46 protein-coding genes and 2 tRNA genes (2 of these 48 running past the window's edge) are annotated in these 57,671 nt (G+C 33.4%); 21 read left to right on the forward strand and 27 right to left on the reverse strand.

Annotation, left to right across the window (positions count from 1 at the left end; all coding sequences use genetic code 11):
* The 4 genes from uvrC to H3U97_RS03765 form a co-directional block, all read left to right on the forward strand.
* Positions 1-422 carry the 3' portion of an excinuclease ABC subunit UvrC gene (gene uvrC, locus H3U97_RS03750; protein ID WP_065613463.1) on the forward strand. It extends 1,414 nt beyond the left edge of the window, so only the last 422 of its 1,836 coding nucleotides appear in the window; its start codon lies beyond the left edge, outside the window; it ends in the stop codon at positions 420-422.
* 107 nt (positions 423-529) lie between these two features.
* On the forward strand, positions 530-1,084 hold the full coding sequence (gene pgsA / locus H3U97_RS03755) for a CDP-diacylglycerol--glycerol-3-phosphate 3-phosphatidyltransferase (RefSeq protein WP_065578773.1): 555 nt from the start codon (positions 530-532) through the stop codon (positions 1,082-1,084).
* Between the two features lie 221 nt (positions 1,085-1,305).
* Positions 1,306-1,393, forward strand: a tRNA-Leu gene (locus H3U97_RS03760).
* A gap of 17 nt (positions 1,394-1,410) precedes the next feature.
* Positions 1,411-1,486, forward strand: a tRNA-Gly gene (locus tag H3U97_RS03765).
* Between the two features lie 87 nt (positions 1,487-1,573).
* On the opposite strand, the gene H3U97_RS03770 is transcribed toward H3U97_RS03765, so the two are convergent.
* Together H3U97_RS03770 and H3U97_RS03775 are read right to left on the reverse strand one after the other, a co-directional pair.
* On the reverse strand, positions 1,574-6,244 hold the full coding sequence (locus H3U97_RS03770) for a hypothetical protein (protein WP_198198189.1): 4,671 nt from the start codon (positions 6,242-6,244) through the stop codon (positions 1,574-1,576).
* A gap of 840 nt (positions 6,245-7,084) precedes the next feature.
* Positions 7,085-8,443: an MFS transporter gene (locus H3U97_RS03775; RefSeq protein WP_198198191.1), complete on the reverse strand. Its 1,359-nt coding sequence runs from the start codon at positions 8,441-8,443 to the stop codon at positions 7,085-7,087.
* Positions 8,444-8,748: 305 nt separating this feature from the next.
* On the opposite strand from H3U97_RS03775, the gene H3U97_RS03780 reads away from it, so the two are divergent.
* Positions 8,749-9,471, forward strand: a complete 723-nt coding sequence (locus H3U97_RS03780) for a winged helix-turn-helix domain-containing protein (protein WP_198198193.1) — start codon at positions 8,749-8,751, stop codon at positions 9,469-9,471.
* Between the two features lie 151 nt (positions 9,472-9,622).
* Complete coding sequence (locus H3U97_RS03785; protein WP_198198195.1) at positions 9,623-10,090, forward strand: hypothetical protein; 468 nt, start codon at positions 9,623-9,625, stop codon at positions 10,088-10,090.
* 163 nt (positions 10,091-10,253) lie between these two features.
* Here the strand turns inward: H3U97_RS03785 and H3U97_RS03790 are convergent, their stop codons facing one another.
* The 3 genes from H3U97_RS03790 to H3U97_RS03800 form a co-directional block, all read right to left on the reverse strand.
* Positions 10,254-12,011: an ABC transporter ATP-binding protein gene (locus H3U97_RS03790; RefSeq protein WP_198198197.1), complete on the reverse strand. Its 1,758-nt coding sequence runs from the start codon at positions 12,009-12,011 to the stop codon at positions 10,254-10,256.
* Positions 12,011-13,762: an ABC transporter ATP-binding protein gene (locus tag H3U97_RS03795; protein ID WP_198198199.1), complete on the reverse strand. Its 1,752-nt coding sequence runs from the start codon at positions 13,760-13,762 to the stop codon at positions 12,011-12,013. The genes H3U97_RS03790 and H3U97_RS03795 overlap by 1 nt, the downstream gene beginning before the upstream one ends.
* A 308-nt stretch (positions 13,763-14,070) precedes the next feature.
* On the reverse strand, positions 14,071-16,077 hold the full coding sequence (locus H3U97_RS03800) for a TonB-dependent receptor (protein ID WP_198198202.1): 2,007 nt from the start codon (positions 16,075-16,077) through the stop codon (positions 14,071-14,073).
* A gap of 1,156 nt (positions 16,078-17,233) precedes the next feature.
* Here H3U97_RS03800 and H3U97_RS03805 point away from each other — a divergent pair.
* Positions 17,234-19,450, forward strand: coding sequence for a TonB-dependent receptor (locus tag H3U97_RS03805; protein WP_198198204.1), 2,217 nt, complete (start codon positions 17,234-17,236; stop codon positions 19,448-19,450).
* Positions 19,451-19,520: 70 nt separating this feature from the next.
* Here the strand turns inward: H3U97_RS03805 and H3U97_RS03810 are convergent, their stop codons facing one another.
* Positions 19,521-20,408, reverse strand: coding sequence for an AraC family transcriptional regulator (locus H3U97_RS03810; RefSeq protein WP_198198206.1), 888 nt, complete (start codon positions 20,406-20,408; stop codon positions 19,521-19,523).
* A gap of 134 nt (positions 20,409-20,542) precedes the next feature.
* Here H3U97_RS03810 and H3U97_RS03815 point away from each other — a divergent pair, with 134 nt between their 5' ends.
* Positions 20,543-21,751 (forward strand): MFS transporter, encoded by a 1,209-nt coding sequence (locus H3U97_RS03815; RefSeq protein WP_198198208.1) that lies wholly within the window; start codon positions 20,543-20,545, stop codon positions 21,749-21,751.
* 17 nt (positions 21,752-21,768) lie between these two features.
* On the opposite strand, the gene H3U97_RS03820 is transcribed toward H3U97_RS03815, so the two are convergent.
* Positions 21,769-23,145: an MFS transporter gene (locus H3U97_RS03820; protein ID WP_198198210.1), complete on the reverse strand. Its 1,377-nt coding sequence runs from the start codon at positions 23,143-23,145 to the stop codon at positions 21,769-21,771.
* A gap of 443 nt (positions 23,146-23,588) precedes the next feature.
* Between H3U97_RS03820 and H3U97_RS03825 the strand changes: the two genes are divergently transcribed.
* The gene (locus H3U97_RS03825) at positions 23,589-24,476 is read left to right on the forward strand and encodes a LysR family transcriptional regulator (RefSeq protein WP_198198212.1); all 888 of its coding nucleotides are present in this window, start codon (positions 23,589-23,591) and stop codon (positions 24,474-24,476) included.
* A 150-nt stretch (positions 24,477-24,626) separates the two neighbouring features.
* Here H3U97_RS03825 and H3U97_RS03830 read toward each other — a convergent pair whose 3' ends face one another.
* The 3 genes from H3U97_RS03830 to H3U97_RS03840 form a co-directional block, all read right to left on the reverse strand.
* Positions 24,627-25,463, reverse strand: a complete 837-nt coding sequence (locus H3U97_RS03830) for an MBL fold metallo-hydrolase (protein ID WP_198198214.1) — start codon at positions 25,461-25,463, stop codon at positions 24,627-24,629.
* A 12-nt stretch (positions 25,464-25,475) separates the two neighbouring features.
* The gene (locus H3U97_RS03835; RefSeq protein ID WP_198198216.1) at positions 25,476-25,802 is read right to left on the reverse strand and encodes a hypothetical protein; all 327 of its coding nucleotides are present in this window, start codon (positions 25,800-25,802) and stop codon (positions 25,476-25,478) included.
* Between the two features lie 219 nt (positions 25,803-26,021).
* Positions 26,022-26,447, reverse strand: coding sequence for a hypothetical protein (locus H3U97_RS03840; RefSeq protein ID WP_065578791.1), 426 nt, complete (start codon positions 26,445-26,447; stop codon positions 26,022-26,024).
* A 308-nt stretch (positions 26,448-26,755) separates the two neighbouring features.
* Between H3U97_RS03840 and H3U97_RS03845 the strand changes: the two genes are divergently transcribed.
* Complete coding sequence (locus H3U97_RS03845) at positions 26,756-27,577, forward strand: DeoR/GlpR family DNA-binding transcription regulator (protein WP_198198218.1); 822 nt, start codon at positions 26,756-26,758, stop codon at positions 27,575-27,577.
* Positions 27,578-28,002: 425 nt separating this feature from the next.
* Here the strand turns inward: H3U97_RS03845 and H3U97_RS03850 are convergent, their stop codons facing one another.
* Genes H3U97_RS03850 through H3U97_RS03865 form a run of 4 tightly spaced genes read right to left on the reverse strand, consistent with a single transcriptional unit; the run spans position 28,003 to position 32,364 of the window.
* Entirely contained in the window at positions 28,003-28,935 is a 933-nt protein-coding gene (locus tag H3U97_RS03850) for a sugar kinase (protein WP_065578793.1), read from the reverse strand.
* A gap of 16 nt (positions 28,936-28,951) precedes the next feature.
* Positions 28,952-29,935 carry an ABC transporter permease gene (locus H3U97_RS03855; RefSeq protein WP_198198220.1) on the reverse strand — a complete coding sequence of 328 codons (984 nt, stop codon included), beginning with the start codon at positions 29,933-29,935 and terminating at the stop codon, positions 28,952-28,954.
* Positions 29,932-31,425: a sugar ABC transporter ATP-binding protein gene (locus H3U97_RS03860; protein ID WP_065578794.1), complete on the reverse strand. Its 1,494-nt coding sequence runs from the start codon at positions 31,423-31,425 to the stop codon at positions 29,932-29,934. Before H3U97_RS03860 ends, H3U97_RS03855 begins: the two co-directional genes overlap by 4 nt.
* A 51-nt stretch (positions 31,426-31,476) precedes the next feature.
* Complete coding sequence (locus H3U97_RS03865; protein ID WP_065651157.1) at positions 31,477-32,364, reverse strand: substrate-binding domain-containing protein; 888 nt, start codon at positions 32,362-32,364, stop codon at positions 31,477-31,479.
* A 504-nt stretch (positions 32,365-32,868) separates the two neighbouring features.
* Between H3U97_RS03865 and H3U97_RS03870 the strand changes: the two genes are divergently transcribed.
* Together H3U97_RS03870 and H3U97_RS03875 are read left to right on the forward strand one after the other, a co-directional pair.
* Positions 32,869-33,612, forward strand: a complete 744-nt coding sequence (locus tag H3U97_RS03870) for an Imm52 family immunity protein (protein WP_198198223.1) — start codon at positions 32,869-32,871, stop codon at positions 33,610-33,612.
* Positions 33,613-33,646: 34 nt separating this feature from the next.
* Positions 33,647-34,225: a hypothetical protein gene (locus H3U97_RS03875; RefSeq protein ID WP_198198225.1), complete on the forward strand. Its 579-nt coding sequence runs from the start codon at positions 33,647-33,649 to the stop codon at positions 34,223-34,225.
* 185 nt (positions 34,226-34,410) lie between these two features.
* On the opposite strand, the gene H3U97_RS03880 is transcribed toward H3U97_RS03875, so the two are convergent.
* Positions 34,411-34,881 (reverse strand): ester cyclase, encoded by a 471-nt coding sequence (locus tag H3U97_RS03880; RefSeq protein ID WP_065578798.1) that lies wholly within the window; start codon positions 34,879-34,881, stop codon positions 34,411-34,413.
* Positions 34,882-35,065: 184 nt separating this feature from the next.
* Here H3U97_RS03880 and H3U97_RS03885 point away from each other — a divergent pair, with 184 nt between their 5' ends.
* A complete protein-coding gene (locus H3U97_RS03885; RefSeq protein WP_065613460.1) occupies positions 35,066-35,431 on the forward strand; it encodes a helix-turn-helix domain-containing protein in 366 nt (121 codons plus the stop codon).
* Positions 35,432-35,505: 74 nt separating this feature from the next.
* On the opposite strand, the gene H3U97_RS03890 is transcribed toward H3U97_RS03885, so the two are convergent.
* Positions 35,506-37,035, reverse strand: coding sequence for a tannase/feruloyl esterase family alpha/beta hydrolase (locus tag H3U97_RS03890; protein ID WP_198198227.1), 1,530 nt, complete (start codon positions 37,033-37,035; stop codon positions 35,506-35,508).
* Between the two features lie 277 nt (positions 37,036-37,312).
* Here H3U97_RS03890 and H3U97_RS03895 point away from each other — a divergent pair, with 277 nt between their 5' ends.
* Entirely contained in the window at positions 37,313-37,756 is a 444-nt protein-coding gene (locus H3U97_RS03895) for a LexA family transcriptional regulator (protein WP_198198229.1), read from the forward strand.
* The gene (locus tag H3U97_RS03900) at positions 37,756-39,021 is read left to right on the forward strand and encodes a Y-family DNA polymerase (RefSeq protein ID WP_198198231.1); all 1,266 of its coding nucleotides are present in this window, start codon (positions 37,756-37,758) and stop codon (positions 39,019-39,021) included. The genes H3U97_RS03895 and H3U97_RS03900 overlap by 1 nt, the downstream gene beginning before the upstream one ends.
* A 28-nt stretch (positions 39,022-39,049) precedes the next feature.
* On the opposite strand, the gene H3U97_RS03905 is transcribed toward H3U97_RS03900, so the two are convergent.
* The 5 genes from H3U97_RS03905 to H3U97_RS03925 all read right to left on the reverse strand — a co-directional run bounded on the left by H3U97_RS03905 (position 39,050) and on the right by H3U97_RS03925 (position 45,516).
* Positions 39,050-39,424, reverse strand: a complete 375-nt coding sequence (locus H3U97_RS03905; RefSeq protein ID WP_198192069.1) for a hypothetical protein — start codon at positions 39,422-39,424, stop codon at positions 39,050-39,052.
* A 70-nt stretch (positions 39,425-39,494) separates the two neighbouring features.
* Positions 39,495-40,625: an ABC transporter permease gene (locus tag H3U97_RS03910; protein WP_086320648.1), complete on the reverse strand. Its 1,131-nt coding sequence runs from the start codon at positions 40,623-40,625 to the stop codon at positions 39,495-39,497.
* A gap of 5 nt (positions 40,626-40,630) precedes the next feature.
* Positions 40,631-43,432, reverse strand: a complete 2,802-nt coding sequence (gene rbbA, locus H3U97_RS03915) for a ribosome-associated ATPase/putative transporter RbbA (protein WP_198198233.1) — start codon at positions 43,430-43,432, stop codon at positions 40,631-40,633.
* Positions 43,433-43,445: 13 nt separating this feature from the next.
* A complete protein-coding gene (locus H3U97_RS03920; protein WP_065578807.1) occupies positions 43,446-44,519 on the reverse strand; it encodes an HlyD family secretion protein in 1,074 nt (357 codons plus the stop codon).
* Between the two features lie 373 nt (positions 44,520-44,892).
* Positions 44,893-45,516 (reverse strand): hypothetical protein, encoded by a 624-nt coding sequence (locus H3U97_RS03925; RefSeq protein WP_065578808.1) that lies wholly within the window; start codon positions 45,514-45,516, stop codon positions 44,893-44,895.
* 262 nt (positions 45,517-45,778) lie between these two features.
* Here H3U97_RS03925 and argE point away from each other — a divergent pair, with 262 nt between their 5' ends.
* Positions 45,779-46,936 carry an acetylornithine deacetylase gene (gene argE, locus H3U97_RS03930; protein WP_086320650.1) on the forward strand — a complete coding sequence of 386 codons (1,158 nt, stop codon included), beginning with the start codon at positions 45,779-45,781 and terminating at the stop codon, positions 46,934-46,936.
* A 405-nt stretch (positions 46,937-47,341) separates the two neighbouring features.
* On the opposite strand, the gene rnz is transcribed toward argE, so the two are convergent.
* The 3 genes from rnz to H3U97_RS03945 all read right to left on the reverse strand — a co-directional run bounded on the left by rnz (position 47,342) and on the right by H3U97_RS03945 (position 49,180).
* Entirely contained in the window at positions 47,342-48,259 is a 918-nt protein-coding gene (gene rnz, locus H3U97_RS03935; RefSeq protein ID WP_198198235.1) for a ribonuclease Z, read from the reverse strand.
* A 203-nt stretch (positions 48,260-48,462) separates the two neighbouring features.
* Complete coding sequence (locus H3U97_RS03940; protein ID WP_198198237.1) at positions 48,463-48,891, reverse strand: lysozyme inhibitor LprI family protein; 429 nt, start codon at positions 48,889-48,891, stop codon at positions 48,463-48,465.
* A 61-nt stretch (positions 48,892-48,952) separates the two neighbouring features.
* Positions 48,953-49,180, reverse strand: coding sequence for a YccJ family protein (locus H3U97_RS03945; RefSeq protein WP_086364319.1), 228 nt, complete (start codon positions 49,178-49,180; stop codon positions 48,953-48,955).
* Positions 49,181-49,256: 76 nt separating this feature from the next.
* Here H3U97_RS03945 and yaaA point away from each other — a divergent pair, with 76 nt between their 5' ends.
* Both yaaA and H3U97_RS03955 read left to right on the forward strand, forming a co-directional pair.
* A complete protein-coding gene (yaaA, locus tag H3U97_RS03950; RefSeq protein WP_198192074.1) occupies positions 49,257-50,030 on the forward strand; it encodes a peroxide stress protein YaaA in 774 nt (257 codons plus the stop codon).
* Positions 50,031-50,044: 14 nt separating this feature from the next.
* Positions 50,045-51,004 carry an AEC family transporter gene (locus tag H3U97_RS03955; RefSeq protein WP_165755251.1) on the forward strand — a complete coding sequence of 320 codons (960 nt, stop codon included), beginning with the start codon at positions 50,045-50,047 and terminating at the stop codon, positions 51,002-51,004.
* Between the two features lie 7 nt (positions 51,005-51,011).
* Here the strand turns inward: H3U97_RS03955 and H3U97_RS03960 are convergent, their stop codons facing one another.
* Complete coding sequence (locus tag H3U97_RS03960; RefSeq protein WP_198198239.1) at positions 51,012-51,869, reverse strand: carboxylate/amino acid/amine transporter; 858 nt, start codon at positions 51,867-51,869, stop codon at positions 51,012-51,014.
* Positions 51,870-52,128: 259 nt separating this feature from the next.
* Here H3U97_RS03960 and H3U97_RS03965 point away from each other — a divergent pair, with 259 nt between their 5' ends.
* Complete coding sequence (locus H3U97_RS03965; protein ID WP_065651174.1) at positions 52,129-53,721, forward strand: ABC-F family ATPase; 1,593 nt, start codon at positions 52,129-52,131, stop codon at positions 53,719-53,721.
* Positions 53,722-53,787: 66 nt separating this feature from the next.
* Here H3U97_RS03965 and H3U97_RS03970 read toward each other — a convergent pair whose 3' ends face one another.
* Together H3U97_RS03970 and rhlE are read right to left on the reverse strand one after the other, a co-directional pair.
* The gene (locus tag H3U97_RS03970) at positions 53,788-54,129 is read right to left on the reverse strand and encodes a YggL family protein (RefSeq protein ID WP_065651175.1); all 342 of its coding nucleotides are present in this window, start codon (positions 54,127-54,129) and stop codon (positions 53,788-53,790) included.
* 27 nt (positions 54,130-54,156) lie between these two features.
* Positions 54,157-55,461: an ATP-dependent RNA helicase RhlE gene (gene rhlE, locus H3U97_RS03975; protein ID WP_198198241.1), complete on the reverse strand. Its 1,305-nt coding sequence runs from the start codon at positions 55,459-55,461 to the stop codon at positions 54,157-54,159.
* A 277-nt stretch (positions 55,462-55,738) separates the two neighbouring features.
* On the opposite strand from rhlE, the gene nikA reads away from it, so the two are divergent.
* A complete protein-coding gene (gene nikA, locus H3U97_RS03980) occupies positions 55,739-57,304 on the forward strand; it encodes a nickel ABC transporter substrate-binding protein (protein ID WP_086361203.1) in 1,566 nt (521 codons plus the stop codon).
* A gap of 23 nt (positions 57,305-57,327) precedes the next feature.
* On the forward strand, positions 57,328-57,671 hold the 5' end (the start) of the coding sequence (opp1B, locus tag H3U97_RS03985; RefSeq protein WP_198198243.1) for a nickel/cobalt ABC transporter permease. The gene runs 601 nt beyond the window's last position; only the first 344 of its 945 coding nucleotides appear in the window; its start codon is at positions 57,328-57,330; its stop codon lies beyond the right edge, outside the window.

Here is a 57,671-nt window from a genome sequence, read left to right on the forward strand (position 1 = left end):
AACTTAATCAAGCTTTACAAGTATTTGAGAAGTTACAAGTAAACTGGGATAAACATCATCCTATTTTAATCGGGGTGGCTAAAGGTGCTGAGCGTAAAGAAGGTTTAGAAACACTCTTCTTTGAAGCTCATGGCAAAGGTTATTATTTAGATGATCATTCCCCTGCTCTATTATTAATTCAACAAATCCGTAACGCATCACATGACCATGCGATTGTAGGTCAGCGTAAAAAAGGTGTTAAACAATTAACTGATAGTGCGTTAGAGCATATAGAAGGCGTTGGCGGAAAAAGACGCCAAGCATTATTAAAACATTTTGGCGGGCTTAGAGAGCTAAAAAATGCTAGTATAGATGAAATAGCCCAAGTACAAGGCATCTCCAAATCGTTAGCTGAAAAAATTTATCTAAATTTACAGCAATAACACATTGAAAAATTAACATTTTTCAGGCAACATAATCAGTAAGAAAACACTGTTTTTTTAATTATCACTAACCAATTGATTAATAAAACAAAATGAGCTAATGTCACATGAAAATCAACTTACCTACATTCTTAACATTATTTCGAGTAATACTTATTCCTTTTTTTGTGTTGGCATTCTATTTATTTCCTCATGAATGGTCTGGCTTTTTTTCGGCATTATTATTCTTAATTGCCGCAGTTACAGATGTTTTTGATGGTTACCTCGCCCGTCGATTAGGTCAAACTACCAAATTTGGCGCCTTTTTAGATCCTGTTGCCGATAAAATAATGGTGACGATCGCATTGGTACTTATCACTCAGTATTATCAAGCGTGGTGGATTTCTATTCCGGCTATCATCATCGTTTCTCGAGAAATCATTATTTCTGCATTAAGAGAGTGGATGGCTGAAATTGGCAAACGCAATAATGTTGCGGTATCTTCAATTGGTAAAATTAAAACTATTGCCCAAATGACAGCGTTAACTTGGTTACTTTGGCGTCCTTGCGATCTGGTTATATATGCAGGTCTGGCAGCCCTACTTATTGCAACTGTCTTAACTTTATTATCTATGTTGCAATATCTTTGGATCGCGCAAAGTGATTTATTAGACGAAGATTAAACATATTTATGAAATATCGCAGATATTATCTGTGTAATATCTTAATAATCAAGTTAGCTAAATAATTTTGTAAAAATAGACAAAATAGCTTAATTTAACGACTAATCAGTCAAACATTGAGCAATCAAACCATTAATTTGAAATTTTTATTGACTGAAATGATAAGATAGGTAAAATGCACAGCATCCAAAACGCAGTTACCTTTCGGAACTAAGTTTTGAGCCCGGGTGGTGAAATCGGTAGACACAAGGGATTTAAAATCCCTCGGCCTTTTTGGCCGTGCGAGTTCAAGTCTCGCCCCGGGCACCATTTAAAACACTTCTCATGCGGGAATAGCTCAGTTGGTAGAGCGCAACCTTGCCAAGGTTGAGGTCGCGAGTTCGAACCTCGTTTCCCGCTCCAATTTAATATCCAGTATCACTCGTAAAATACCATAACAAATGGATAGTAGAAGCCTAAGCTATAATCATAAATAGGATTGATTCACCTTTAACTAAGTAGACCGCCATCTAATTTATCTATTGCTATCATAGCTGAATAAATATCAGATTGTAGTAATTTATCCCATATATCTAAACAGGTATTAATAGCCTCTTTATCCATATCCTCTGTGGCTTCATCATAAAGTCTTTGAAGAACAGCAAGTAGACTTGATTCTTGAAGATCTATTCTTGATGGTTGATTATTTGCATTGTAATTACCCGTAATATTTTCTACTAATTGTAAAATAGGATTACTAAAATTGGATAAATTTCCAGGATATTCTTTCAATGACTCAAATAGTTGGAATAAACAATGCAAAGCTGCCTTTGACGTGACAAGTAGGCTGAATAATTTATCTGCATTAGGTTTTAACCAATAGTTTTCGTGTCTAACACATATTCCTACTTTTCTGAGTAATTTATCATTATCATCATTGATTAATAACTGATAGGCATGTTCTATTTTATCCATCTTATCGTCATATTTATCCTCGCGAAGCAACTGACTAATAACAGATGCACAACCATCTTTTAGAATATTATCTCCTTGAAGTACCGCGTTAAGTTGTTCCTCAAATAAACCATTAAAAAACCAACGGGCGTATATTTGTATTGCGGCTTGTTTTTTTATTTCATCGTAAGTTGACGCCAGCATTGATAAGGTTAAAGCTATATACCGCTGTTGATGTTTCCTTTCAAAACCTTGATTAAAGAAATGATAAGCATTATATCCACATGTCATACGTAGGTCTTTATGACACAATTCAATAAATTTTTCATGCGCATAATCATTTTGATAATTAAGTAGTGGTGTTAAAAGAAAAAGGGCAGCCATTTTAACTGAAGGGTGTTCATCATTAATTGCACAATCGACTAGTTCAAGGTTTTCCAATGCAAATGTCTGGTTACGCCAAAAAATGTCAGAAATTCCTCGATAAGCGATGCCTCGAACACAATTAATCGTTGTATTCAGCAATGATTCAGCATCTGCACAATCTGTTGAGTTCCCCTTTTTGGAGTCCCAAACTGTTAATTGATTTGATTCAGGGTTAGTTGAATATTTTGCGAGGTTTATTAGTATATCAATGCCCTGCTTGGACCAACTATCAGCTCTGCTTGTTAATAATCTAGCTAACGAATATTCGCAAGCCTCATTATTAAAATGAAGAATCACTTGCTCTATTAATTCCGTAGGACAAGTTTCCCTTTGCTCCTTATAATTATCACTAACTGGTATGTCATTAGATTCTGCTAAGCCATAGAAGAAAGCATCAATATATTCTGTATGAATGTTCTGAGGGAGTGAAAGCGCTAATTGGGCAAAACGAATTGGTTCGAGATTTACACTCGACTGCAAATCTTGAGCAAATTGCTTAATACCTGCTTCGGAAACAGTATCATTATCTATTTGAGTTAATTTATGGGGGGTAAATGCAGAAGCTGGTGTTAATATTAACTTGCGCCATGCTTTATTAGAGAGTTTATTTTTTCCACGTAAGGGCGAGATGACAATCCCTCCAAAACTGTTATCCGCCTGATAGAAATCAGAGTAAGAATATGAACTAAATTTGCGCTCTAGTACTGGAATTAAATTTTTTGATTTACACGATATGCGCTGCTGATCCAAGGTCGGTAATAAAAAATGTTGGAGTTCCCCCCAATAATTATAATATATGTTATTTTTTCTCTCTTCTAATAGTCTCTTTATCTGTTCAATATCTATTGAGGATGAGAAAAAATATATTATTTTCTCCAGTTGCCAAAATAACGCATCTGAACAATGTGGGGAGAATTTAGTAATGAGTTTTCCTGATAAAATCCAAGCAGGTTCAATATACTCATTGCCACAGGCTAAACGTGTTTTAGGAGCAGCCAATAGCCAGTTAACAATCAGATCTGCATGTTGATTTGATAAATTTAATAAAAGTGTTGCAACCAAATGAGTTATCACGGCATTTGATTTTTCCATATAAGGAGCAATAATGCTTAACAATATGTCTGGATAGGGTTCTAGCTGTCGGCCTGCCAACTCAATAAGTGTAAATAGCCCATTTCGAATACTACTTACATCATGATAGTTGCTATGCCGATATCGATAAAACCATTCATGAGTAGCGTATTTATCTTGTTCTGAATTAAAAACACTGTCTATATATTTTAACAAAAGCTTAATAGTTTCTGTGGGTATCGCTATTGTTAATTGTGTAATTTGTTTGAGTTCATCATCAGTCCAACCATCACGACTAGTTATCTGGTTAATGTTTTTTTTACTTGATGAGTATGGAGATTCGCAGATAACGTGTCTATAGTGCTCTAATATTAATTCAATTAAAGATAGTACTCGTAATGGATGTGTTTTGCTAAGTGACGCCCAATTAATATAATCTGCCGTACAACCTAAATTGAGTAATCTCTTTCGAAGCTCAAAAATATCATTTGTATCATCTTCAATTTTCCAAGGTAGTGCAGAATATACCCTTTGATTCCATTGTTCTGATTGGCCAACGAAGTCAGATAGCTCTTTGATAATTAATTCTGATTCATTTGTCGCTATGGAGCTGAGTAACCTAATAGCTATATTAATTAGATTATCATCGCTACTGTTTAGCCATTTTGAAATATACCGATTTTCAGTTAAGTAATGGATAATAGCACTATTTGAGTAACAACTTATCATTAAGAACTTTTTACAAAGTGCTTGGGACTCGATGATTTTATCAATGAGTGATTTTGCTGGTTTTTTAATATCTTTGATTTCTTTAATTGAGTTTAAAACTAAGTATTTTAGATGGAATCTAATATTATCATTGAATAAAATTGCCTCAACGCAGTTACAAAAAAGATCTTGCCCTGAATCCAATAGTATATTTAGCGCATATTTGAGATGCTCTCTTTTGGCTAAGGTTTGTGTTTCATAAGGCCCAATTTCAAATAAGAGTCTTTCTGGTGATTCACTTCCTGCTTTAAAAAGTTTGGTGCCAACTTGATAATCAAATAAAGCTTGATGCCGAAAGCTGATTCTTTGGTTTTGCTTACTGAGTAACCCAACAGAAATTAGTGCCTCTAACTGTTTTTGGGACCCAATTGGTAGTGCATTTTCAGAAATTGATAATTGTGATTGTTCAATCATCAATGCCACAATATGATCAATAAAAACGGTTACCTCTTGCTCTGTTACCTTACACAGGATAATTTGTTTTAGTCTATCTTCCCAAAACGTTCTTACAAGTTCTAATTTATTATTAAATTGAGGAGCTGTTTGGGTACGTTGTGCAATAGATAAGTAGATACCTAACCATAAAGGAATTTTAAGTATCTCTTTTTTTTCCTTTGCTAAAGAAGAATAAACTTCATATGGTGAAACTAAAGGGATTATTGTGTTTTCATCTAAAGAAGATAATGTGATATCTAAACGATTGTCGTTAATGCTTTGTAGCCAACTGGATAAGGCAATATCTTCATTTAAGTCAAATTCTCTAGATGCTAGAACAATACAGATATCTTTTCCTTCATCTCTTAACCTAATAATTTGCCGAACTATTTCTCTGCAAATATCTAATGCATTACTTGAATGTGATGCAGTCCATCTTATCGCATCGAGTTGATCAAGAATAAATACGACTTTTTGTTGTGATGTAAATTTAACTAAACTATGTACAGGAGAATAAGGAAACCCTAGAGACCTTCCAAATTCTTTTGAATTATCTTGAGGATGTCTTCTATCTAATCTAATAGGAACCGAAATTATATTATTGGCTTTTAAATGGTTATGCAACTCCAAAAGTAAAGCACTTTTTCCTGTTCCTGCCTCGGCTTTAATTAAGGTTACTGCGTTATCTTGAATTGAATTAATAATAGCGTTTAGTTCATTCCGCGGAATTAATGTATTGGAAATGAGGAACGGTTTGATTGACTCTTCAAACTCTGTGGAAAGCGTATCTAGCACAGTCGATATTCTGTGGTCATCTGGTACAATTCTTTGTTCAAAACCACTTGTTTTTAAATCGGTCAATAACTCAGATAATGTTATTTTCTTCCTTAGTTTATTAAACTCTACTGGATAATTTTTAAGAAAACTTAATAGTTTTACTGGCTCATCTGAAAATAATGCAGAAGCCTTATCTTCAAGCTCACTTTGGGTATAACGATTAATAATATAGGGGGTAACTTTGAATTTTTGAAGAAAGTAAATGGCTCTTTTTATATCTGATTGGTCAGTAATATTTAATCCCAAATAATTACAAATAGCAGTAAAATCTTTATCGCGTTCTTGGCTAACCTTAATTTGGTTTTCCATAAAATCATTAGGGATCATGTTGCTATTAAGTGCACTATCGCTGAGATCACTCATTTTTTTACTGGGTAAGGGTGATACAAGATGAAACTCGGTAACTCCACGTTCAATTTGACGTAAAGCATTGCGAAAAATTTTGGATTCATTAAGTTGAGATAATGTCCAATGCTCATTATTACCTACACCAACTTTACATTGATGATGCTCTGTATGATCTTGATCGATACCAATTATTACATCAACACCAACTTCATCATCCCCAATAGGTTCGACGACAATCCATGTGATCTTTTCTTCAAGTAGACGAAGTAATTGGTAGGCAACCCAATTAGCTTCATATCTATTACCAAATTTTTCAGCATAGCCACCTGCTTCTAAAGCCATCTTATGTCCCTTATAATACCCCTACTGGTTATGATATATGTTTGAATAGTTTAATCTCAAATTCAGATAGTTCCATTAACGTAACTTAATCACTACTTCTTACCATAATAGCAACAGATCACCCCACAATTTTTGCTTCAACAATAATAAAATTTAGATATTTTGCTATAATTATATCCACTGTGTAAATTTACATTTAACAGCCACAGACCGCTTTGAGATTCGTCCCCTTCTGTTGCATAACCATCTAGTTTCCACCAATCAAGACCGCCTATTAGATCTTTTACTTATATTTTCTTGCTTTACGATGGGTATGCATAAATCGGTTGAGTCTAATTCAAAAGATAATTTTTCTTGATAATGACGCACTTACTCGATACTCATAAAAACTTCTTTTAAAATTTAAACTCAAAGAATATTTTCTAACATATAAGCTAATCGATTAATTATCATATCAATGTTAATTTTATTTTCAATTAACTATTTATAACGCAAATATAAATTGTATTGATTAAATTAGCGTAATTTTGTAGTTCTATGTCTTTTTTTATTATTTTACCTGACAAAGATCATTATTCCTTATAAATAACCTGAATAAAACGACAATTTATTGTCACCAAACAATCTAATCATCTTATTGTGTGTATTTGGTAGCTTTGATGATTATTAACTCTCATTTTTTAAGTATAAATTAAAACAAAATGATATTTTTTGGTTATGTGGATTTTGTTTTTACGGTTGAATGGTTGCGCTGTTATTTGTTTATGAAGATTTTTATGAAAAATATGGTTAATACGGAATCAGCTGTCATAATTGAATTGCTAACTAATGAGATTTTAATTATTTTTTTCTAAACAACGAAAAATATGAATATACCGACATGGTTGAAAGTACAACAAGAGTAATACCCCATAATGTTTGATAGTTATAAATGTTCTCTAAAAGGGAAATATCTATTTCTAACAACGCTAAAGAACATGCTGCTCCAATAATAATTCCCCCATTTTGAAAAAGCCTTATCAAGCTTCCTATCGTGGATTGTTTATCTTTTTTTTGCTCCATCGCTACCTGAATTAATGAACTTTGAAACAGTCCGCCACCTAATCCGTAGCACAAAGCAGCTATAACATAATTAAAGACTGAAATATTAAAACTCATAAAGAAAAGTAAGGCGAAAGAAAATTGCATCAGAGGTAAAGCATAAATTAGTATTATTTTATTACAACTTGAATTTATTACTTTTTTGACAAACACACTTAAAATGACTCCAATGGGTGCCGCAGTACAAATTAATCCTATATAGTCAATTGAATAACTAGTTTCTTTTATAAATATGAGAGGTGATACTGAAAAGAGCATGCCTGCAGTCAATCCAAATAGCATGCTACCAATTGAAATGTATCTAATTGACGAAATTGATAATAATTTGACAGGGAAAAAAGGATTGGAGTGTTTTGATTCAATCTTCCCAAAAAATAAAAATATGATCAAAGTAGAAATACCAATGAAACTTGTTTCAACCAGCGACAGATTTATATTATTAGAATAAATAAGAGAAACACAACCGACTAACATCATGAAAAATAGTATCATTCCTTTTAAATCGAAAGTCTCTTTATTTAGTAAGATTACTGATTTATTTATTCTCAAACAAAAAAGAAATCCCACAATACACAAGGGAACATTAATTAGAAACAAGAATTGCCACCCCCATAATTTTAAAATAATACCTCCAAAAGAAGGTCCAAGAATTGGCCCTAAACTTATCGCCAACATTATGAAAGAATTTAATTTTATTTTTTGTTTGCTTGATTGTAAACCAGCCAATCCCAGACAATTTGCTTGCAATAATGCGGCACCTATTCCTTGTCCACATCTAGATAAAATAAGCTGATTAGCAGAATCTGAAAATCCAGCAATCATTGAGGTTAGACCAAAAAGCAAGAAGCCCAGTGTTAAGGCTGTTTTTTGCCCCCAAAAGTCACCAAGCCAACCGCTAGGAATGAGAAAAATAATTAAAAATAATAAATATAAAGTAACTGATAATCCGATATATTCTAAAGAAACATCAAAATCGACTGAAAAGGAATTTAACGCTAAGTTTATAATCCCAGTATCTAATGTTGATAAGAATAATCCTAAAAAACATATAATATAAATAGAATACATTGGTTTAGTACTATTAACTGCTTGAGTCATTTAAAGGTCTCACCTTACTAAAATTTCGCTTTTAACTGACTACCTACAGAAAAAAGTGAATGCAAAAGTAACCAACCATTAGAATAGAAGTTGCAAAAATGAAATATTTTTTTTCATAGAGTTTCATGTACTTTCTTTTTGTGTTGGTGAAAATATCTAATTAGCTTATTTACTTTTTATAAATTATGTTTAAAAAGAAATTTAAACAAGTTAGCTAAAAAACGTATATCAATATGTTTTTCTTTGTTGGTTACCAATTGAATAATAACTAAAACATTATTGATTTTTTTTGGAGATTCTAAAAAGTGAGTAAATTATATTGTGAGGATTTAATACGATTTTCGGATGCAATGTCTGACGTCAGTAGAGTTATGATTATTACGGAATTAATGAATGGTAGAACGCTTTCAGCCTCATGGTTAGCAAATCGACTGAATTTATCACCACAAGCTACTCGTTTTCATTTAAAAAAATTAGAAAATGTTGCACTTATCCATCACAGGACATGTGGTAAACACCGCTACTATGAAATAAAAAATCAAGATACAGCAACGTTTATAGAATCAACGTTTAACATTATTCCGCCAAATGATTGTTTATTTTTATCCAACTTTAAAACTAAAGAAAAATTTAAAGAGGCAAGAACATGTTATAAACATTTAGCTGGCTCATGGTCTGTAGCACTTACCCAATCATTTATTAATAATGAATTTATTGTTATACAAGACAATTTTTTTGTGGTTACTGAAAAAGGTAAAATCTTTTTTAATGAACATAAGTTATTATTTAACACATCTAACACAGCTTGTGTTGGCAAGCGCTGTATAGATTTTACTGAACATCGGGATCATATTGGTGGCACCTTAGGGACTTTAATACTGCAATCAATGCTACAACAAGGATGGTTTAAACAAGAAGATAATAAACGTGAATTAACAATTACCTCAAAAGGAAGAAAAAATTTAAATTTCTTATTAATTGATAAATGGAGATTTACAATAAAAATTAACTTTTTGATGATAGACTAATTATATATGTTTAGCATGATGTCAATTCTGGATTAACTGATTCTAAGCAATTTTTAGCTCAAATAAGGGCTTAAGCAGATCATGCTTTAATTGAAAATGATTGCTATCATATCCAGATAAATCAACAATTAGAAGGGGGGCTTTAATTATTATGAAAAAAACATTATTCATATTTTTCTGCTTAATATTTTTTTCTTTTCACGCGGCTTTAGCAGGACAAAATAATTTAATACTATTCGAGAAAAAAACAAAATTTATTTTTGACAAAGATATAGTTATATTAGTCACTCCCAGTGAAAATACAATTAATAAGTTAAAAACTAATATGGGTGATGATTTCTATGTTATAGCCGATGACGCTAATTATTACTTCTTCTTAGTTTATAATTACCTTAAATCTATTAATAAACCATATTTAATAAAGAACGATGAGGCTATTTTTTATTTTCAAAAAAATGGCGTACTACACAAAATACAAAATAATAATTCCCATCTCCATTGGTGGGCATTGTTATATAAACATAACGAAGGAAAATACAAAATTGTATCTTTCATCGATTTTGAAGATGAATATAAAAAATTCATATCAGATGGAGATACTTATTCAAAAAATGAATGAATTCAATGAAGAGAGTATGCACAATATGATTGTTGTACTTACTGACCATGCCCCAACATGCTCCCCATAACAACTTACCGGTTATGTACCGTTTTATGAGCACCAGACAGTTTACACTTCGTAACTCGCTATGGGTAACAGCACATTAATGCCACAGATGAGTTTAATTTTGCTGAAGATGCCAAAACTCTTTATAAATTCCATCTTGTTGCAATAACTGCTGGTGAGTACCACTTTCCACAATTTCGCCTTTATCAATTACTACAATTTGCTCAGCACCGATGATAGTAGAAAGTCGATGAGCGATCACTAATACCGTTTTTCCTTGCACTAGCTTATTAATCACCTTTTGCACTGCCAGTTCATTCTCAGTATCAAGAGCAGCAGTTGGCTCATCAAGGATAAGAATAGGGGCATTTTTCAAAATAGCTCTGGCAATAGAGATACGTTGCCTTTCCCCACCAGAAAGACTTTTGCCAATATCATTCAGTTGTGTTTGATAACCGTCGCGGAAATTCTGGATAAATTCGTTGCAATTTGCTTGTTTACAAACTTCGATGACCTCCTCGTCACTAGCGGATAATTTTGCCATTCTGATATTATTAATAATGGTGTCCTGAAACAAATAGACATCCTGAAATACTACAGAGACTAGACTCATTAACTGACTCTGAGACATATCTCGAATATCAATACCACCGATTTTAATACTGCCTGACTTAACATCAGCAAACCGAAGAATAAGCTTGGTTATTGTAGTCTTACCGCAACCACTGGCACCGACCAAAGCGGTTAATGCTTTTTCTGGGATCTGAAGGGATATATCTTTAAGCACATATTTGTCCTGCCCTCGGTACGAAAAGTTAACTCGTTCAAATTCAATATTATAGTGTTCAGGCATAATCTCTGCCTTTTTTTCAGGTAATGATGGTGCATTCAACAGTTCCTGCAATTTTTCATACCCTATAACCAATGATTCAAGCATCGATGACATTTGTACAAAATAGTTTAATACATCCGTGGAACGAGCAACGATTAATAACACGCTGGCTAATAAGAGGTAAGAAATGGTCGTAGCATTCACCAAATAGGCACCTAACGAGATGATAAGGATCAAACCAATTTGGATCACGATAGTTATAATTAAGTTAGGTTTTTCGCCTTTTTTTGTGCCAATACGCAGTATATTTGCCACATCTGTTGTTACCTTAATAAACTCTGTCATCTTCTCTTCGGTTTGGCCTGTCGATTTTAATACGTCAAGTCCTTGTACAAACTCGACAGCTTCCCCTTTTAATTTGGCATTGGCTTCTGCCAGAATGCTAAAACCTCTGCGATAGGCCTTCCTACGCCACAGGTAGAGTGGAATTGCCATTGGAAAGACCAAAAGCATCATCAAAGAAAGTTGCCAACTGTAAAATAACAAGGCTATTGCAGCTGATAGTGGTATAACCACGCCGGTAATGATGATATTGAGTAGCATAAATGTAAATACTGCCGCTTCATTTACACTTTGCATCATAAGGTAATTTATTTCCCCAGATCTAAACTGACTTAAATAATCTAAGGAAATATGTCTTAGCTTGTTACCTAATTTTTCCCTTAGCTCGGTAACTGCCAACGTCGAATAACCATCCGCATCATAGCGTTCACAAAGCACCTTAAAAATAAAACTACCTATCAATAGAACAACGACAATAATTAAATGAGTAACTGTTGCAGTAACACTTTTGGCTTCTAGTGCTGCAAATAAGGGATATAGTAAAACCAACGAAACGCCAAATAGACAAGAGGAGATCACAGTATAAATCAGACTGCGGATCAATATTTTCTTTTGCTTACCAGCCGCATTGATTAAGCCAATATACGTTTTCAGCAATGATTTTGTTGTGCGTGTGTCTGTATTAATATACTCTTTCATCACTTTTCTCCATCAGCCAAATTATTGACTGGAATCGACCAATCTTTTGCTTTGTTATACTCTTGCCATAACAATTTATAATCACTAGAATTTTCGATTAAATCATTATGTGTCCCATGAGTTTTAATCATCCCTTTATCCAATAATATTATTTGGTCGGCATTGACAATCGTCGATAAGCGATGGGTTACCATAATGACAGTTTTATTTCTATCAATTAAACGGTTAAAGGCTTTTAACAACAATGCTTCATTTCGGGCATCAGAAAAAGCCGTCGGTTCATCTAAAATAACGATCGGTCGGTTTTGTAAAAAAACTCGGGCAATGGTGATCCTCTGTTTTTGACCACCGGATAATAGCTGCCCTCTTTCTCCTGCCAGAGTGTTATACTGTTGAGGAAGTGTCAAAATGAAGTCGTGAATTTCCGCTTTTTTGGCGGCTTCAATAACGTCTTCATCAGAGATATTGTCTAACCCATAGCGTATGTTATCTGCGATCGAGCATGAGAATAAAAAGTTATCCTGAAAAACAAATGAGATTCTCGACATAAGTTCAGCGTATTCAATCTCTTTTATATTAACTCCACCTAAAGTTATCGTTCCAGAGGTTGCATCAAGAAAGCGTGGAATGAGATTTGTTAGCGTTGTCTTACCAGAACCAGATGTACCAATAAGAGCGGTAAATGAATTTTCAGGAATTTTAATATTGATATTGGATAAAACAGTGTCAGAATTCTGGTAACAAAACCCAACTTTTTTGAAAATTATCTCATTATTATCAGGTAATAGCGGGTTGGAAGGCGCCTCTAAAATTGGTAGATTTTCAACTTCAAATATTCTTTCTATTGCTGCCTTTGACTTTTGTAATATCTGAAATAGACTCATCACTGGATGAACACTTTCTGCAATACCGATCGCCAACAATAAAAAACAGAAGGTTGTAATAAATGAGATTTGGTCATTTAGTTGGGCTAAACTCAATCCAACAACTAATATGATACTCATCGGCATAGCGGAGAAAAGGCTGCGAGCAATTTTTGTAGACAATCGCATAGATTGCAACCAATGAAAGACCACCTGGCTATAGTTTTCCAGTGCTTTTTGATATTGACCGAATGCTCCCTCCCCGGCATCAAATGTTCTTACCGCACTCATTCCCTGAATATATTCAATGATTTTACTGTTGATTTGAATAGTTGCATTATTATAGCTTTCCTTTAAAAGCTTAGCTTTTTTCATGATAAAACTCAGCAGTAGAAAAGTAACTAAAGTGATGGCAAATACAATGCTTGCAAAGACCCAATTAAAGATAAATAAAACCAGCAAGGTAAAAATTGGCGTAACGAATGCCTCGGCTTTTAAGGGCGGAGCATCAGCCACAAAGGCATGTAATTCTTTAATATCATCAATTAATGTTTTGACAAGATTTCCGTTGCCCATGTTTCTAACCGTTTCAATTGGCAATTGATTGATCTTTTTGATAAGCCTAGTTCGTAATATTTTTTCTAGTTCAAATGCCGCATAGTGAGACTTATCGTGAGCATAAGTTCTCAGCGTATAAAAAAGAATACTCAGAACAAGTAGAGAGACAATCGGCAATCCCGGGAAGACGCTAGCATCCAACATCAATTGGTGTAAAACCCAGATCAACGTTAACCAGATACTCAGTTTAAGCACCTGAGCAATTGATGCCAAAAATATTGAATGAGATACTTTATTCTTTACTGGCAGAAATATATCCGTGTGATTCATAATTAAGTGTATCCTTAGCCTATATCTATCATGTAATAAGAAACAATCTCTAGGTTATCGCAACTAAACATATTAACCTCGAATGCCTTTGCTTTCTCTTGCAACAAGTTAACCTCTTTACTGCCGAAATTTTTTCTTTGCTTAAATTTTTTGCTTTGCTAAGCGAACTATACTGGCAAAGTTGGCATAACGGTCCCATTAATAGAATCTAGTCAGTTATATCAATACAGGAGAAATCCAGTATTATTTGAGTTGTTCATATAATTTAACCTTAAATCACACTGATAGTAATATAGTGACTATCAGTGTTAAAATTTCAGCTCAGTAGAAATCCCCACCATACGAGGCTGTTGATAAGTTGTATACCCACCATCAATAATTTTAGTTTTTTTGTCAGAGTTAAATGCATTTTCGGTATAGAGCTTTATATTGCCATGTTTGAAGTTATAGGTTATATACGCGTTTGCCTGTGAGTATCCGTCAGTTTTTGAATCTTTACTATTCGATACGGATGAGTAATAAGAGTCGGTGTAATTTAAGTTAGCTCCGATTTCAAAGCCCGCAGGTAATGTATAATAACTACCTATATTGAATGTATAACCGGGAGAACGGCTGAGTTTATTATTTTTATAATTTGGATTCCCTGAAAATTCTTTAATTTTAGTTTTCAGCAACCCTACGCCTGCTAAAAGATTTAAATCATTTGTTGCTTGCCAATTAAGATTAAACTCTACACCATAAGTCACTGCTTTATCGGCATTATCAATTACTGGGCTACCAAAAATATTATAATAAGGAAGCTGTAAATTTTTATAGTCATTATAAAATAGATTGGTACTAACTTTTAGGCGATTGTTTGGTGAAATCCAACGATGATACAACTCATAACTCGACACATATTCAGTATCGTATTCATATGTTGCAAAAGGTGGAATAAATGAGATTCCTGCACCTCCTGGGTTATAACCTCGTGCTACCTTGACACCTATGCGATGAGCATCGTTAAAAAGATAGGCTACGTCAAGTTTAGGCAGGAATTCCTTTTCTTTACTTTTGTAGTTCACAACAAAGAGTTTTCCTCCGTTACGTTTATGATCCTCTTGTTCATAGCGAGCAGACATATTTACTTCAATATATTCTAGAGGGTTAAACGTTACTTCGCCATATATCGCTTTAGTTTCAGTTTTATCGTGATAATTGTTTTTCTTAATTAATAACACCGATTCATCTTGAGGTGAGTTGTAGTAAAACAAACCGACTAAACCGCGATAATCTCCAGAATTGAATCTCAATATTGGCTCAACCTGAACTTCATGACCTTCAACCCGAGCTGGCCCTCCGGATGAAAGCGCATAACGATCCTGTATATAGTTTGAATAAATAACTTTATTCTCAAATTCTAAAGCATCATTTATTTGATAACCAATATCCCAAATATTACTCGCTGACCGTACTTGAAATACTGCCCGGTAAGTTTCAGACTTATTACGTGGCTTGAACTCGCCCTGTGGCGCTCGTGAGTCAATATGGGAAAACGTATAGCGACTATAAAAATCGGGGAGTGTTGATGGTAACCAATAAAGCTTTGCTCTCACTGTAGTTGCTTCAAATTTACGCGAGTTACCTGCCGGATAATAATCAGCAAGATGTTCAGATGACTGTCGCTCTTGTCGATCCATACTCAGGCGTAATAATAATTCATCTTTAAGTACAGGCCCGGAAAGCATCGCTGCGTACTGGCGACGGTTTTGATTACCGTAATCAAACTTTACTGCACTTTCGTATTCATTGACTGGGTCGTTACTTTGCATAACCACCGATCCGGCAATAGCATTACGCCCCTGCGCATAGCTTTGCGGACCGCGATACACTTCAATCTGCTTCATATCCCATAATGATTTATTACCGTAAGCCAATTCGTTATAGTTTGAGGTACGGCCATCGATTGAAACGTTAAAGCGAGGGCGCGCACCGGTAAAGAATGCCATAGAACCAGGCGAGTTCGAACCTTCAATACCGCGGATTGTGGGTAATTCGTTTCCCAGTCCTGTATCTATGATATTAGGTGTTTCCTTTAATACCTGATTTAAAGAGTACAGATCTGGACGACGCTCTAGTTCTTTATTGGTAATAATGTTAACACTTGAACCGGTTTCAACCTCGCTGCGGTCAACTCTTTCGCCGACGACAATGATTATATCATCAGGTTGTTGTGTTTCTGTCTTATTGCTGATCTCATTTGCCATACTAACCGCGCTATAGCCACTAATCATGCACAAACTAAATAAACTTAATTTAGACTTCAAACTTTTCATGTACAAATCCTATTGTTATTATGTTATTCACATATTGCGGCATATTAATGACCAGCTAGTATCAAATCCAAAATTTTAATTTCTGGTTTATTAGTTTGTTCGTTTTATTTAATAAAACAGGACAACCTTATATTCCAATCATTCGAAAATAAGTGTGAAACTCTTGTTGAAGTATGTTAATCAATTCTAAATTATCACCAACTTCCCAAATAGCATTCTCAACGGTTTGATGTGTCGCTTTCTATTCAATAATATTTTGTTAAATAGCCATTTTTTACTTTTTTTAAAATTTTATTTATCTGTATACAGATAAAATTGATCATTAATGATATTGATAACCATTATCAATTATGATCTTTTATCATATTGCAAACTTATTGTCAAACCCATCAAACATTTGTTTTTTAATCATTCAAAATTAACTTAATTTATTGATATTAAATAAATTAATGGGAACAACATTTGTATTAAGAAATTTTTTCAAACAATATGCTTAACCTTTATTACCAAAGGTAAATAAGATGTTTTTTTGTGCAAATTTGGATGATTAATTGGAATATTAAATATTTTGATTTTGATCACTTATTTACATATTTAGTTGTCATCTTCAAATCTATTTACGCAAACGTTTATCATGAGGCTGGCATATCAGGGGTCAGTAATCAAATATAGCTATAGATACTAAATAATTTATAAGAATCACCTTGTAACAGAGAATGATTAACAACTAATTTAGAATAACGATATAAATGCTAAATAACATATAGTGACAAAGTTAAGAATATTAGACATGAGAGATAATTTTTTGTTATTTAAATGATAGTTTCAAATGATGCGATTATTCAACCTAACATTTCGCAATATCATGCTTATAAGCACAAAATTTCAGAAAATAGCAGCAAAATATTTCATATATAAATCAATTAATTAAATAAAAAAACAGTGAAATTAGCAAAAAAAAGACCTGATTCGGTTATTTTTGCCCAATATGGGGAGTCCTTTCCTAGCAAAACATTTACATTATAAATGATAATTATTCTTATTTAAACATATCAATGCTGCTAACTAAGTAGCACGTTAAATAATCAATTTATTAATGAAACAAAAATATACCCCTATTGCTTGTTTGGGTTATGGCTGAATTTAGGAAAAAAGTATGAGATACAAATTAGTTTTCACCAATAAAATAACGAATAAAGCTTTACTTTATTCTAACAAAAGCATTATTAATTCACCGTGGTTAATGGCCGGTATTTTCTGTTTATCGTTCAACACAATGGCAGATACAGTTGAAAAAAAAGACGATAGTGATCAAGTAGAACAATTAATAGTTACCGCTAGGCATGTTAAAGAGTCTGCCAAGGATATTCCGTTTACGGTTAATATTGTTGACGATAAAAAACTGGTTGACCGACGGGAAACAAATTTAGAAAAAGCTTTAAACGATACCGTTGGCGTGCAAGTAATTAGTAATATGGGAGCGGCGAAATCGATACGGATGCGTGGCGTAGGTTCGGTATTACCAATGAGTGGCGATGACAGTTCGGTTAGTATTAATGTCGATGGGATGCCTCAATCAAAAAGTAATACGACCTTAAATTTACTTGATGTTCAGCGTGTCGAAGTACTAAAAGGCCCTCAAGGTACATTATTTGGCCGAAATAGCGAGGCAGGTGCAATCAACGTTATTTCGAAAAAACCAACTCGCTATTTTGAATCAGCTTTTAGAACCGAATTTGGACAAGACCATCAAATATTAACGGAAGGTGTCATCAGTGGTCCTTTAACCCAGCAGTTAAGTGGCCGTTTTGCTGTCCGTTATGATGAAGCAGATAGCATTCTAGAAAATGTTAATGACCATAAACCGGTGAGTATTCTTAGAAATAAAATCGCTAGAGGCACATTATTATGGGAAGCTTCCGAACTCACTTCTATCTCATTTATTACCGAAATAGAAGAGGCTATGGGTATGGACGATATGTATATGATGCGTCCATACGGTCACCATCCAAAAATTAACATTCCTAATAGCAGCGATAAGAATGATAAAAATATTTATCGTTTCAATTTTAAAGTGGAACATGAGTTGGATAATAGCTTATTGAGTTCTATTACCGGTTATTCGTATAGTAAAAATGACAAAAGATCACCAATTTATGAAGGTAGGTTGTACCACCATTTGAGCGGTATGTCACCACCATCTAATTGGTCTTATTTAACCAAAGAAAATCTTTTCAATCAAGAATTTAGAGTTTCATCTAAACCTGAAGCACCAATATTTTGGGTAGCAGGTATAAACTACTATACCAATGATCGTCATAGAAATACTTATGATGTTATGGATGTGTTTTATCCAAGTAATGCATTGAATGCTAACATTAGAAGACAATTTGAAACAGATAATGTCGGTGTGTTCGGTGAAGTCACCTACCCTGTTACAGAAAAACTCAAATTAACAGCCGGTCTTCGTCAATCTTACGAAAAGAAGAATTATCATGCAAAATGGCTAGCTAACTCAATTTATGCTGAAAATAATAAAAATAAACCAACCTTGGCTTTTGATAAGCAAAAAATAACCGATAATTTTACCACTGGCCGACTAGGTTTGAACTTTTTACTTAATGATTATGCAACCTTGTATGGTCTTTATTCACGAGGATATAAAACTGGTGGTTTTAATGATGAAGGTACGGATTTCGCTACTTTAGGTCATTCGGATCAAGCTTATAAATCAGCGTATGTAAACGCTTATGAAATTGGATTAAAGACTGAAAATAATACTGTAGGATTAAACACGGCATTATTTTATAACGATACTAAACGTGAACATTTAATGGCTTATAATCCAGCAACATTTGTATCTGTGGTTGAAAATTATGATATCCGAAGTTATGGTGTAGAGCTAGATGGTTTTTGGAAAGCACCTGGAAACTTAGACTTTACCGGCGGCATAGGTTACACTAATGCAAAAATAGTCGGTACGCCTAACAAAAGTTTAGCTCATGTAAAAAAACATAACGAAGTGCCGGATACATCGCATTGGAATGCTAACTTAACCATTCTACACTCTATACCACTTAATTTAGCTTCAGGAATATCATTAGAAACCCAAATCACCGATCGTTATATTGGTTCTCGCCAAGCTGATGTGCAAAATAAATTTGGCTTAAAAGCTTATAACAAACTTGACGCTCGTATTGCCGTTAAAACTGAAAATGCTGAATTTTATGTATGGTGTGATAATCTATTAAATAAATCTTATGATTTATGGGGATATCATATTCCGGCGCTGTCTCATGATGGTCCAGATGCAACAATTGGATCACCTGGTAGAGGCCGAACGTTAGGTGTTGGATTTATTTATAACTATTAACAATAATTTATTTGAAGAGAATAGACTTTAAATAAGTTAGATAATAGCTTAACCATAAACAATGTCGTCACTATTCAAGAAGATTAGAAGAATATTGGCGGCGTATCTCTTTAGGTAATACCCCAAACTGTTTTCTAAATGCTGAACTAAAATGACTAATATTGCTATAACCCATCATAATTGCCGTTTCAGTAACACTATATTCGGTTAATAACTGTTTAGCTTTATACATCCGTTCTGTCAAAAAATAAGCATAAATACTTTTCCCAAAAATCTGCTTGAAACCTTTTTTTAACTTGCTATGATTAAGACCAACCTGCTTAGCTAACCAATCAATGGTTGGTGGATTGGTTAAATCACTGATTAAATAGTCACGTGCATCATTAAATTGTTTATACTCCCATTGGGTAAACTCTTGATGCCCTAAATGATTATCAAAAGATTTGAAGTACCAATTTAAGTATTTTAATACATGGGCATAGACTAATAATCGATTTGATTGGTCCGTGTTTTGCATCAAGTAAAATAGCTCGCGAGCACAAGATAATACATTGCTATTTTGATGAATGGGATGATGATGAAGGAAAAAATTCACTTTCTTATCCAAATTAGAAAATTGAAAATCCATTTCGCCGAGTAAAACATCCAATAATTCAGGCATTATCATAACTTCAACGTTACAAAAATCTTTAGAGTGCTGAAGATGAAATGTCTCACCATCAGCAAAGCCGAAAGTCAAATCCCCTTTATGGGTAACAAGCTTCCTATCTTTAACTTGCATACTCAATTTACCTTGTAACTGACAATTAAAACATAAACATTTATCACTACTAGGAAATGCTTTACTGATATCGATGGCATTTAGATCATCGGCACTATTCACACATACCGCTAAACCATGTTGTAACTCAATGAATGAACTGTTCTTTTTATTATTGGGTAATTTATCCAAATGCATATATCCTCCAAACAAATAAACGATAACAAATATCATTTGCGTTTACAACAAAATAAAGCTACCATTTATCTGCTAATATCCTTTGGAGCATAGAATTTATAATATATTTATTATAGAAGCTTATAAAACACCCCATGGACGATAAAACCATCTCCGCAGATAAACAAAAAAACTATTTTTTATTTATTATTGCGCAACTCTATATCATACAAGGTATACCCGTCGGATTAGCTTTTGACGCCTACCCTATCCTATTACGTGATTCAGGTGTTTCATTAGCTGTAATAGCAATGATTCCGCTAGCTGGTTTACCATGGGTCGTTAAATTTTTATGGGCGCCAATAGTTGAAAATCACTGGATAGATAAAATTGGCTATCGGAAAAGCTGGTTACTGCCAATGCAATGTTTATTAGCAATACTTATAACCATCATCGCCTTCACCCCTTTTACAGCAGAAACGACCACTTATCTTCTTCTAGTTATTATTTTATCCTGTATCGTTTCTGCAACACTCGATATTGCAACTGATGGACTGGCAGCTGATTTATCGCAAAACAATACGATTAGCCAGATAAATAGTATTCAAGTGATGGGCAATATTACTGGTATGCTTATCGGTGGAGCTGGTGTAACCGTTTGTTATGATTATTTAGGAAAAACCTATAGTATCTTATTGTTAGTTGTGATTATTTTTGTATCGATTCTACAACTCACTATATGGACAGAGCCCAATTTAGGCCACAATTCACGATCCAATTCACGCGCAAGAATCAACAATTTTTTTAAACGAAAAAATGCTTACCATATGCTATTGCTTGCGATCATGATACCTTTTGCTGGTTCGGTAATTTTAACCACAACTAAATTTATTTTACTGGATCATGGGTTCTCTGTGAGTGATGTTGGTATCTATACCGGTATTGGTGGGTATTTAACTATGCTTTTAGGTTGTGCCATTGCAGCCTATTTATTAAAAACTAAACACCCTTATCAGACGCTTAAATTTGGTTTTTCTTTATTATTTTTCCTAATTCTGTTTTGGTGTTTACTTTACTATATGCCTGATTATATTAATCCTATGACGACTACCATTATGATGACTATTTTAGGTATTGGTATAGGAACGATTAATGTTAGTATTTATACCATCACGATGATTTTTGCCAAGCAAGGAAAACAAACCGCTACAGATTATGCTATTTTTCAGAGCAGCTTATTATTCTCTGAAATAATTGGTTCCTCTATTTCAATGACAATTGCAGATTATTTTAATTATTTAATTGCCTTTTTATTGGCTCTAATAAGTATTATTGTTATTAACCTAATGATTAGAAATAAATAATAGTGTTCAGTGTTTGATTACTTTATTTTGTGGATGCGTGAAATACTAGCAATAAATGAAAATAAGGCAATAAAACTGGCACAACTAAAAGCATAAAAAACAAATCGTTTAAAATCTATTCCTTTATCACCTTCTAATGAAATTATTATTACCATAACAATAGCAGCACCAATTGACTGACCAGTTGTTCTGGCTGTAGACAACATTCCTGAGGTAATAACAGTTCGATTATGTTTAACATTAATAAACATTTCTCTATTATTTGGCGGAATAAACAGACCGTAGCCAACTCCACAAATAGCGACTCGCCATAGTATATTAATTGTAGATACAGTTTCAGATAAAAAAGCTAATGAACTTAACCCTAAACAAAAAAGCATTGCACCAATTGAAGATATTTTAGTTGGATTAAAACGATTAGAAAGTATTCCAGCTAGTGGTGCACAGCAGGCTACAGCTATAGGCCATGGAGTAAACATAAATGCGGATTCAAGTACTGAGTAACCATAAGTATGTTGTAATATAAATGGTAAACTGACCAATGCTATCCCTTGAGCGATAAAAATTAGAATTGAAGAAATTACAGCAAAACTGTATATCCTCGAATGAAATATATCTAAAGGCAATAATGGATATTTTGCATGATGTTGAGCTTTAATGAATATGATAAATAAAATTATCGCAACAAAAATACAAGATATAAGGGTTTTATTATCCCAATGTCCTATTTGATCAACCGCAATTACAGTTAACCCTAATGCAGTTGCCGAGCTTATAGCGCCTAACCAATCAAATCCTTTTTCTTTTTCGCTATCTTTGCCTAAAAAAACAAAAGAAAGTGTTATAGCGAGGATACCTAGCGGAATGTTGATATAAAAGAGCCAAGGCCAAGTTAAATATGAAATAATAAAGCCTCCCAATGCAGGGCCAATGGCGGTACCTACTGCAAAGACCATTGCATTTAATCCTAATATTGTTCCTAACATATTTGCCGGTAAAATAGTTCGATACAAACCTAACCCAACACTTATCATCATTGCATAACTTATTCCTTGCACCATTCGCATAACAACAAGAATTGAGAAATTGGGCGAAAGACCACAACCCAGAGAAGAGAGCGTAAACAGCAACATGCCTAATTTAAAAAAAAGTTTTTCTCCAACCCTTGAAGATAATGATGCACAAATTAGCATAGTTGCAGCACTAGCGATCTGATAACTATTAACAATCCAAATACTTGATGACACCTCAATATCTAATACATTAACAATAGAAGGTAATGCAATATTCACAATTGAACCATCTAATGCCGACATCCCGACGCCGATTAAAATTGCTGCTGTAGCAAAATAACGTCTTGAACTACCAAATTCTTGTGTATGGTTGTTTATCATATTAATTTATCTTTTTAATAAGTATTTATATTGAATTGCCGTATTATCACTAGCCTATTTGGATACACAACATTAACAAACGATATGCGTTGTTTAAAAGATCTAAAATCATGTTCAGTCATTTGATTGTGTAACCATTTTGCTATAAAGTAATTAAATGAATTTATTGCTAAAAATTATATTTATTACAATACAAGAAAACCAATGAATAAAACCGAATACCTTATCGAAAAGATAGATGCCTTAATCATATCCTCTTTTATATAATTGATTCGGTAATAGTGTTGGCTCTAAACTGATAATGCAGTACATATAAGTTTGACTACAATATGGTTCATAATTCGAGCATTGTTATTTAAATATAATTATTTGAAAATTATTCACAAATCCAAAAAATATCTATTAGTCCCTATATCAAATTGATTTATAACATAAGGTGTTAAATGAAAATAAGTGAACTTCAAGCGTTCGTAACAGTTGTAGAAACAGGTAATATAACCTTAGCTGCTGAGCGTTTGAATCGTGTCCAATCGAGTATTTCTCATAGAATACAAAGTCTTGAAAACAATCTTGATACCCTTTTGTTGGATAGAAAAACTGGAGGATGCATTCCAACTAAACAAGGATTAATATTGTATGAATATGCACTCAAAATTTTAAAGTTAGCGGACGATTGCAAAAAAAATATAGCCAATACCAAAGAAAATTATGCAAATATAAATGTTGGAATAATTGAATGCCTACCACCTTATATCATTACGTCCTTAATTAATTTAGGGCAAGAACTCGGATTAAATATTAATATTACCATCGGCAATACTCTGAGTTTACTCAATGCTTATGATAAAAATGAATTTGATGTTGTAATTATTGGTTCTGGCTTTTCAAACGAAAAACATACAACTAAAATACTACTTGCATCTGAACTCGTTATAGCAACAGATAAAAGTCACCCAACAATTACCAATATTGCTAATCTTGATGGCAAAACTTTTTTGGTCAGTAGTAAACAATGCGCAACATCAAAACGAAACTTCGAAATGTTATTTTCTGCCAGTAATATTAAACCAGAACGAGTAATTGAATGTGGATCTTATCCTGTACTTTTTTCAAATATAGCATTAGGAAAAGGAATCGCATTAGTATTACGTTGTTCAATTAGTAATGAGATAAAAAACAAAATTAAACTACATAAGCTAGACAAACAATTTAATGAGTTCAAAATCGAATTGGTCCATCACACAAACTATTCTTATTTTGACATCAACAAATTGATTAATATGATTACTTCAGTTTTTCAAGATCCTCGATTAAGCTATATAGGCTATTGATAATAACTTTTATTTAAGAAATATGATAAAGATATAACTTGCAATGGATATGAATTTATAAAATAACGCTAATTCACATTACAGTTAATATAAAAATACTTAACCTATTAATTCAATGAAAAAATCATTTTGATAAATAACCATACTTAATCAATCATCTATAACTATTTCATATCCTGTTCGATTTTTTTTGATATAACCGAAACCTTTGGATCCAAAATGCATACCACCAACAAGCATATTATCGCGACAAACCATTTTTAGCACTTGGGAACGTGTTTCTGTTGCTAATTTCGGATCATAATCAAAAGCAATAGAGACATTTGGTTTTAATAATTGAATATATGGGAAATGGACAATATCCCCCCAAATTAATAAACTTTGCTTACTACCAACAATTTTATAACCCGTATGTCCTGGTGTATGGCCTGGTAGAGGAATAGCAAATATATTAGGAAATACCTGATTTTTATTAATGAAACTCAATCTATCTTGATACTGTTTGCAAACATTGCGAGCTAAAATAATATTATTTTTTACACGTTCTGAAGCAGCTATAAAAGATTTTTCATCTTGCAAATAATTATACTCATCTTCACTAATCAATAAATTAGCATTTCGAAAAACAACTTCTCCATTTGAAGTAAGCAAACCGCCAATATGATCTGGATGAGCATGAGTTAATAGGATAGCATCGATATCTGTAGCTTTAAGACCTAGCTTAGTTAAATTATTAACTAATTCTCCTCCCCAACCTTTTACTCCACCAGCACCAGCATCAATTAGAATATTCATTCCTTGTTTTTGAACTAAAAATGTATTGATATGCACGGCATTTAGTTTTTTTTGATGAGCATTTCGTTGGATTCTTTCACACTCTGCAAAATCAATATTTGCCAGTAAATCAAAGTTAGCATCCAAATAACCATCACTAATTGCTGTAACTAAAATATTTCCTAGTTCTTTGTTTGAAAATTCGTTATTCATAGTTAGTAACCTTTAATTTTTAGCAAATATATAGTCGACGTCATACATAAAACAACGAATTCTGGCTTTAACAGCCATTTTTTCTTCAATTAATAAATCAACCTGATGTATATAGGTTTTCATCACCTCTTCATTACGAAAAACTTCTTTTCTTAATTTGGCTTCAAAATAGATCGGTCTTCCATAACCAATATTACTTGTTAAATAAGCTATGTGTATATTATCATCTTTGGCTTTCAACACTTTTTGGGTTAACTGTTTTAAACAAATTGAAAATTCAGAAAAAGCTTCATTTTCAATCTTATGATTTTCTGAAGTATAAATTGTAATACTTGGCATTTGATTCTCTCCATTATCAACTTAACTGAATTTATTAACCTAACCAGATAAGTACTATCATCTTTTAAAGCGTAGCAATATTATTAAAAGATTATATATTTTATGCTAATGGATAATTTCGATGTCCTCATCGAAATGGTTAATAGACAAATTAGATTAGAGCAAGATTTTTATTTATAAATGGGCAAAGAACTGGAGGCTAACAATTTTAGTATAGAATTAAACATTTCTTTTTAGACTAAAGTATCTTGTTAATGAAAAAGGACGCTTCACCATTGACATGGGTAATAAATGACTTAGCGATTTTTTGGGTTTATCAAATAACGCTAAGGTCCAACCACCTTCGATCAGAAAATCAAAAGAAAGCCTATTTTCTGAAACAATCACTAAATCACTGAAAAAACCTGTATAATACATTTGATATATCATCGCTTTATCAATTATTCGATTTTGTTGTAAATCGAATAAATAAATAGCTAAAATTTCTTCAAATGGACAATCAAAAGTAACAAATAACAAAATATTATTTTCAGCTGTTAATAGAGCTGCGTCTAAGCAAGTTCCATCTATATGAACTTTACTGTCATGGCCATCAATAATGATTGTATTGTTATGGATTTGTATATTGGTTAATTTTTTAATCATAAAGCAGCTACTTTTATTTGCCCCTAACTAACGTTAGTTCAACATTTATAAAAAAAGAATAAGGCAGATAATAAAGCTAAATATATATTTAATATCATAATAATATAAGTAAGATAAGTAAGATAATCTGTTTTATATTATTTTATAGAAACATCATTATAAACCATTGATTATAATGCTAACAATGGATTATCTCTGATTTAGTAATGAGCAATAGATCATAAATTTAAGTTTTATTAGAAAAAGTATTTCATCATCTGCTTTTGCAGAAATTATTAATACATAATTTTTTAAAGAGGTAAATAAAATTGGCTAAAGTAAATACTTCACTGTTAAAAAGACGATTAGATATTGCCGAAATAGTTAGAAAACAAGGTGAAGTTAAAGTTGATGAATTATCTGAATTATTAAATGTATCGGGTGTCACAATACGACAAGATTTAAATTATTTAGAACAACAAGGTTATCTTAAGCGATCCTTCGGCGGAGCTATATATTTACAGCCAAAAGATAATTTTGATAAATCTCATCTCGACTCAAACAATGAAGCCAATAACTCTTACTCAGATATTAGTTTGATTATGCGATGTTTATCATTCATTAATGATGGTGATACTGTATGTTTACTAAATGGTAGGATAACCACTAAACTCATACCATATTTATATAATAAGAAAAATCTCACTTTGCTTGTAAATGATTTAAGTTTTGCTATGTTAGCAAAAGATTATATTCAAGGAGAAATAGTATTAATTGGAGGAGTATTTAACCAAAAATATACCAACTTTGATAAAAAAGATGTGCAAACGATTTTAACTAAATATGAATTATCTACTGTTATATTTGAAATAGAGGCAATCAACATCGATGATGAAATTGCCATATCTAATGGTCAATTGATGGAAGGATATCAATTATTATTAAACAACGCTAATTGTCGCATCGCACTTCTACCCAGTCGAATTGAAGAAAATGATACTTTTGGATTCGCTTCACTTCAACAAATTGATGTAATCATTCTTTCTAACTCAACAATGGCAGAATATCATCAGCAGATAACTAATTGTTCATTTAAACAATCTAGTGTCAATAAAGATAGCGTTATCTATCAAAACTCAATGAAAAAATAAAATTAATTTAGAATTCCTGCAACTAAATATGATATCAGTCATGCTTATTTGGCTAGCTGAACGTTATTAGTATTTAGGTAATTTATTTCAATAATATATTTACTAAAAATATCATTAATACAAGGAGTTTATTGTTGATTTTCTTAGAAACAGTAATACCTTGAATACTTTGATATCAACTATTATTTAGTTAGATTTTTTTATTTGGTATTGTAAGCTAATTTTAGTTAAGATTCGCCCTAAAATTAGTGACAACGTCACTTAAATAAACAGAAATTTTGGTAGCTACTTTCAATATTATTGATTGCTGAAGGCGTAAAACAATATATAAAAATTATTGATTATTATTAATATAATATACTGTTTTCTATTGAAAAGTTAATTAAAAAGCCCCTTATTAGGGGCTTAATCATGATTGAAATCAACTATTTTTGTAGGAATTTTTCAATTTGCTCTAATGTTGACGTACCTTGCATTGGTCCTTGTTTTGTCACCGCCAATGCACCGCAAGCATTAGCATAAGTTAAGGCTTTTTTGGCTGTAAAACCTTTATGAATTAAAGCAACATATGCGCCACCAAAGCAATCCCCGGCTCCAGTCGGATCTATTTCGGTAACTAAATGAGGTTGCACATCAAAAGATTCACTTGCTGAATAATAACTCGCTCCCTTATCACCTTTTTTTATAACAATAGACGATATACCATTATTTAAAAAATAATCGATTGCTTGTTTCTCATTATCCGTATCGGCTAATAATGTGACTTCACTTTCACTTGGTAGGTAAATATCGGTTTGTTGTAATATTGCTAACAGCGCATCTTTCACGCCAGGCAGATTTAACATTTCCTTGCGGATATTAGGATCAAAGGAAATGATACCCTTATTTTGTTTAACTATAGCTATAGCTTTTTTAGCGGTATCAAGAATTTGTTTAGAAAACAATGAAGACCCCATTATATGAAGATGATCACAATCTTCTAAAATCTTTTGACTTACCATGTCTTCATTAATCAGAGCACAAGCAGCATTTTTTATATTAAAAATAAAATCCCGACTACCATCCTCATGATAAGTTACAAATGCGCTTCCCGTAGTTTGGTCATCCATAACTTTAATATGAGAGATATCAACACCATCATCAGCCAGTTTTTTTATATTTAACTCACCAAAGCCATCATTACCAACACAACTTATCATCGCTGCTGGTTCATCTAATTTCGCCACTTGATCGATAAAAATTGCTGGAGCGCCACTGGCAAATGGGCCCTTCCATAGTCCATCATGAGTAAATAATTGCCCTTTTTGGTTAGCCATAATTTCGACAACAATTTCACCTAGTGTAAATATTTTTTTCATATTAATTCAACTCCATTTAAACTCTGTTTTTCTTATTACGAACATCAATATATACAGCTAATAGAATGACTAATCCTTTAACAACTAGTTGATAAAAATAAGGAATGTTCATTAAGTTCATACCGTTATTAATAACACCGATGATTAGAGCGCCTATCATTGTTCCAATAATTGTGCCGTGACCACCATTTAAGCTTGTTCCACCTAAAACAGCTGAAGCAATAGCATCTAATTCATAACCTTGTGCGGTACTTGGTTGACCTGAATAGAGTCTTGATGCTAACAATAATCCACTAATTCCTGCCATTAATGCAGTTATCATGAAAACTTGTATTTTTAATTTTTTAACATTAATTCCAGAATAAACAGCGGCTTCTTTGTTGCCACCAGTGATATAAATTTTTCTGCCAAATGTCGTTTTAGATAAGATAAAATGATTGACTAATAACAATATTAATAGCACCCATATTGGATTAGGAATTGAAAAAATATCACCATTACCTAATTCAAGAAATACATCATCCATAATCATCTCGGGTTTACCATCGGTAATGATATAAGCAATTCCGCGGAAAATCCCCATGGTTGCCACAGTAACAATAAACGATGGAATACCAGCAAGAGCCGTTAAACTACCATTTATAAAACCAACAACAATTGAAAGTAGCAAGGCTATAGATATAGCAAGATAAAATGGTAATCCCCAAAGTAAAGCAAGTGCCGCTAATGTACCTGTTAACGCTATAGTTGAACCAACTGATAAATCGATATCACCAAGTAACAATACATATGTCATACCAAATGCAGTAATCGCAATAATTGATACTTGCAAGACGATATTCATAATGTTGGTACTCGTTAAAAAGTTACTATTCATAAATGAAAACAGAATGAATAAAGCAATTAGCCCGATAACAATTCCCCCATATTGACGGAATACTTTAAAAAAAGATTCTTTAAAATTACTATTATTCATCGAGGTATTTTCTTTAGTATTCATGCAGATGCTCCTGTTGCTATATTCATTACTTCTGGTTGAGTTAACCCTTCAGTATTAAATTCCTTTACAATTTTTTTATTACGCATAACAAATAGACGATCACTGATAGACATCACCTCGGGTAGTTCTGATGAGATCATAATGATTGCAGTACCTTTTGATGATAGTTCTCTTATTAATTTATAAATTTCCAATTTGGCACCAATATCTATTCCCCGAGTTGGTTCGTCTAAAATCAAAATTTTAGGTGGCTTCACTAACCATTTGGCAATAACGATTTTTTGTTGGTTACCACCACTTAAACTACCGGTTACTTGGAATGGATTATTGGTTTTAATAGCCATCTTTTTTATATATTTAGTCGAATTTAATAATTCTTTTCTATTATTGATGATAAAAGATGGCTCATATTGAAAGGCAATATGATTAATATTTGAATGAACATCATGCATCAAAACCAAGCCTTCTTCTTTACGATTTTCGGTAACGAAAGCAAGGCCATGTTCAATGGCTTGAGTTGGTGAATTAATATTGACTTTTTTACCTGAAATAAAAATCTCACCTTGGTATTTAGTTACCCCAAACAACGCTTTCATCACTTCTGACCTACCGGCACCAACTAAACCAAAAAAGCCAACTACTTCACCAGAATGCACCTTAAAGCTAATATTTTTGAATTCTCTAGAATGATCTAAATTTCTAACTTCTAATAAAGGTGGATCATCCTGAATTTGATGTGGTAATTTTGGTGGATAAATATTTTGTACTTCACGGCCAACCATTTCAGCAATCAACTCATCGATGGTGGTTTCGTTTTTTTGATGGGTGGCAATATACTCGCCATCACGCATAACAGAAATATCATCAGAAATACGCATGATCTCATCCATCCGGTGCGAAATATATATAATGGCAACACCTTTCTGTTTAAGCTTCTCTATTATATTGAAGAGTAGTTCTGCTTCATTATCACTTAATGATGAAGTCGGTTCATCCATGATTAATACTTTCGCGTCATAACTAAGTGCTTTTGCAATTTCAACCAATTGCCGTTGCGCCATAGACATGGTTCCAACAATTTGTGCTGGATTCAATTTGATACCATACTCAGCAAACAATGCATTACAATTTTTAATCATTTGATTATCAGAGATAATGCCGTATTTATTTGGTTCATTATTGGCATAAATATTCTGAGCAATCGTTAGGTTATTACTTAAACTCAATTCTTGGAAAACAATAGCAATCCCTATCTTTCTTGATTCTGTTGGATTCTTTATAGTAATAACATTGCCTTGATAAGTAATTGTTCCACTACTTGGCGGATAAATTCCGGCGAGAATTTTCATTAATGTAGACTTTCCTGCGCCATTTTCGCCCAATAGCGTATGAACTCTACCTTGGTAGATATCTAAACTAACATTTTTCAAAGCTTGAATCGGACCAAAATTTTTGGCAATAGAATCCACAGATAAAATGATATTATTCATTAGTTGATTCCTTGTGGAAGGGATAGATATTACCCTATCCCTTATTATGAATTATTCTTTTCCTGTGTATACACCAGGGGTGACTGGGATTACTTCATCGACTTTTTTACCATTTAAATAGTCAATTGCAGTAGCTACAGCGATTTCACCTAATTTATTTGGATATTGTTGAATTACAGCTACGAATGTCTTTTCTTTATCTACAGCTTTTCTTGCTTCATCCATGCCATCAAAACCAATGATTTTTATATCATTATTTTTAACAGATTTCGCCGCGATAACCGCTGATAATGCAGCATCATCACCAAAACCAAAAATTCCATTTAAGTCTGGGTATGCTTGTAACATATTTTGTGCAACAACAAGAGCTTCTGCACGAGTAATTCCTGTTTGAATAGACACTATCTTGACGTCTGGAGTTTTAGACAATCCTTCTTTAAATCCATCAACACGATCAACAACTGATTGCACCATAGGATAATCAATAACACCAACCGTTCCTTTACCGTTTAATAATTTCCCCATTAACTCACCGGCAGTAACACCACCAGCATAATTGTTGGTCGCAATATGACTAACGACTTTGACGCCAACGGCAGGAACATCAACAGTAATAACTGGAATATTCGCCTTTTCAGCTTTCATAATTGCAGCTTGTACACCTTTTGAATCAACTGGTGATAAAATAATTAAATCCACTTTTTTAATAATAAAATCTTCAATGTCTGAAATTTGCTTATTAAGATCTTGGCTAGCGATGGATAGTGATAAATCAACATTTTCCTGTTGAGCTTTTTGTTTTATAGCATCTGCTAATGAGATATAAAAAGGATGTTGTTGGGTTAATAATGAAACACCTATATGATATTGCTTAGCATGTGCGCCGAAAGTGAAAAAAAATAGAAAACACACAAAAAAGAGTTTAGATATTTTTTTCATAGAAAGAGCTCCTTAATTTTAAGCATGATAATTAACCTTATAGGAAAGAATAAATCATCCAATCTTTTATTCTTTATCATCATGCAACTATCAAAATACAATACAAAGAAAAATATTCTTAAAAAGATTTGAAACCATAATTTTTCTCTATTTACTGCAATATTCGTAACTTTACGCTACGTATTATTAGTATAGTTTTTGAAACAAATTTTATTGTGACGAAGCTCTCAAATTTTCAAAATAAAAGCAAAAATATAAAAATATATTTTCATTTTAAAAGTTAAATATTATTTATAGGAGATTTAAAAGTAAGCTAGCAACATCAATATTGACTACTACAAACTCAATTAGAAACAGACAAAATAGTCTAATTAAATCTTTTTAATCGTCGAATTTTTGCTTATTTAAATTAAAAAATAATAAGTAAAACTACTTTCATTTTTAATGATAAATAATGTTATGATTAATTTGTAAAAATGAAAGATAAAAAATAAGGATGTTTACATGGAAATAAACATGACGCAATTTGATATTAAAATTCATCTTCCCAGAAAGCAGCAAATTGTATTTACCGATCTTAATCAACAACTACATGACATATTAAATATTTATCAACACTGTATAGATGACAATGCCCACTGGTATCCAACTCGAAGTACAGCCAAAGGTAAGCCTAAAGCTTTAATTTATGGTTCTGAAGGATTTACCGAATATGGATTAAAAAAACTATCACGTGCTTGTAAACAAATCGACACAAGAGGCAGTGTTTTATTATGTTTTGCCGATAGTCAAAAATTATCTAATTGTAATCTGATGTTCTATTCCGGATACAAAGCTATCGGATGTTTTCAGGCGGGTAAATCTTCCGTTGGTTTTTCTTTTGATTTACCTGAAAGTAAACAAATTATTGATAAAATGGCATCGTTTATAACTGGATTAGCACAAAAATTTAGCCATAACTTTATTACTATGAATAGTAGAGAAATTCCTAGTTCAATTTATATCTTTCCGCCACGTATAAACTTATCTTTAATGGCTTACATACCTAGTCCATTACAACATAAAGATTATCCAGAAGTTTATCAATTAATACCAATTATAAAAGAGAATAAGCATATTGGTACTGTCATTGTTTTATTTGATCATTTTCCTAATATACAAAAAAATATTAATGATATTAAAACTATGAATAATGTGGAATTGAAATTGCGTGAAGCAGATCTTTTACCTATGAAACACGATTTATAATCTATGACATTAATATAAAAATTTGAGAATTAAAATGGTTGAAATGATAAAAAATAAATCTACTTTGTTAGATGCAACTAAAATTCTAGTTAACACAGCGGCAATTATAGCTGTAATAAAATATGACCCTGATGTCAATCTATCACGAAGTGAAATTGAAGCCAAGAAAGCGATTAAAGATGGGCCGCAAACAATTAAAAGCAACTCAAGATTAACGGCAGAACAAAAGGCAAAAATAACTCAAGATGCCGCTGATAAATTAGCCGAAGTACTATTTTTAAACAGAACAATTTATCATGTTGATGCGAATAGTTATATCAATGAATTAATTACCAATATGCAAAGTGAGCATATTTCATTACCTAATGAAAACTCAACTCAATTATTTCAGCGATTATTGGCGGCTTATCATTATTTAGTTGATTTAAAATTTACTGAAATTAAGGTCATTGAAACCTATTTATATGCTTATGCATCTGACCCAACGTTTAAAGATAACCCTATAGTTAAGGCATGGATCGAAAAAACGGACCAACCAGCACAACAACAATTTCAAGATATGATTTATGTAGCTCGTAAATTCGATTTTATTGAAAATTATCTTAACGAATAATAAAACATATAAAACAAAGCCCTTCTTTATAAGGGCTTTATAAGGGCTTTATAAAAGCTAATTTCAATAACATTGATTAGCATAAAATGTCTAGATTAATAACAATTAAGGTGATGACTATTAATTTAATTCAATTGAATATAAAATAGCGCCATTAAAGCGCTTATAAGTTATCGAATCAATCATTAAAACATCGTATTATTATTTTCTGCCTGCTCTGGTACATTTTGGATCACATCCCAATGTTCCACTATTTTTCCATCTTTAACTCGGAATATATCAACTACCGCTTTACCAAGATCATCATTATTGATTTTAGAATGGACATGTAACCATACAATATCGCCTTCTACTGATGAGCGAATTATAGTATTACTTGATTGTGGATTTTGTTTAAAGAAGCCTTCGAAATACGTAATCGCAGGTGCTCTACCATTAGCAACATAGGGATTATGTTGTTTATAATCTTCAGACAGCGTTTTAGTTGCCTCAGCCACTTGATGCTTATTAAAGAAGTTATTATAAAAATTGATAACCAGTGTACGATTTTCTTCCTCTTGAGCGAGATTTCTTTGCTTTAGATCTTTTGCAACGGCAATACCAGTAAAACTCAACAAACAAATACCAATAACAAAGCTTTTTTTAATTACATTCATACCAACTCCAATTTCTATTTTAATTTAGATAAACTCTATCTATAATGCGTTATTAGTCTATAATGTAGACTGATTGAATAGTAACAATAAAAATCAAATAAAACAATAAGTAACATAAACATGACTAGGTCAACTCAATGTGACTTAATCTGTTTAGGCAAACGAGATAACGATAATTATGACAATGGCTAAAACGACAAAAAGTGAACTATTTGAATTTGACCATCCATGTCCTATTCGTGATGTTCTCGATAGAATTGGCGATCAATGGAGTCTGTTAATTCTAAAATCATTAGAACATAATGCGATGCGATTCAATTCTTTACATAAAGAAATTGGTGATATATCACGGCAAATGCTGTCACGGACATTAAAAAGACTTGAAAAAGATGGCTATATTACTCGAACCGTTTATGCACAAGTCCCTGCTCGTGTAGAGTATGCTCTAGCTGAGCTTGGTATATCATTTCTTAAACCAATGAATACATTAATACAGTGGGCGGATGAGAATCATCAAGCGATTTGTCGAGCGAGAAAACGGCAAAATTAGTAATTATTAGAATAGTTATTTTTGAAAAGATAAAAACAAAGCTAACCAAATATATTGGTTAGCTAGTGATTAAATTACTGACAAACAAAGTTTTCAGGATTATTAGTATCCCCTTTACCTTGATAAATCGTTTTTTGTGGATATTGGCATAAAGGACGTTGTAGGGTGACTTGACCATTTTCAACTTTTTGGGCAATTAATCTGTTTGGCGCTTGTTTTTTCTCAACCCAATTAACGAGCGACTCAAAACCATTAATTTTATCTGGGCCATCGCCACCATTACAATGGTCAACACCAGGAGCTAGGTAGAGTTTTGCAAAATCATCGACTGAATCTTTACCGCCCATAATCTTCAATACATTATTATAATATTGAATTGTTCCTTTCGGTGCGATCAGGCGATCATTCAAACCATGCCAAATAATCATTTTGCCACCCAATTTTTTAAATTGGCTCAAATCGGCATTATCAGTTCCCATTATTGGACGGAATAACTCTACTGATTCATTAAAATAGTTATCAAAACCGCTGTAACCTAATGTTTTCCAGTCAAAATTAGGATCTTGTTTAATCCAATACTTTAAATAATCCTCTGGAATAGGAAAAGGCCCTTTATTACTAGCTAAAACATCAAGTGGTGCAGTCGGTTCAATGCTAAACCATAAAGATTTGCCATTTTGATCTGTTGGTCCTTGCCAAATTTTTCTTAGTGTGAGAACTTCGTCCTTATCAAGTCCTGCTTTATTTAGCAATTCATCGCTGATTTCTACTGCTGCTGGATCACTAACTAGGCCATCTTTAATACCATCTTTTTCATCAGCCAGTTCAATAATCGCTTTTCTAACTTTTTCCAGTTTATCGTTATCGATCGGTTTACCTAGCTCTTGTTGCATAACAATTTGAGGCCATATTTCTGCTGGTACAAATTTATCCCAATGGATTGCTGGTGCTGCAATATACAAACCATCATAATCAGCCGGATACCTTTGTGCTTCCATTAGCCCTTGTCTTCCACCAGTTGAACAACCATTCCAATATGCATAATTAGCAGCTTGACCATAATATGACGCTATGACTTGTTTGGTTTTTACAGTCATCTCATGTACACTACGATAAGCAAAATCAGTTATCGAATCGGCCTGTAATTTACCATCTTTAAAGACAAATTTGCCTTCCACTAAATTACCTGTATGTCCAGTATCTGTAGCGGCTGCAACATAACCATTTTTAGCCGCTACGGCTAATTTATCAAATGGTATAAATCCTGCATATCCACCACCACCTATTGCTTGTAATCGCTGATTCCAATTAGTAGGCAACCAAACTTCGACATTAATAGCCGGTTCAATGGATAATTCGACGCGACAAATCTGCGGTAAATCAACAATTTCTTTAGCTTTAGCACCTCTTAAAGTATCAGCCAATTTAGAACTTGGTGAAAAACGATCGGCAATTATTTCGCTACTTACTACTTTAGCATTCTCTAATTTCAAATTTGCCAATGCGTGACAACGCTCTTCGACATTAGCTTTCGCGGAAGTCGTATAAGCAGAAGATGCTAAACAACTTAACACCGATAAAAACAATAAACTGTATTTCATCATATCCTCATCCCTATCCTCAAAAAATATAATTTATAAAACTAGTTATCATTAATATTAGTCATTAGCCGTATAAATAACAACATTAATCATGATTATTTTTATCAGTGAATATCACTTATCGATAGTAATTTAATACCTATTTTAATCATCTATTTTTATTTTTTTACACTCATTTTTATTGAATTAAGAATTTTATACTGTATATTTATACATATATTGTTTTTTAATACGAATTATCCAGCACTATTCGTTTTTATTAATTTTTCGGAGTCTTTTCTTGAATAAATATTGTGTTGTCCTTGGGCAAGCTAATAGTTCGCTCACTGTTTATTTACCTTTAGTTGATACACCAGTAAGAGCTGGATTTCCATCTCCTGCTGATGATTATTTAGAAACAAAACTAGATCTAACCAGTCATTTAGTGAAGCATCCTAGTGCAACTTACTATATTAAAGCGATTGGTGACTCGATGATTGATTATGGCATTTATAGTGGTGATCTCCTTGTTGTCGACCGTTCTTTACAACCGAAAATAGATGATATTGTTGTTGCTGCTGTGGACGGTGAATTAACCTGTAAATGTTTAAGTTTTATTAATGGCGAACATCATTTATTGTCTGGCAATAAACTTTACCCACCTATTTCATTAGCTGGCAAAGACGTGCATATTTGGGGAGTGGTAATACATACCATTCATTCCCTACGTAAACGAGGACACTGATGATTGGCTTAATTGATTGTAATAATTTTTACGCATCTTGTGAGCGGGTATTTAATCCAAAATTAGAAGGAAAACCAATTGGTATTCTTTCAAATAATGATGGTTGTGTAATAGCACGCTCTAATGAACTCAAACCGTTAGTTGCTATGGGCATGCCGGCCTATCAAATCCCCTCCCATATTCAAAAAAAAATTACCTTATTAAGCTCTAATTATGAACTTTATGGTGATATGAGTCAGCGAGTATTTGATACCGTTCGTCATTATACTGCGGATATCGAACTCTATTCGATCGATGAAGCTTTCATTCATCTAAACGGGTTTAGCCATGCTTTAAATCATTGTCAAAATTTAAAAGCAATAGTAAAACGTGATACAGGTATCCCAGTCAGTATCGGGATTGCCGCAACTCGCACGCTAGCAAAGTTAGCTAATCATATCGCCAAAAAACAACCTATTCATCAAGGTGTTTATTGTTTTCCGACGGATCTGGAAGAAAAAATAACTATCTTAAAGCAATTCTCAGTTGCAGATATATGGGGTGTTGGTTGGCGAATTGCTCAACGGCTAAAAGTATTAGGCATTCACACCGCTTGGGATTTATATCAAGCTAATTTAAAACAAATCAGACAATTATTTTCAGTTGTCCTTGAGCGTACCGTGCTTGAGCTACGTGGTATAAATTGTATTGAATTAGATGATCTGCATACCGCTAAAAAAAATATTATGACATCACGTAGTTTTGGCCATTTAACTAATAATCTATTTGATATACAAGAAGCAATTCGTGTGCATGCCAGCCGTGGCGCAGAAAAATTGAGAAAGCAAAAATCAGTTGCTAATGCCGTACTGGTGTTTTTAAAAACTAATCGATTTCGACCTGAATTAGCGCAATATAATCCGTCAGTTGTGGTGCCATTATTATCGGCGAGCGATGATTCAAGATTTATCATTCATGCTGCCCAAAAAGGGTTACAATCCATTTATAAACCAGGTTTTTTATTTATGAAATCAGGTGTGATGTTACTTGATTTAAAAACTAAAGATAATTATTGTCAATCGGATTTATTTACTGCTGAAACATCAGCAACTGAAAAACACAAAAGTGAACAATTAATGAAAACCATAGATGACATCAATCAGAAAATGGGAAAAAATACTATTCACTTAGGTGGTATCAGACAAACTGCTGCATGGCAAATCAAGCGAGAGCGACTTAGCCAACGATATACGACTCGTTGGGATGAGTTACCTTTGGTAAAATAGATAACCGATTAACCGCTAAGATAATAATTTAATCAATCGATTGAATTGAATTACCTTGTTCATTTCTTACATCAACATATACATCCCATTTTCTATAATCACTATTAATAGATTTTTCACAAGAAATTGAAAGCCCATATTTATGAGGAAGATTTTTTAAGCCTAAGCGTATTTTATGCCACTTTACCTTTAATGGTAAAAGGCAGTTAGATGCGTAAAATTTTCTATTTGCTTCAAGTGTATGTAAATTAGTATGATGTTCTTGATTATAGGTGGCTATAAATTCAGCCGCCTTATTATCAATTTCACCGAAAACTTCATCAAGCGTCATAGCCTGTGCAAAAGGAACAGTAATAACAGCTACAATTGCGATACTATATTTTAGTAAATGAATCTTTTTCATAAAAAACTTTAATAATTTAAATTATTAAGTGCAAATAAAGTTAATTTTTGCACTTTTATTATTCATAAAATTAAGAGCCCATATTAACAATTGAACTACGAAAGCGTTTCAGTGCAATAAGGAAAAACACACTACCGATTCCTAATAACCACGCATACGAGGTCCAAACCACACTTAAACCAGCCCCTCGATATAAAATTGCTTGCCCTAATTCGACAAAATGGGTGGTAGGTGCAAATAACATAATATTTTGCACCACTTCAGGCATACTTTCTCTTGGCGTACTACCACCAGAAAGCATCTGTAACGGTAAAAGAATCAAAATAAATAGCATCGCAAATTGTGCGGTTGATTTAGCCACGGTTGCCATAAAGATACCGAGTGACGTTGTCACGAATAAATGCAAAGCAGCACCAACTAAAAATAAGGTAATCGAGCCCTCAATTGGCACATTTAACCAACCATGAACAACGACTAACAATGCACCCCAAGTCGAAACTAGTACCACCAACCCCATTGACCAAACTTTTGAGATCATAATTTGAAATGGTGTCACAGGCATTGATAGCAAGTGATCGATAGTACCATGCTCGCGCTCTTTCATTAACGCTGCACCGGTTAAAATAATCGACAATGTGGTAACTATATTAATAATCTCCATGACAGAACCAAACCAAGAACGGGTTAAATTAGGATTAAAGGCTGCATGAACCTCAATATTGACCGGCAAACTGGTTGGTTTATCAATTTGATTAAAGTATTTAGTTATTTCGCTGGTGACAATTTGCGTAATATAACCATTACCTACAAAAGCCTGTCCCATTCGGGTTGCATCAATATTCAGTTGAATTTCTGGACTTTGGTTATTTAACACATCACGTTGAAAATTAGGTGGTATATTTAATGCAAAAGTATAACTATCAGTATCCATTCCGCGATCAACTTCATCCATTGAATTTAATTTAACTGGTTTATTAAACATTGGCGGATAAAGCGCTGCGATAATTTGCCTTGATAAAGGCGAATCATCTTCATCAACCACCGCAATTGAAGCATGATGAAGTGAGTCTGAAGTTGCGGTAGCTGCGGTATAAATATCCAGTGTAAAGCAGTAGGCGATTAACAGTAACATGATTGGATCACGAATCAATCCCCATAACTCTTTAATACCTAAGCGATAAATATTAATAAAACTTTGCATAATATCTATCCTTCTTGTTTCTTGAGGAGGAATATACTTGCACCAAGTATAATCGGAATAGTAATCAGTAAGGTAAATATCGAGTTATGTAAATCAAAAAATCCTAATGCCTTATTGAAAACACCTCGAGCAATAATAAGCATATGGGTAGTTGGATAGACTTCACCAATATATCGCCCACTCCCTTCTAATGATGCTACAGGATTGAGTAACCCCGAAAATTGTATCGCTGGTAACATAGTACCAACACAGGTTAAAAAGATAACCGCAATTTGGCTACGTGTTACCGTCGAAGCAAGTAAACCAAAGCCAGTAGCAATGATACAATAAGCTAATCCAGCTAAACATAAAGTTAGTAAACTTCCTTTTATCGGTACGCCAAATATAGTAACCGCCATAAGCAGCAGTAATAAAAAGCTAAGCATCGAAATAACAATATAAGGAACCTGTTTACCTAGTAAAAACTCAGTTCGAGTAACAGGAGTTACATATAGGTTAATTATTGACCCCATTTCTTTTTCACGCACTACGGATAATGCCGCTAACATTGACGGAATCATTAAGAGTAAAATAGGAATGACCGCTGGCACCATCGCTTGCAAACTTTTAATATCCGGATTATAACGATAGCGGGTCTCAATATTTGCCAATGAGCTAGATGCGGTGCCGGTAGTGGTTTTTATTTTGTCACTTAACCACGAAAGGTGCATACCTTGTACATATCCTTTAATTGTGTCGGCACGTAATGGCATAGCGCCATCAATCCAGATACCGATATTAACTGGATCACCGCGTTGAATATCACGGCCAAAATTAGGGGGAATTTCAATCGCCAACGCTATCTCATTACTTCTCATCCTATGGTCCATATCATCATAATCTGTGATTGGCGGTTTCTCGATAAAATAACGCTTGGAGCCAGATAAATTAGTAATATAGTTTTGACTGGTGATCGTTTGATCACGATCTAATACTGCAAAATTTAAATCCTCAACATCCATCGTGATACCATAGCCCATCACCAACATTAATATCGCTGAACCTAACAGTGCCAATAAAGCGCGCAATGGATCGCGGGATAACTCAAGTGTTTCACGCCACAAACAACCAATCAAACGAGTTAGACTGAACCCTTGTAGATGATGTGCATTGACTTTAACTTGCTCATTATCATTAGTTACGGCTTTAGGCATTTCGCTAGCTTTTTCATCATTGTTTGTATCATCAGCGCCAGCATCAACTAAATATCGAATAAAGGCCTCTTCAAGGGTTTTCGCATCTTTAGAATGAATGATATTATCTGGCGTATCGCTGGCTAAAACCTTACCAGCATGCATTAATGAAATCCTATCACAACGTGCCGCTTCATTCATAAAGTGGGTAGTGATAAATACGGTGACTTTATCTTTTCGGGAAAGCTCAATAATTAAACGCCAAAAGTCATCACGAGCAATCGGATCGACCCCAGAGGTAGGTTCATCGAGAATAAGAATTTCAGGATTATGCACCACAGCAACCGATAAAGAAAGTCTTTGCTTAACGCCTAACGGTAGACTATCTGGCAAACTTTTCAATTCATTTTCCAGACCAAAACGCTTAACTAACTCCTCAACTCTTGCCGGTATTTTACTTTCTTCAATACCAAATAAACGAGCATGTAAAACAAGGTTTTGCTCAACCGTCAATTCACTATAAAGTGAGAACGCCTGCGACATATAACCTAAATGACGTCTTACATTAATATCACTGGCATCAACTGGTTTACCAAATAACCACGCTTCACCTGATGAAATAGGTAATAGACCGGTTAACATCTTCATGGTGGTTGATTTACCGCAACCATTTGATCCTAAAAAGCCAAAAATCTCGCCTTGCTTTATAGAGAAATTAACGTGATCAACCGCAATAAAATCGCCAAATTGCTTAGTTAATCCTTTTGCTTCAATTGCCACCGGTAAATCTTGATTTAAATCTAACGGAGGGATTTCAACCGCTTGATAACCTTCCCTAGCATCTTCGGGCATTAATTGAATAAAAGCATCATCTAAATTATCTTTCCCTGTTTTGGCCAAAAGTGCTTGTGGTGTACCTGTTTCGAGGATCTTACCGCCATACATTGCCACTAACCAATCAAAGTTTTGTGCCTCATCCATATACGCAGTAGCAACAATAACACTCATTTGTGGACGTTGCTCACGGATTTTATTAATGAGTTGCCAAAATTGTGCACGAGAAAGCGGATCAACACCGGTTGTTGGTTCATCAAGAATAAGTAAATCAGGATCATGAATCAAAGCCGAACATAAACTTACCTTTTGTTTCATCCCGCCAGAAAGACGACCCGCAGGCCGAGATAGAAAAGGATATAAACCAGTGCTTTTAGTTAACTCATCAATACGTCGCCGTCTTTCGGCGGCATCATTACCAAATAGACGGGCAAAAAATTGTAAATTTTCTTCGACTGACAGTGTAGGATAAAGGTTTTTACCTAATCCTTGTGGCATATAAGCAATACGGGTACATACGTTTTGACGATGTAATTTATCTTTCATATCCCCATCTAAAACGTAAACTAATCCCTCTTGGATAACATGCGCGCCGGCGATCAAAGACAATAGACTCGATTTACCCACCCCATCAGGACCGATCAATCCCACCATACATCTTGGTGGAATAGCAATACTGACATCATTGAGCGCACAAGTTTTTTTATAATGTAATGTTACATTACTGACATTAACAACTGCATCTTCAATGGCTTTACCTTCAGCAAGTAACCTCAAATCCCTTTTATCCAATTCTGACATATGCTATCTCCAATTATTTTGTTTGGCATTTTGCAACATCAGATAAACCTGAAGGCCACTCCGCATTAGGATCAAGTCTAACCCATGCAACGCCAGGGAGACCGGTTTTAACATGAGTAATATAACATCTTAACAATTCTGGACTTAATTGTGCTTTAACTCTAAACATCAACTTTTGACGTTCATCTTTGGTTTCAACTGTTTTAGGCGTAAATTGTGCCACACTAGATACAAACGAAACTTTGGCTGAAATAGCTTTATCTGGAAGAGCATCCAACACTAGTCTAACTTCATCACCAATACCCACTTTCCCCGCAATTGTTTCTGGTAAAAAGAAAGTCAAATAGACATCGGATAGATTGACTAGATTTAATACTTTTCCACCTGAAGATAAAACTTCACCTGGTTGGGCTATACGATATTGAATACGACCATCAACAGGAGCGGTTAAGGTACTGTCATTAATATCAGCTTGAATTTGATTAATATTCGCTAACGCTACATTTATCGCTGATTTAGCACTTTCTACGCCAGCTTGAGCAGCTTCAATCGCTGCATCAGCAGCGGTAACTTGTGATTTAGCTGAATCTAATGCAGCTTTGGCACTATTTACTTTAGCAGTATCATCATCAAATTGTTGTACTGAAATCGCTCCTTTTTGATAAAGTGCAGCAGTACGTTGTAAATGCTTATTGGCTATATCTAAGTCACTTTCTCTTTGTGTAACACCAGCTAAAGCAGCAACTTTATCACTCATTTTTAAAGCTACTTGTGCTTTTGATGTCGCTTCATTACTCATAGCTTGTCGATGTTGAGCTTGGGCTTCATTTAATTGCGCTTGTAACGTATCAGTTTGCATAATGACTAGCGGTTGGCCTGCAGTGACAAAATCGCCCTCTTCAACATTAATCTTTTCAATTCTACCGGCTAATTTGGTAGAGATATTGATTTCAGTAGCTTCGATACGTCCGTTGCCACTAGTAAAATCAGCACCATAGCCATCAGGCTTAAATTGCTGCCACAAAATAAAACCAATAATAACAACTACAACTGCAATAACAATCCATTTTTTGTTTATTTGTTTCATGAATAACACCTTATTCTAAAGTGACAAATCTAAAATATAACTTAACGAAAAATTTAATAGTTAGAAGCGATTTATTTTCAATATGATCATCATAGCAAATGTCTTTTATAAATAACATCAGCTCGCAATACAAACGCAGTAAAAGCTAAAAAAGGTCATTTATAATTTTAAATAGAGATCACAATAAACGTAGATGATGATTTATAAAGAAAAGCAAAAAAAATGAATATCCAATTAATTTAATTGAAAATTATTTTAATATATTATTGATTTAGTCAATGGAAAAAGGTTAATAAAAAAAACTAAACTCCAAATCAATATAAAATTAATTTGGAGTTATCTTATAAATGTTAAACGATTATCTTGAAAAAGATCATAAATCCGGTCTAAACCGTTTTAATTCTTTTAATGGAATATCACCTTGAACTGAACATTGAATCATGACTTTGCCACTAAACCTATCATATTCAAGAAACAATAAATTTTCAGCAGTGCCTCTTACTGGAGAGTCATTGGTTAATACATGTTTATTGTCAGACCAAACACCATCTTTATAAAATAACGCATTGGCAACATCAAGCGTACCATCAGCCGATATTTGCCAATCAACCCATGGTAACGCACTTTTAATCTCTTCAAAGGTATTATCGGTGTTAAATCCCCAAAAATAGTACTTCAGATGTTCATTGTAAATATATTGGGACTGATCAAAACTTTCGATTTTTAAACCATTAAAGATAATGGGTGGATCAAATGTAAGTCTACTTTTTTTAGGATTATTATTTGATTTAGTGACAAATTTGCTATAACCATTTGGTAAATTTACGATTGGAAAATAATTACGATATATTTTTTTATTTAAATCCGAAAAAAAAGTCTTATCACATTGGGTAAAGCTTTTTAATAAATGACTAAAATCATCATCAAATGATGGATTTTGGGCATTTGCGAAAAATGGCATGAGTAAACCAATAAAACATAATGATTTAATCTTCACTGTCTATTTCCTTATTAGTGATTGATAATAAATTTTTACTTTGAGTAGCTTTAAAATAAGTTATTATATCAATAATGACAAATAATATTTAGCCTATCTTTAACTATAATAGTAGCGAAATATTCAAAGATAAAACAATTAGTTGCTAATCAATAACCGTCTAACAAAATAGCAACAAGATATTGCTAGCAGTGTTGTAAGGAAATATAGTAATTAAATATATTTTTCTCAGCGTTATGACTTATTTAATAAAGGTGATTTTATGGCTCTTCCTTCTTTTTTGACAATTTATAATGAATTAATATCCACTCCAACTATCAGTAATGTAACCAATGAAAAATTAGATTATTCCAATAAGCCACTAATTGACAAATTAGCGCAATGGTTTGCTGATTTAGGCTTTACAATTGACATTCAACCTGTACCAAATACACGTAATAAATTTAACATGTTAGCCACCTATTCCAATAGTGACAATAAAACTCAAGGCGGCCTATTATTAAGTGGTCATAGTGATACAGTGCCTTTTGATGATGGACAATGGAGCAAAGATCCATTTAAGTTAACCGAAGAAAATAATAAACTCTATGGGCTAGGCACTGCAGATATGAAAGGATTTTTTGCATTTATATTAGATGCATTGCGTGATATCGATCTTAAAACATTAACCAAACCAATTTATGTATTAGCGACCGCAGACGAAGAGACATCAATGGCTGGTGCTTCATTTTTTGCCCAACAAACGCAACTACAACCAGACTGCACAATTATCGGCGAACCTACCTCATTGATTCCTATTCGTGCTCATAAAGGATTTATATCTAATTCAATTAGAGTTATTGGTAAGTCAGGCCATTCAAGTGATCCAGACAAAGGTATTAATGCTATCGAAATCATGCATTTAGTGATTGAAAGATTACTTATTTTGAAGCAAAAATTCAAACAACAATATCATAATGATGGCTTTAGCGTACCTTATCCAACCATGAATCTTGGTGTTATTCATGGTGGTGATGCAGCTAATCGTATTTGTGGCTGTTGTGAATTGATTATTGATATTCGGGTTTTACCAGATAACGATATTGACTCACTTTATAATGCCCTTTGTGAAGCATTACAACCCGTTATGGACCAATATCCTAATCGAGTTTCCATCGAATATGAGGTATCACCAATACCGGGCTATGAATGTAAAAAAGATCATCCAGCATTAAATCATATAGAAAAACTGGTTGGTCACACCGCGCAAACCGTTAACTACAGTACTGAAGCACCTTATTTAAATCAAATCGCCCCAACCATCGTTTTAGGACCAGGCTCTATTGAGCAAGCTCATCAACCAGATGAATTTATTTCAATGGATTTCTTAAAACCAACCAAATTAACCATTGAAAATTTAATTAAAGATTTTTGTTTATAAAAAGTACATTCGCCGGCAATGTCGGCGAATCAGCTTAATGCTATTAAAGCACAATAATTCATTATTTTTATATTAAGACGGTATACACTCCTCAATATTTTTTACAAAAACTTACTTTTTCATCCTACATTTATCACTTAATAAAATTTATTTATAAAGTTATCTAACCACTACAATCATAAATAAAAATTTTCTGTAAATAGTGATACTAAATGATATTAATGAATCATTTTCATCTTAAGACGGTATAGACTCCTCAATATTTTTTACAAATATGGTCATTTTGATTTAGTAAAAATATACAAGAAAAGTCATGTTTTAATTATTGTTATTGTTATTATTATAGTTATAGTTTTGGCTTTGATTAGTTTTATTAGTAATAGCCGACAAAGTCGGCGTGATTGATTAAACTTGAAAAGTGGCAAAATCAGTAGCAATTTCAGTATTAGCAAAGATGCTCCTAGCTTCATTAACCAGTTTTTGATTATCTTGTATACTATATCTAGGGCTAATATGCGTTATGATTAACCTTTTAGCATTAGCTTGCTTAGCTATATTGGCAGCGTGTATTGTCGTTGAGTGCCCACGTTCAATGGCTTTTGCCTCAAGAGCTTGCTCTTGAGTGGCCTCATGCACTAATAAATCGACGTTTTCAGCTAAATCAATGGATGCTTGACAAGGGATGGTATCACCCAAAATAGCTACTTTTTTGCCTTGCTTAATATCGCCTTGATAATCCTTACCATTAATTGTTCTACCATCTTCTAAAGTAACGGTTAAACCTTCTTTTAAATGAGCATAATGTGAACCTATTTGGATGTTATCTTTTTTTAATTTATCAATATCCAGCGTTGCAGGAAGATCCTTTTCAACAATACGATAACCAAAACAAGGGACTCGATGTTGTAATAATTTGGCGTCGACGCGAAATTTATTATCTTCAAACACTAAGCTATCTTGTTCAAGTTCAATAATATTTAAAGGGTAAGTAAGCCATGAAGAACTAATTTCAATCACTGTTTGAATAAATTGATTAATACCTTTAGGTCCAACTAACGTTAATGCCGATTGATTTTGCATTAATGAACGAGTTGTCAACACCCCCGGTAAACCAAATAGATGATCACCATGTAAATGAGTCAAAAATATCATCTCCAATTTGGCTAAACTAAAATTGGCCTTTTGCATTTGCATTTGCGTTGCTTCACCACTATCAAACAGCCATAATCGCCCTCGTTCTTGTCGGAGATCAAGCATAACACTACTTACATTACGTTCTGCGGTTGGTGAACCGGCACTTGTCCCTAAAAAAGTTAATTTCATATCAAGATCAAATTGTCATTTAAAATTTTATTATATACTGAGAATAACTATTGATAATTTTATTTTGCTATAAGAAATAGAAAAATTATTATATTAGTAACTATAATAATTAATTCATTTATAACAGAACGTTAAAACCAAAATGTTTATATCTCAAAAATCAATACAATAATTTAAATAAGGATTTCATCTTGTACTTTAATTTATTTAAGATAAAGATCTAGTTGTTTTGCTCGTTGAAAATTCAGCTCAGCAAGGCAAGAAAATTTCATCATATCTAGCGCATTATCAATTGCTCCACCACCTAACGAACGTGCAAAATCACACTGCAGATTGCGATATTTAATAAATTCTTGGTTAGATTTTTTCAATCTAGTTTTGGCAATTACGATGTATTCTTTATCTTCAAACCAATTATCAAGTTCATTGAAAAATTTCTTTTGCGATTTATCTAATTCCGCTTGACTCATATAAAAAATTTTTTCTAAACATTCAGTCATGGCTCTTTCTGAAGGCTCGCCACTACAGTAGATGCGCAATTCGTACTGATTTAAATCAGCATATTTTGAATTAGCAAAAACCTGTAGTGGCATAAAAATAATAAATATAGTCATTAATTTTATTATTTTCATAAAACTCTACAATCCTATTGATAACACTAAATTTAGTTAAATTATTGATTTATAATATAGATTAAACGTTTTTACGTTCGATGGTCTGTTCGCCCCAAAAGAGCTTATCAGCTTTAGTTTTAGCGAAAGCGCGTTGTAATACTTCATCGCTACCTTCTTCCCAAATTTGTTCTGCTAATTTTTCATCATCATTAGCGAGTTCAAAAATAGCCTCGGCAATTTCAATAGAGGTTTCACGAATATTTGCCCAAGATCGAATATCATGTATTTCTTTTTTGGTACTATTCATATTTATTCTCCTTATTTGCTAAGATTACAGGTAAAATAAACCCTATTCGCACAAAACACAATAGGTAACACTCTTTATGCTAACTATCATCTCTCCAGCCAAAACCCTTGACTATCAAAGTCCATTAATCTCTACAACCCATACCCTACCCGAATGTTTAGAGGCAACAAAACAACTTATTACTGTTTGTAAAAAGCTAACTAGCAATGATTTAGCTAAATTAATGTCTATCAGCCCCAAACTTGCGGCAGTCAATTATGAAAGATTTCAAAATTGGCATCCTGATTTTAATTTACAAAATGCCAGACAAGCGATTCTAGCGTTTAAAGGCGATGTATACGAAGGTCTACATGTTGAAGATTTTACTGCTAGTGACTTGCAATTTGCGCAATCACATTTACGTATTCTGTCTGGGTTATATGGCTTATTAAGGCCACTAGATTTAATTCAACCTTACCGTTTAGAAATGGGTATTCGGTTAAAAAATGGTAACAATACTAATCTTTACCAATTTTGGGGAGAAAGCTTAACCGATAAACTCAATGAAGAGTTAGCAAAATCATCTCAACCAACTTTAATTAATTTAGCCTCTAATGAATACTTTAAAGCGATACAAGTTAAACACTTAAATGGCAAAATTATTCAACCGATTTTTTTAGATAAAACCAAAGATGATTATAAAGTGATCAGCTTTTACGCCAAAAAAGCACGCGGATTAATGAGTCGATTTATTATAAAAAATAACATTAATAATTATAATGATATTAAAAGTTTTAATTTAGATGGCTATCAATTTGATTCTAATCGCTCAACTGAATTAGAATGGTACTTCACCAGAAAACATGCATAGAAAGATATATTAAGATGGAATTTTTAATCACATTATGGCAGCAGTTTTTAACGACCTTACCTTTATTTATCTTAATTTTGTTAGGTTATATTGCTGTAAAAATGGGCCGTTGGCAAAAAACGGTAACCGATAGTGTAACTAAATTCACTTTTTATATTGCTTTCCCAATTATGCTCTTTCAAATTATGAGCCACTTTTCTGAACATTCAGAAATTGATATTAATCTTTTATTAGTGTTTTTTGGTGGCTCATTTATTGTTTTTGCCTTGAGTTGCTTTATTGCGGTTAAATTTTTTAAACTTAATGGTTCTGAAAGTACCATGTTTGCTATGGGTGGAATTTACACAAATACGGTATTTGTTGGTATTCCAATTATCAATATGTTATTGGGTGAAAAAGCGATTCCTATAGTCGCCATTATCGTAATATTTAATGCTTTAATTTTATGGACTTTAGCAACAGTATCCATTGAATTTGTGCAAATGGGTAAACTTTCAAGCAAAGGATTTATTAAAGCCTTTAAAAATGTATCCAAAAATCCAATTATCATCGGCATATTTGTCGGTATAGCGGTTAATTACATCGGTATACCTTTACCTATATTTATCGAGAAATCGACCAAAATGGTCAGTGATATGACCGCACCGCTATCATTAATAGTATTAGGTATGGGACTGGCTGAATATAAAATTCGTAATGATCTCCATATCACTATAGCAATCTGTATTATCAAACTATTTGTTTTACCAATTGCGACTTATATTTTAGGTAAATTGTTAGGATTATCTGTTTTAGAGCTACAAGTTATCGTATTATTAAGTTCAGTATCGATTGCCATAAATTGCTATATGATGGCAAGACAGTTTGAGGTTTTACAAGGACCTATCGCATCTAGCTTATTGATATCAACGGCGTTGTCATCGATAACAACACCGTTAATTCTATCAATAATGTTACAGTTACCTTTTGCTTAAGATTAACTTATTTCACCGCAAAATTTTTGAATTTGTGGTGTAAAATCAAAGCAAAAACAATAACTGCACTACCAATAGTGAATCGCCCCCAATCTATTGATTGGTGCCAAATAACAACATTGACTAAAATACCAGCCGGAATAACCAAATTATTCATAATTGCCAATGTACCAGAATCGACTTTAGTCGCGCCTAAATTCCATAAGAAATAACATAATCCCGAAGCCACAACACCTAACCAAATAATAATCCCCCACTGTAATTGAGTGGTAGGAAGTTTGTCAGCATTACCAAATAATAACCAACCAATAGATGCTACAACTATTGCGCCAAAATAGACCCAAGCAAAAGCTTGATGTTGCGGTAATGGATAGAGTTCCATAATACGTTTATAGCCGACTTGCCCTAAAGCAAAGACGATATTGGCACCCTGAATTAATAAAAAGCCAATAATAAAATCACGACTGATGTGGTCATAACGGATAATTGCCGCACCAATTACCGCTATAATGGCCGTTAATAAATAATTAAGTCTTAGTCGATGCCCTTGCAGTAAATCATAGATGATGGTGACATAAATTGGCGTTGAAATGGTAAATAATAAAACCTCTGGTACCGAAATATATTGGAATGAGTTGTAATAAAAGAAGTACATAATTCCTAATTGGCATGCACCTACTCCCATCAAAAGCAACATCTGCTTTACAGAGACATTTTTAAAACGTAAAAAAGGAATAAAGGTAATAAAAGCCAGCAAAACGCGCATGACTACCGCAAACCAAGTATCAACTTGACCACTTAAATAAACCGCAATAAAACTAAATGAAAACGACCAAATAATGGTGACAAAAATAAGGTAATACATAGCAAATTTGTACCGAAAATAAAAAGTCAGGCATGGTAACAATTCGTTTTAACAATGTAAACAATAATTAAAACCAAATGTTTACCAATGGTGAAAAATTTTGCCGAACAAAACTTTTTAAGGACAAAATTAACAACTAAACTGCTAAAAAGGTCATTATTATGGCATAATATGAGCTAAATCACATTTTTGCCAGTTACTTTAAATCTCATAAAGAGCTTTATGGTTTAGTTGCAAATCAATTCAAGAGTAATTATTAGTGTTAACAACAAGCAATATCACAATGCAATTCGGTAGTAAGCCACTATTTGAAAATATTTCCGTCAAATTTGGTAATGGTAATCGTTATGGATTAATTGGTGCCAATGGGAGTGGTAAATCAACTTTTATGAAAATTATTGGTGGCGATTTAGTGCCAACTTCAGGCAATGTATCGCTTGATCCACATGAAAGATTGGGTAAATTACGCCAAGATCAATTTGCTTTCGAGGAGTTTACTGTTCTCGATACTGTAATTATGGGACATACAGAATTATGGCAAATCAAGCAAGAACGTGATCGCATTTACTCGTTAGCAGAAATGAGTGAGGAAGACGGTTTTAAAGTCGCTGATTTAGAGACCCAATATGCCGAAATGGATGGTTATAGTGCGGAGGCCAGAGCTGGTGAATTATTGCTTGGAGTTGGTATTCCTATCGAACAACATTATGGCCTAATGAGTGAAATTGCTCCAGGTTGGAAACTACGGGTATTATTAGCCCAAGCACTATTTTCAAATCCGGATATTTTATTACTCGACGAACCAACCAATAACTTAGATATTGATACTATCCGTTGGTTGGAAGATACCTTAAATGAACGTGAAAGCACCATGATCATCATATCCCATGATCGCCATTTTCTTAACATGGTCTGTACCCATATGGCCGATATGGATTATGGTGAACTTCGTATTTACCCTGGCAATTATGATGATTATATGACTGCCGCTACTCAAGCAAGAGAACGTTTATTAGCTGATAATGCGAAAAAGAAAGCACAAATAAGTGAATTACAATCCTTCGTCAGTCGCTTTAGCGCTAATGCTGCAAAATCAAAACAAGCAACGTCACGAGCAAGACAAATTGAAAAAATAAAATTGGAAGAAGTCAAAGCATCCAGCCGACAAAATCCATTTATTCGCTTTGAGCAAGATAAAAAACTGTTTCGTAATGCACTAGTGGTAGAAAATCTCACTAAAGGTTTCGATAATGGTCCTTTATTTAAAAATCTTAATCTCATGGTCGAAGTTGGCGAAAAAGTAGCAATTTTAGGGACTAATGGTATCGGTAAAACTACCCTACTTAAAACCTTGATGAATGAATTAACACCAGAACAAGGTGATATTAAATGGTCAGAAAATGCCAATATTGGTTATTATGCGCAAGATCATGAATATGAGTTTGAACAGGACTTAACTGTATTTGAATGGATGAGTCAATGGAAACAACCTAATGATGATGAACAAGCGGTACGCAGTATTTTAGGTCGATTATTGTTCTCCCAAGATGATATTAAAAAGCAAGTTAAAGTTCTATCTGGTGGTGAAAAAGGCCGTATGCTGTTTGGCAAATTGATGATGCAACGACCAAATATCATTGTCATGGATGAACCTACCAATCACCTTGATATGGAATCGATCGAATCATTAAATATGGCATTAGAGCTTTATCAAGGAACGTTATTTTTTGTATCGCATGACCGCGAATTTGTCAGCTCACTGGCTAGCCGTATTATTGAAATCACGCCAGAAAAAGTGATTGATTATACCGGAAACTATGAAGATTACTTACGAAGTCAAGGCATAGAATAAAGCAGCATGCAAAGCAATAAAAATAGCCACATAAGTGGCCATTTTTTATTGGCTGGTTATAAAGAATTAAAAATCTAATTCATCCCACCAAATATCGATTAAAGCGCTGGTTTTAACATTTTTTAATCCATGACTCTCAAGCCATTTAGTGACATTGTCACGATCCTCTTCAGTACAGTTACCTAATTTTTGGGTACAAATAATCCCCTTCCAAGTCAAATAACCACTTCCTTCGTAAGCCAAACCATTAGCTTGTATTGCTTCAACGATAAATTGATCGACAACGTTATCGATGGTTTCTTCATTAGTTCCTTCGTCAAATGACCAGCTTACAGTAAAACCTAACTCTTTAAATTCTTCAATATGTAATTTTTTTCTTAAACGACGACTGCGATTAACCTTAGCCATAATAATATCCTTCTGCTTTTTAATAATTTAGTTAGTTTTAGAATGTGTATGATGGCTTGATTGCTTCATACTATTCTGATGATTTTTAGAAGTTCGAGATTTATCAGCACTTCTTCTTTTTGTTGGAGCTCGTCTGGCTGGCGCTTTTTTGACTGGCTCCGCTTTAATTCGAGAATCGACTTCAAATCCTTGAGTAAAAATTTCTGGAATCGGCTTTCTAAGTAATTTCTCAATTGATTTTAATTGAGGAAGTTCATCAATACAAACCAGCGATATAGCTTGGCCTTGATTTTGCGCTCGCCCTGTTCGACCAATTCGATGAACATAATCTTCTGCTACTTGTGGCAGCTCATAATTAATAACATAAGGTAATAACTCAATATCCAATCCTCTGGCGGCGATATCTGTAGCGACTAATGCTCGTATTTGTCCCGACTTAAAATCAGCTAACGCTTTCGTTCTGGCGCCCTGACTCTTATTACCATGAATTGCTGATGCTTTAATGCCATCTTTGGTTAACTGTTCTGCTAGATGGTTAGCGCCATATTTGGTTCGAGTAAAAATTAACACCTGTTGCCATTGATTTTTGCCAATTAAATAAGAGAGCAATTCACGCTTACGACGCTTATCCACCCGATGCACATATTGCGTAATTTGCTCAGATGCACTATTGGTTTTCGCCACAGCAATCGATTCAGGCGAATTTAAGATGGTATTCGCTAATCCTTTTATCTCGTCAGAAAAGGTGGCGGAAAAAAGTAAATTTTGGCGTTTTTTCGGTAATTTAGCGATCACACGACGGATATCATGGATAAAGCCCATATCTAACATACGATCGGCCTCATCCAAGACTAAAATTTTTACCGGCGAAAGATCGACAGCATTTTGGTGCACTAAATCTAATAATCGTCCTGGTGTGGCAATTAAAATATCCACCCCACCGCGAAGTTTCATCATTTGAGGATTAATACTAACACCACCAAATACTACTAATGAACGAATAGATAAATAACGACTATAATCACGAATATTTTCACCGATTTGCGCGGCTAACTCACGTGTTGGCGCTAAAATTAAGGCATATAAAGGGCGTTTACCTTTTTTCGGTTCTGATTTAGCTGAATTTCTTAATTGCATTTGATGCAATTTTTGCAAAATGGGTAAACCAAAACCTGCGGTTTTACCGGTACCGGTTTGGGCACTAGCCATTAAATCTTTACCAGACAGTATTACGGGAATAGCTTGTTGTTGGATAGGAGTGGGATCGGTATAGTGTTGTTCTTCAATAGCTTTTAAAATCTTGGCATCTAAGCCAAGAGAGTCAAATGACATGTAATGATTCCTAAATAATCGAAAAAATGAATAATCGTAAACATTATAAAGCAATTTGATAATAATTGTCTGATTATTTTATCTTTTCATTGCTAGTTATTTAATATATGCTACCATTTTAGAAAATAACCCTATAAAGTTTAGAGTTATTTGTCGCTTAAAATTTATTCATAGTATTTTGCTTATATTTTAAGCAAATTGTACAGGTGATATTGATTATCATTATCATTTATTGTATTGTTGCTACCCCAAAATATAATTATTTTATGGAATAGGTATGTCTTTTAACTTTCCTCATTTAAAAAAATTACTTATCGTCTTGATATTAAGTTGCTTTAGCCTTAATTGTTTAGCCAAAGATGATATTACTTTCGCAAATTTTCGTGATATTCGTGATTTAAATCCACATTTATATTCAGGTGAAATGTGGGCACAAAATATGTTATATGAATCATTAGTTCACTATAATGAAGATGGAACTTTTTCTCCATGGCTGGCAGAAAGCTGGACTATCACTAACGAAGGTAAAACTTACACCTTCAAACTAAGAAAAGATGTCACATTCAGCGACGGAGCAAAATTTGACGCGCACAGTGCCAAGCTAAATTGGGATGCCGTGTTATCTAACAAAGTTCGTCATACTTGGTTAGAAATGGTGCGTTTAATAACTGAAGTCAAAGCGGTAGATGATTATACTCTTGAAGTTAATCTTTCTGAGCCTTACTACCCTTTCATGATTGAAATTGCCGTCACTCGCCCTATGCGATTTATTTCCCCAAATTCTATGATTGATGGGGAAACTAAAAATGGCGTGAAATCTTATATTGGTACCGGCCCATATGTTTTAGGTGATCATAAGAAAGATCAGTATGCAGTGTTTAATGCCAATCCAACTTATTGGGGTACTAAACCGTTACTGAAAAAAGTGACTATGAAAGTAATCGCAGATAATCAAAGTCGACTAATGGCTCTTGAAAAAGGTGAAATCGATCTGATTTATGGTAAAAATATGGTTGATGCGGATTCATTTGAGCGTTTTTCTAGCATGGATAAGTTTCAAACTTTAATGTCTAAACCGGTTTCCAGTCGAATTGTTTTAATGAATACGACAAGAAACCAATTGAGTGATGTTAATGTCCGCCAAGCTATTGAACATATTATCAGTAAGAAAGATATCTCAGAAGGTATTTTTAATAATAGCGAAGCACCAGCTGATACGTTAATGGCAACCAATATTCCTTATGCCAACATTGGTTTAAAGCCTTATGTCTACGATACAAAATTAGCTGAAACACTACTAGATAAAGCTGGCTGGCTAAAAGTTAAAGGTGAAGATTATCGCCAAAAAGATGGTAAACCGTTTGAGATCACTCTTTATTATGATAGTAATACTGCCTCTCAAAAAACTATTGCCCAATATATGCAAGACGAATTTGAGCAAGTGGGATTAAAGCTTAATATTCATGGTGAAGAAGAGCAAGGTTATCGTGATCGCCAAAAAGCGGGTGATTTTGATATGGTATTCGATATTTCATGGGGAACACCATATGATCCGCAATCATTTTTGTCAGGAATGAAATTACCGGTTTATGGTGATTATATGGCGCAACAAGGCTTGCAAGAAAAACCACAAATTGATGCGAGTATTAGTAAAGCATTAATTTCAACTGATGAAAAAGAGCGACAAGATCTATTCCGTTATGTGCTAGAAACCTTGCATAATGAAGCGGTTTATATTCCGCTGACTTATGAGCGTAATCGTGCGATTGCGGTTAAATCTCTAAAAGGAATTGAGTTCGCTCCTTCTCAATTTGATATTCCATTTGAGAAAATGCATTTTTGATAAACTAATATTATTGGCGAATAATGTTAAATTATATTATTAAACGTTTAACCATGATGATACCGATATTATTCGGTATCTCTTTTATCGCTTTTTTTCTTATTAATTTAGCCCCATCCGATCCTGCAGAAGTTGCATTACGCTTAAACGAAATCATGCCGACACCAGATGCTATTGAAAGTATGCGTCAAGAATTGGGATTGAATAAACCTTTTTTAGAACGCTATTTTATTTGGCTATATGATGTTTTACATCTTGATTTTGGTCGTTCATTTATTCATCGAGATAGACTAGTTTGGGATGAGATGATCCGCAGTTTAATTCCGACATTAATTTTAGCGATGTCGGCATTTGCATTTACACTTAT

The sequence above is a fragment of the Gilliamella sp. W8128 genome (assembly GCF_016100545.1).
GTDB classification, from domain to species: domain Bacteria; phylum Pseudomonadota; class Gammaproteobacteria; order Enterobacterales; family Orbaceae; genus Gilliamella; species Gilliamella apis.

Excerpts from the sequence above, each read along its gene's own strand:
- H3U97_RS03940 (WP_198198237.1), bottom strand. The coding sequence starts at position 48,891 with ATGAAAATAATAAAATTAATGACTATATTTATTATTTTTATGCCACTA.
- H3U97_RS03865 (WP_065651157.1), bottom strand. The coding sequence starts at position 32,364 with ATGAAAAAAATATCTAAACTCTTTTTTGTGTGTTTTCTATTTTTTTTC.
- H3U97_RS03955 (WP_165755251.1), top strand. The coding sequence starts at position 50,045 with ATGGAATTTTTAATCACATTATGGCAGCAGTTTTTAACGACCTTACCT.
- H3U97_RS03850 (WP_065578793.1), bottom strand. The coding sequence starts at position 28,935 with ATGAAAAAAATATTTACACTAGGTGAAATTGTTGTCGAAATTATGGCT.
- H3U97_RS03900 (WP_198198231.1), top strand. The coding sequence starts at position 37,756 with ATGATTGGCTTAATTGATTGTAATAATTTTTACGCATCTTGTGAGCGG.
- H3U97_RS03820 (WP_198198210.1), bottom strand. The coding sequence starts at position 23,145 with ATGATAAACAACCATACACAAGAATTTGGTAGTTCAAGACGTTATTTT.
- H3U97_RS03910 (WP_086320648.1), bottom strand. The coding sequence starts at position 40,625 with ATGCAAAGTTTTATTAATATTTATCGCTTAGGTATTAAAGAGTTATGG.
- H3U97_RS03875 (WP_198198225.1), top strand. The coding sequence starts at position 33,647 with ATGGTTGAAATGATAAAAAATAAATCTACTTTGTTAGATGCAACTAAA.
- H3U97_RS03830 (WP_198198214.1), bottom strand. The coding sequence starts at position 25,463 with ATGAATAACGAATTTTCAAACAAAGAACTAGGAAATATTTTAGTTACA.
- H3U97_RS03885 (WP_065613460.1), top strand. The coding sequence starts at position 35,066 with ATGGCTAAAACGACAAAAAGTGAACTATTTGAATTTGACCATCCATGT.
- H3U97_RS03835 (WP_198198216.1), bottom strand. The coding sequence starts at position 25,802 with ATGCCAAGTATTACAATTTATACTTCAGAAAATCATAAGATTGAAAAT.
- H3U97_RS03970 (WP_065651175.1), bottom strand. The coding sequence starts at position 54,129 with ATGGCTAAGGTTAATCGCAGTCGTCGTTTAAGAAAAAAATTACATATT.
- H3U97_RS03790 (WP_198198197.1), bottom strand. The coding sequence starts at position 12,011 with ATGAAAGAGTATATTAATACAGACACACGCACAACAAAATCATTGCTG.
- H3U97_RS03815 (WP_198198208.1), top strand. The coding sequence starts at position 20,543 with ATGGACGATAAAACCATCTCCGCAGATAAACAAAAAAACTATTTTTTA.
- yaaA (WP_198192074.1), top strand. The coding sequence starts at position 49,257 with ATGCTAACTATCATCTCTCCAGCCAAAACCCTTGACTATCAAAGTCCA.
- H3U97_RS03945 (WP_086364319.1), bottom strand. The coding sequence starts at position 49,180 with ATGAATAGTACCAAAAAAGAAATACATGATATTCGATCTTGGGCAAAT.
- H3U97_RS03920 (WP_065578807.1), bottom strand. The coding sequence starts at position 44,519 with ATGAAACAAATAAACAAAAAATGGATTGTTATTGCAGTTGTAGTTGTT.
- H3U97_RS03775 (WP_198198191.1), bottom strand. The coding sequence starts at position 8,443 with ATGACTCAAGCAGTTAATAGTACTAAACCAATGTATTCTATTTATATT.
- H3U97_RS03785 (WP_198198195.1), top strand. The coding sequence starts at position 9,623 with ATGAAAAAAACATTATTCATATTTTTCTGCTTAATATTTTTTTCTTTT.
- H3U97_RS03840 (WP_065578791.1), bottom strand. The coding sequence starts at position 26,447 with ATGATTAAAAAATTAACCAATATACAAATCCATAACAATACAATCATT.
- H3U97_RS03880 (WP_065578798.1), bottom strand. The coding sequence starts at position 34,881 with ATGAATGTAATTAAAAAAAGCTTTGTTATTGGTATTTGTTTGTTGAGT.
- pgsA (WP_065578773.1), top strand. The coding sequence starts at position 530 with ATGAAAATCAACTTACCTACATTCTTAACATTATTTCGAGTAATACTT.
- rbbA (WP_198198233.1), bottom strand. The coding sequence starts at position 43,432 with ATGTCAGAATTGGATAAAAGGGATTTGAGGTTACTTGCTGAAGGTAAA.
- H3U97_RS03860 (WP_065578794.1), bottom strand. The coding sequence starts at position 31,425 with ATGAATAATATCATTTTATCTGTGGATTCTATTGCCAAAAATTTTGGT.
- H3U97_RS03800 (WP_198198202.1), bottom strand. The coding sequence starts at position 16,077 with ATGAAAAGTTTGAAGTCTAAATTAAGTTTATTTAGTTTGTGCATGATT.
- H3U97_RS03855 (WP_198198220.1), bottom strand. The coding sequence starts at position 29,935 with ATGAATACTAAAGAAAATACCTCGATGAATAATAGTAATTTTAAAGAA.
- argE (WP_086320650.1), top strand. The coding sequence starts at position 45,779 with ATGGCTCTTCCTTCTTTTTTGACAATTTATAATGAATTAATATCCACT.
- H3U97_RS03870 (WP_198198223.1), top strand. The coding sequence starts at position 32,869 with ATGGAAATAAACATGACGCAATTTGATATTAAAATTCATCTTCCCAGA.
- H3U97_RS03805 (WP_198198204.1), top strand. The coding sequence starts at position 17,234 with ATGAGATACAAATTAGTTTTCACCAATAAAATAACGAATAAAGCTTTA.
- H3U97_RS03795 (WP_198198199.1), bottom strand. The coding sequence starts at position 13,762 with ATGAATCACACGGATATATTTCTGCCAGTAAAGAATAAAGTATCTCAT.
- nikA (WP_086361203.1), top strand. The coding sequence starts at position 55,739 with ATGTCTTTTAACTTTCCTCATTTAAAAAAATTACTTATCGTCTTGATA.
- rnz (WP_198198235.1), bottom strand. The coding sequence starts at position 48,259 with ATGAAATTAACTTTTTTAGGGACAAGTGCCGGTTCACCAACCGCAGAA.
- H3U97_RS03890 (WP_198198227.1), bottom strand. The coding sequence starts at position 37,035 with ATGATGAAATACAGTTTATTGTTTTTATCGGTGTTAAGTTGTTTAGCA.
- H3U97_RS03905 (WP_198192069.1), bottom strand. The coding sequence starts at position 39,424 with ATGAAAAAGATTCATTTACTAAAATATAGTATCGCAATTGTAGCTGTT.
- rhlE (WP_198198241.1), bottom strand. The coding sequence starts at position 55,461 with ATGTCATTTGACTCTCTTGGCTTAGATGCCAAGATTTTAAAAGCTATT.
- H3U97_RS03960 (WP_198198239.1), bottom strand. The coding sequence starts at position 51,869 with ATGTATTACCTTATTTTTGTCACCATTATTTGGTCGTTTTCATTTAGT.
- H3U97_RS03810 (WP_198198206.1), bottom strand. The coding sequence starts at position 20,408 with ATGCATTTGGATAAATTACCCAATAATAAAAAGAACAGTTCATTCATT.
- H3U97_RS03825 (WP_198198212.1), top strand. The coding sequence starts at position 23,589 with ATGAAAATAAGTGAACTTCAAGCGTTCGTAACAGTTGTAGAAACAGGT.
- H3U97_RS03770 (WP_198198189.1), bottom strand. The coding sequence starts at position 6,244 with ATGGCTTTAGAAGCAGGTGGCTATGCTGAAAAATTTGGTAATAGATAT.